The sequence below is a fragment of the Stutzerimonas kunmingensis genome, assembly GCF_900114065.1.
Taxonomy (GTDB): Bacteria; Pseudomonadota; Gammaproteobacteria; order Pseudomonadales; family Pseudomonadaceae; genus Stutzerimonas; species Stutzerimonas kunmingensis.
In genome coordinates, this window is the sequence record NZ_FORS01000008.1 from 113,828 (window position 1) to 169,310 (window position 55,483).

The 55,483-nt window shown below is 63.6% G+C and carries 55 protein-coding genes (1 of these 55 only partly in view); 27 read left to right on the plus strand and 28 right to left on the minus strand.

Translation table 11 applies throughout. The features are described 5' to 3' along the window. The 8 genes from trhP to zwf form a co-directional block, all read right to left on the minus strand. Window positions 1-54 carry the beginning of a prephenate-dependent tRNA uridine(34) hydroxylase TrhP gene (gene trhP, locus BM275_RS17805; RefSeq protein WP_090522659.1) on the minus strand. It extends 1,320 nt beyond the left edge of the window, so the window shows 54 of its 1,374 coding nt (coding positions 1-54); the start codon lies at window positions 52-54; its stop codon lies beyond the left edge, outside the window. A 127-nt stretch (window positions 55-181) separates the two neighbouring features. After that, a complete protein-coding gene (locus BM275_RS17810) occupies window positions 182-400 on the minus strand; it encodes an HP1242/YdcH family protein (protein ID WP_041015392.1) in 219 nt (72 codons plus the stop codon). Between the two features lie 174 nt (window positions 401-574). After that, window positions 575-2,005, minus strand: coding sequence for an aspartate kinase (locus BM275_RS17815; protein ID WP_090522661.1), 1,431 nt, complete (start codon window positions 2,003-2,005; stop codon window positions 575-577). A gap of 153 nt (window positions 2,006-2,158) precedes the next feature. Then, a complete protein-coding gene (thpD, locus tag BM275_RS17820; RefSeq protein WP_090522663.1) occupies window positions 2,159-3,067 on the minus strand; it encodes an ectoine hydroxylase in 909 nt (302 codons plus the stop codon). A 69-nt stretch (window positions 3,068-3,136) separates the two neighbouring features. Continuing rightward, complete coding sequence (locus BM275_RS17825) at window positions 3,137-3,538, minus strand: ectoine synthase (protein ID WP_090522665.1); 402 nt, start codon at window positions 3,536-3,538, stop codon at window positions 3,137-3,139. A gap of 10 nt (window positions 3,539-3,548) precedes the next feature. Continuing rightward, window positions 3,549-4,826, minus strand: coding sequence for a diaminobutyrate--2-oxoglutarate transaminase (gene ectB, locus BM275_RS17830; RefSeq protein WP_090522667.1), 1,278 nt, complete (start codon window positions 4,824-4,826; stop codon window positions 3,549-3,551). Further along, a complete protein-coding gene (gene ectA / locus BM275_RS17835) occupies window positions 4,823-5,338 on the minus strand; it encodes a diaminobutyrate acetyltransferase (RefSeq protein ID WP_003297792.1) in 516 nt (171 codons plus the stop codon). Before ectA ends, ectB begins: the two co-directional genes overlap by 4 nt. Before the next feature lie 630 nt (window positions 5,339-5,968). After that, window positions 5,969-7,411, minus strand: coding sequence for a glucose-6-phosphate dehydrogenase (zwf, locus tag BM275_RS17840; protein ID WP_090522669.1), 1,443 nt, complete (start codon window positions 7,409-7,411; stop codon window positions 5,969-5,971). A gap of 142 nt (window positions 7,412-7,553) precedes the next feature. On the opposite strand from zwf, the gene hexR reads away from it, so the two are divergent. Beyond that, window positions 7,554-8,420, plus strand: coding sequence for a transcriptional regulator HexR (gene hexR, locus BM275_RS17845; protein ID WP_014822039.1), 867 nt, complete (start codon window positions 7,554-7,556; stop codon window positions 8,418-8,420). Between the two features lie 101 nt (window positions 8,421-8,521). Then, entirely contained in the window at window positions 8,522-8,734 is a 213-nt protein-coding gene (locus BM275_RS17850) for a PA3496 family putative envelope integrity protein (RefSeq protein WP_041754611.1), read from the plus strand. Here the strand turns inward: BM275_RS17850 and BM275_RS17855 are convergent. After that, the gene (locus tag BM275_RS17855; RefSeq protein ID WP_090522671.1) at window positions 8,679-9,638 is read right to left on the minus strand and encodes a LysR family transcriptional regulator; all 960 of its coding nucleotides are present in this window, start codon (window positions 9,636-9,638) and stop codon (window positions 8,679-8,681) included. The two genes, BM275_RS17850 and BM275_RS17855, sit on opposite strands and share 56 nt — an antisense overlap. A 238-nt stretch (window positions 9,639-9,876) precedes the next feature. Between BM275_RS17855 and BM275_RS17860 the strand changes: the two genes are divergently transcribed. The 4 genes from BM275_RS17860 (at window position 9,877) to BM275_RS17875 (ending at window position 14,565) form a co-directional block, all read left to right on the plus strand. Then, complete coding sequence (locus BM275_RS17860; protein WP_090522673.1) at window positions 9,877-11,292, plus strand: acetyl-CoA carboxylase biotin carboxylase subunit; 1,416 nt, start codon at window positions 9,877-9,879, stop codon at window positions 11,290-11,292. A 10-nt stretch (window positions 11,293-11,302) separates the two neighbouring features. After that, the gene (oadA, locus tag BM275_RS17865; protein WP_090522675.1) at window positions 11,303-13,120 is read left to right on the plus strand and encodes a sodium-extruding oxaloacetate decarboxylase subunit alpha; all 1,818 of its coding nucleotides are present in this window, start codon (window positions 11,303-11,305) and stop codon (window positions 13,118-13,120) included. A gap of 199 nt (window positions 13,121-13,319) precedes the next feature. Continuing rightward, on the plus strand, window positions 13,320-14,261 hold the full coding sequence (locus BM275_RS17870) for a sodium-dependent bicarbonate transport family permease (RefSeq protein WP_023444819.1): 942 nt from the start codon (window positions 13,320-13,322) through the stop codon (window positions 14,259-14,261). 1 nt (window position 14,262) lies between these two features. Then, complete coding sequence (locus BM275_RS17875) at window positions 14,263-14,565, plus strand: P-II family nitrogen regulator (RefSeq protein ID WP_090522677.1); 303 nt, start codon at window positions 14,263-14,265, stop codon at window positions 14,563-14,565. 276 nt (window positions 14,566-14,841) lie between these two features. On the opposite strand, the gene BM275_RS22470 is transcribed toward BM275_RS17875, so the two are convergent. After that, on the minus strand, window positions 14,842-15,036 hold the full coding sequence (locus tag BM275_RS22470) for a hypothetical protein (RefSeq protein ID WP_244153888.1): 195 nt from the start codon (window positions 15,034-15,036) through the stop codon (window positions 14,842-14,844). A gap of 306 nt (window positions 15,037-15,342) precedes the next feature. Here BM275_RS22470 and glsB point away from each other — a divergent pair, with 306 nt between their 5' ends. Both glsB and BM275_RS17890 read left to right on the plus strand, forming a co-directional pair. Continuing rightward, complete coding sequence (glsB, locus tag BM275_RS17885; protein WP_090522679.1) at window positions 15,343-16,251, plus strand: glutaminase B; 909 nt, start codon at window positions 15,343-15,345, stop codon at window positions 16,249-16,251. A gap of 52 nt (window positions 16,252-16,303) precedes the next feature. Continuing rightward, window positions 16,304-17,002: a carbonic anhydrase gene (locus BM275_RS17890; protein ID WP_014822032.1), complete on the plus strand. Its 699-nt coding sequence runs from the start codon at window positions 16,304-16,306 to the stop codon at window positions 17,000-17,002. Between the two features lie 41 nt (window positions 17,003-17,043). Here the strand turns inward: BM275_RS17890 and BM275_RS17895 are convergent, their stop codons facing one another. The 3 genes from BM275_RS17895 to BM275_RS17905 all read right to left on the minus strand — a co-directional run bounded on the left by BM275_RS17895 (window position 17,044) and on the right by BM275_RS17905 (window position 20,480). Continuing rightward, complete coding sequence (locus tag BM275_RS17895) at window positions 17,044-17,853, minus strand: substrate-binding periplasmic protein (RefSeq protein WP_090522681.1); 810 nt, start codon at window positions 17,851-17,853, stop codon at window positions 17,044-17,046. Window positions 17,854-17,974: 121 nt separating this feature from the next. Beyond that, on the minus strand, window positions 17,975-18,958 hold the full coding sequence (locus BM275_RS17900) for an asparaginase (protein WP_090522683.1): 984 nt from the start codon (window positions 18,956-18,958) through the stop codon (window positions 17,975-17,977). 100 nt (window positions 18,959-19,058) lie between these two features. Beyond that, a complete protein-coding gene (locus tag BM275_RS17905; RefSeq protein ID WP_090522740.1) occupies window positions 19,059-20,480 on the minus strand; it encodes an alanine/glycine:cation symporter family protein in 1,422 nt (473 codons plus the stop codon). 169 nt (window positions 20,481-20,649) lie between these two features. On the opposite strand from BM275_RS17905, the gene BM275_RS17910 reads away from it, so the two are divergent. Continuing rightward, window positions 20,650-21,468, plus strand: coding sequence for a helix-turn-helix domain-containing protein (locus tag BM275_RS17910; protein WP_090522685.1), 819 nt, complete (start codon window positions 20,650-20,652; stop codon window positions 21,466-21,468). 4 nt (window positions 21,469-21,472) lie between these two features. Here BM275_RS17910 and BM275_RS17915 read toward each other — a convergent pair whose 3' ends face one another. Together BM275_RS17915 and BM275_RS17920 are read right to left on the minus strand one after the other, a co-directional pair. Further along, window positions 21,473-21,913: a GNAT family N-acetyltransferase gene (locus BM275_RS17915; RefSeq protein WP_090522687.1), complete on the minus strand. Its 441-nt coding sequence runs from the start codon at window positions 21,911-21,913 to the stop codon at window positions 21,473-21,475. A 13-nt stretch (window positions 21,914-21,926) separates the two neighbouring features. After that, window positions 21,927-22,559 carry an FMN-binding negative transcriptional regulator gene (locus BM275_RS17920; protein WP_090522689.1) on the minus strand — a complete coding sequence of 211 codons (633 nt, stop codon included), beginning with the start codon at window positions 22,557-22,559 and terminating at the stop codon, window positions 21,927-21,929. A 94-nt stretch (window positions 22,560-22,653) separates the two neighbouring features. Here BM275_RS17920 and pdxR point away from each other — a divergent pair, with 94 nt between their 5' ends. Further along, window positions 22,654-24,123 carry a MocR-like pyridoxine biosynthesis transcription factor PdxR gene (gene pdxR, locus BM275_RS17925; RefSeq protein ID WP_090522691.1) on the plus strand — a complete coding sequence of 490 codons (1,470 nt, stop codon included), beginning with the start codon at window positions 22,654-22,656 and terminating at the stop codon, window positions 24,121-24,123. 21 nt (window positions 24,124-24,144) lie between these two features. On the opposite strand, the gene BM275_RS17930 is transcribed toward pdxR, so the two are convergent. Then, window positions 24,145-25,404: a dicarboxylate/amino acid:cation symporter gene (locus BM275_RS17930; RefSeq protein WP_090522693.1), complete on the minus strand. Its 1,260-nt coding sequence runs from the start codon at window positions 25,402-25,404 to the stop codon at window positions 24,145-24,147. A 90-nt stretch (window positions 25,405-25,494) separates the two neighbouring features. Then, entirely contained in the window at window positions 25,495-26,919 is a 1,425-nt protein-coding gene (locus BM275_RS17935; protein ID WP_014822023.1) for an aspartate ammonia-lyase, read from the minus strand. 162 nt (window positions 26,920-27,081) lie between these two features. Here BM275_RS17935 and BM275_RS17940 point away from each other — a divergent pair, with 162 nt between their 5' ends. The 9 genes from BM275_RS17940 to BM275_RS17980 all read left to right on the plus strand — a co-directional run bounded on the left by BM275_RS17940 (window position 27,082) and on the right by BM275_RS17980 (window position 39,105). Continuing rightward, window positions 27,082-28,014, plus strand: a complete 933-nt coding sequence (locus BM275_RS17940; protein WP_090522695.1) for a LysR substrate-binding domain-containing protein — start codon at window positions 27,082-27,084, stop codon at window positions 28,012-28,014. Window positions 28,015-28,161: 147 nt separating this feature from the next. Then, window positions 28,162-30,897: an AMP-binding protein gene (locus BM275_RS17945; RefSeq protein ID WP_090522697.1), complete on the plus strand. Its 2,736-nt coding sequence runs from the start codon at window positions 28,162-28,164 to the stop codon at window positions 30,895-30,897. 67 nt (window positions 30,898-30,964) lie between these two features. Beyond that, window positions 30,965-32,887, plus strand: coding sequence for a bifunctional sugar phosphate isomerase/epimerase/4-hydroxyphenylpyruvate dioxygenase family protein (locus tag BM275_RS17950; protein WP_090522699.1), 1,923 nt, complete (start codon window positions 30,965-30,967; stop codon window positions 32,885-32,887). 279 nt (window positions 32,888-33,166) lie between these two features. Further along, window positions 33,167-35,659, plus strand: a complete 2,493-nt coding sequence (locus tag BM275_RS17955; protein WP_090522742.1) for a sensor histidine kinase — start codon at window positions 33,167-33,169, stop codon at window positions 35,657-35,659. 148 nt (window positions 35,660-35,807) lie between these two features. Then, window positions 35,808-36,296, plus strand: a complete 489-nt coding sequence (gene purE / locus BM275_RS17960) for a 5-(carboxyamino)imidazole ribonucleotide mutase (protein ID WP_014822018.1) — start codon at window positions 35,808-35,810, stop codon at window positions 36,294-36,296. A gap of 104 nt (window positions 36,297-36,400) precedes the next feature. Beyond that, complete coding sequence (locus BM275_RS17965; protein ID WP_090522701.1) at window positions 36,401-37,486, plus strand: 5-(carboxyamino)imidazole ribonucleotide synthase; 1,086 nt, start codon at window positions 36,401-36,403, stop codon at window positions 37,484-37,486. A gap of 85 nt (window positions 37,487-37,571) precedes the next feature. After that, window positions 37,572-37,823, plus strand: coding sequence for a GlsB/YeaQ/YmgE family stress response membrane protein (locus tag BM275_RS17970; protein ID WP_003297756.1), 252 nt, complete (start codon window positions 37,572-37,574; stop codon window positions 37,821-37,823). 51 nt (window positions 37,824-37,874) lie between these two features. After that, window positions 37,875-38,411, plus strand: a complete 537-nt coding sequence (locus BM275_RS17975) for a DUF3299 domain-containing protein (RefSeq protein ID WP_090522703.1) — start codon at window positions 37,875-37,877, stop codon at window positions 38,409-38,411. A gap of 10 nt (window positions 38,412-38,421) precedes the next feature. After that, window positions 38,422-39,105 (plus strand): uracil-DNA glycosylase family protein, encoded by a 684-nt coding sequence (locus BM275_RS17980; protein WP_090522706.1) that lies wholly within the window; start codon window positions 38,422-38,424, stop codon window positions 39,103-39,105. 100 nt (window positions 39,106-39,205) lie between these two features. Here the strand turns inward: BM275_RS17980 and BM275_RS17985 are convergent, their stop codons facing one another. The 4 genes from BM275_RS17985 to BM275_RS18000 form a co-directional block, all read right to left on the minus strand. Beyond that, on the minus strand, window positions 39,206-40,195 hold the full coding sequence (locus BM275_RS17985) for a 2-hydroxyacid dehydrogenase (protein ID WP_090522708.1): 990 nt from the start codon (window positions 40,193-40,195) through the stop codon (window positions 39,206-39,208). 185 nt (window positions 40,196-40,380) lie between these two features. Continuing rightward, the gene (gene alaC, locus BM275_RS17990) at window positions 40,381-41,601 is read right to left on the minus strand and encodes an alanine transaminase (protein ID WP_167362176.1); all 1,221 of its coding nucleotides are present in this window, start codon (window positions 41,599-41,601) and stop codon (window positions 40,381-40,383) included. Between the two features lie 59 nt (window positions 41,602-41,660). Then, the gene (locus BM275_RS17995; RefSeq protein ID WP_090522709.1) at window positions 41,661-42,356 is read right to left on the minus strand and encodes an MOSC domain-containing protein; all 696 of its coding nucleotides are present in this window, start codon (window positions 42,354-42,356) and stop codon (window positions 41,661-41,663) included. A 13-nt stretch (window positions 42,357-42,369) separates the two neighbouring features. Continuing rightward, a complete protein-coding gene (locus BM275_RS18000) occupies window positions 42,370-43,065 on the minus strand; it encodes a glutamine amidotransferase (RefSeq protein WP_090522711.1) in 696 nt (231 codons plus the stop codon). 28 nt (window positions 43,066-43,093) lie between these two features. Between BM275_RS18000 and BM275_RS18005 the strand changes: the two genes are divergently transcribed. Continuing rightward, entirely contained in the window at window positions 43,094-44,392 is a 1,299-nt protein-coding gene (locus BM275_RS18005) for an aminotransferase class I/II-fold pyridoxal phosphate-dependent enzyme (RefSeq protein ID WP_090522713.1), read from the plus strand. A 31-nt stretch (window positions 44,393-44,423) separates the two neighbouring features. On the opposite strand, the gene ptsJ is transcribed toward BM275_RS18005, so the two are convergent. Then, the gene (gene ptsJ / locus BM275_RS18010) at window positions 44,424-45,719 is read right to left on the minus strand and encodes a MocR-like B6 salvage transcription factor PtsJ (RefSeq protein ID WP_090522715.1); all 1,296 of its coding nucleotides are present in this window, start codon (window positions 45,717-45,719) and stop codon (window positions 44,424-44,426) included. Window positions 45,720-45,869: 150 nt separating this feature from the next. Here ptsJ and pdxK point away from each other — a divergent pair, with 150 nt between their 5' ends. From pdxK to BM275_RS18025, 3 genes are read left to right on the plus strand one after another with little or no spacing between them, the layout of a single operon-like run. Further along, window positions 45,870-46,745, plus strand: coding sequence for a pyridoxine/pyridoxal/pyridoxamine kinase (pdxK, locus tag BM275_RS18015; protein WP_090522717.1), 876 nt, complete (start codon window positions 45,870-45,872; stop codon window positions 46,743-46,745). A 4-nt stretch (window positions 46,746-46,749) separates the two neighbouring features. Then, window positions 46,750-47,010: a cytoplasmic protein gene (locus BM275_RS18020; protein ID WP_090522719.1), complete on the plus strand. Its 261-nt coding sequence runs from the start codon at window positions 46,750-46,752 to the stop codon at window positions 47,008-47,010. Between the two features lie 6 nt (window positions 47,011-47,016). After that, complete coding sequence (locus BM275_RS18025) at window positions 47,017-48,234, plus strand: aspartate aminotransferase family protein (RefSeq protein ID WP_090522722.1); 1,218 nt, start codon at window positions 47,017-47,019, stop codon at window positions 48,232-48,234. A gap of 258 nt (window positions 48,235-48,492) precedes the next feature. On the opposite strand, the gene BM275_RS18030 is transcribed toward BM275_RS18025, so the two are convergent. After that, window positions 48,493-48,717: a DUF2188 domain-containing protein gene (locus BM275_RS18030; RefSeq protein WP_090522724.1), complete on the minus strand. Its 225-nt coding sequence runs from the start codon at window positions 48,715-48,717 to the stop codon at window positions 48,493-48,495. A 119-nt stretch (window positions 48,718-48,836) separates the two neighbouring features. On the opposite strand from BM275_RS18030, the gene BM275_RS18035 reads away from it, so the two are divergent. After that, the gene (locus BM275_RS18035; RefSeq protein WP_090522726.1) at window positions 48,837-49,394 is read left to right on the plus strand and encodes a nucleotidyltransferase family protein; all 558 of its coding nucleotides are present in this window, start codon (window positions 48,837-48,839) and stop codon (window positions 49,392-49,394) included. A 21-nt stretch (window positions 49,395-49,415) separates the two neighbouring features. On the opposite strand, the gene BM275_RS22475 is transcribed toward BM275_RS18035, so the two are convergent. After that, on the minus strand, window positions 49,416-49,844 hold the full coding sequence (locus tag BM275_RS22475) for a hypothetical protein (protein ID WP_090522728.1): 429 nt from the start codon (window positions 49,842-49,844) through the stop codon (window positions 49,416-49,418). A 74-nt stretch (window positions 49,845-49,918) separates the two neighbouring features. After that, window positions 49,919-50,902: a LysR family transcriptional regulator gene (locus BM275_RS18045; RefSeq protein ID WP_090522730.1), complete on the minus strand. Its 984-nt coding sequence runs from the start codon at window positions 50,900-50,902 to the stop codon at window positions 49,919-49,921. A 96-nt stretch (window positions 50,903-50,998) separates the two neighbouring features. On the opposite strand from BM275_RS18045, the gene BM275_RS18050 reads away from it, so the two are divergent. Continuing rightward, window positions 50,999-52,210, plus strand: coding sequence for an MFS transporter (locus BM275_RS18050; RefSeq protein ID WP_090522732.1), 1,212 nt, complete (start codon window positions 50,999-51,001; stop codon window positions 52,208-52,210). Between the two features lie 410 nt (window positions 52,211-52,620). Here BM275_RS18050 and BM275_RS18055 read toward each other — a convergent pair whose 3' ends face one another. Beyond that, the gene (locus tag BM275_RS18055; RefSeq protein ID WP_042923019.1) at window positions 52,621-53,559 is read right to left on the minus strand and encodes a hypothetical protein; all 939 of its coding nucleotides are present in this window, start codon (window positions 53,557-53,559) and stop codon (window positions 52,621-52,623) included. Between the two features lie 162 nt (window positions 53,560-53,721). Here BM275_RS18055 and BM275_RS22125 point away from each other — a divergent pair, with 162 nt between their 5' ends. Together BM275_RS22125 and BM275_RS22130 are read left to right on the plus strand one after the other, a co-directional pair. Then, a complete protein-coding gene (locus tag BM275_RS22125; protein WP_139229584.1) occupies window positions 53,722-53,931 on the plus strand; it encodes a hypothetical protein in 210 nt (69 codons plus the stop codon). A gap of 10 nt (window positions 53,932-53,941) precedes the next feature. Further along, complete coding sequence (locus BM275_RS22130; RefSeq protein WP_042923021.1) at window positions 53,942-54,271, plus strand: hypothetical protein; 330 nt, start codon at window positions 53,942-53,944, stop codon at window positions 54,269-54,271. A gap of 90 nt (window positions 54,272-54,361) precedes the next feature. Here BM275_RS22130 and mobI read toward each other — a convergent pair whose 3' ends face one another. Together mobI and BM275_RS18065 are read right to left on the minus strand one after the other, a co-directional pair. After that, window positions 54,362-54,931, minus strand: coding sequence for a conjugative transfer protein MobI(A/C) (mobI, locus tag BM275_RS18060; protein ID WP_042923022.1), 570 nt, complete (start codon window positions 54,929-54,931; stop codon window positions 54,362-54,364). Then, window positions 54,921-55,313 (minus strand): hypothetical protein, encoded by a 393-nt coding sequence (locus tag BM275_RS18065; protein WP_090522734.1) that lies wholly within the window; start codon window positions 55,311-55,313, stop codon window positions 54,921-54,923. Before BM275_RS18065 ends, mobI begins: the two co-directional genes overlap by 11 nt. Window positions 55,314-55,483 lie beyond the last annotated feature (170 nt).

The window sequence follows — 55,483 nt, forward strand, 5'->3', positions numbered from 1 at the left end:
GGATTTCAGCGTGCCGGCAGGGGACAGCAGCTCGGTGCGGTAGGGGGTGCTCATGGCGCGGGACTCGCAGGAGGGCATCGAAGAAGCGCGGCATTTTACTGCGCTCGGCGGTCGATTGCGCGTCGTCTGCGATATTCGGGGTGAGGCGCAATGGCGCCCCGCCTGAGCGGGGCGCCGAGGATCAGGCGGCGGGCGCTTCCTTGAGCATGGCGTAGAGCCGGTCCTTGAGCTGTAGCTTCTCCTTCTTCAGGGTCTCGACCTCGCTATCGGTGCCCGGGACGATGTGCGCTTCGATGTTCTTGACCCGTTGATCCAGCTCGTTGTGCTCGTCGAACAGGCGGGCAAAGGTCTTGTTTTCCGCCTTCAGGCGGGTGATCAGATCGCGGTACTCGGGGAACATGGCAACTCCTGCGGCATGGATGAGCGGGTTGGGCAGACCGGCTTGGGCCGAGCTGCCTCGTGCTTCCATGGTCGTACCGGTGCTTACCTGTGGTATTGACCCGCGTCATACGCAGTCGGGAAGCCGGACAGCAAAACGCCGGGACGAGCCCGGCGTTTCGGTCTTGCGCCTGGATCAGGCCGCGGCGATCACGTCACCGTGGTTTTCCGGCTCGATCAGCGCGCGGTGCAGCGCGGCAATGGCGGCGTCGTAGTCCTCTTCGTTGACCACGCACTGCATCTCCACCTGACGGATTGACTGGTGGATCGCCTGGATGCTGATGCCGGCTTCGGCGAGCGCCGCCACGGTCTTGGCCAGGATGCCCTTGACCTTGAGGTCGGAACCGATCGCCGAGACGATGGCCAGGTTGTGCACCGTGACCTCGGCCGCGGGGTACTTCTCCTCGATCAACTTGGCCGCGCGGTTGATCAGCTTGCGCGAACCGGAGGCGTAGTAGGTGATGCTGTTGGCATCGGAGTCCTTGTTCACCACGTAGAGCTTGAGCTGCTTGAGCAGCTTGCTGATTTCCATGTCGTGGCTGATGTCGCCGAGCATGTCCTGGTCGAACACCTCGATGCCGAAGACGTCCTTGCGCCCGGCGATGATTTCCACGCAGGGCTTCTCGCTCTTGTAGTCCTGGCTGATCAGCGTGCCGCCGTGCTCGGGCTCGAAGGCATTCTTGATGCGCAGCTCGACACCGGCACGGCGCAGGGTCTTGGCCGCGCGCGGGTGGATCGCTTCCATGCCGAGGTTCGACAGCTGGTCGGCGACGTCGTAGTTGGTGCGGCCGATGGTCACCACCTTGTCGGCACCGACCAGGTTCGGGTCGGCAGAAGAGAGGTGGAATTCCTTGTGGATGATCGCTTCATGCGCGCCGGTGGCGGCGGCGATCTGGGCGAAGGTGATCTCGCTGTAGCCACGGTCGTAGGTGTTCATCAGGCCTTCGGCGCAATGCGTGTAGCCGGTGGCGACCACCAGTTCGCGGCTCAGGTCGAAGCCGGCGAAATGGCTGGCGATCATCTCCTCGAACGGCAGCGGCGCTTCCTGCTGCCAGCCGGTGAGGTCGGCCAGACGGGCGTTGACGCCGCGCTGCTTGAGCGCCAGCACCGAGTTGAAGGCGCTATGCGCTTCACCGAGGGAGGCGAGCATCTCGCGCACCTTCATCAGGTGCTCGGAGAGCTGGAAGTGGCCGTAGGCGCAGAGCTTCTGCAGGCTGTGCATGCACTCGCTGGCGTCGTCGATGCGCGAATTGATGAACTGGTTGGCGGCGTGCAGCTCGTACTCGGAGCTGAACAGCTCGGCGTTCTTCGCCAGCATGCGCTGACGCACGCCTTCCAGCGCCTCGCGCCAGGCGCCTTCGCTCTGGGCATCGGCAAAACGCTGGTAGACGCCGGGCTCGCCGGTCTTCTTGTGTTCCAGCAGCAGATTGGTCATGCCGCTATAGGCCGAGACGACGAAGACGCGCTGGTACAGCGCTGCGCCTTCCCGGCGGCCGATGAAGATGTTGTCGAGGACTTCCTCGAAGCGGCTCATCGACGTGCCGCCGATCTTTTCTACGGTATGCATATTTTTATTGCGTCCGAATCTGGCAGGCCGTTGACGGGCCCGGCGCGGCTGGCGCACCTGTCGATCAACGAGCTGAAAGTGAATTCATCCCTGGGCCGTAAGTGATCGGCCAAGCCGGGGGATCGGGCCCGTCATCAGACGCGCCCAATCGCCTCAGAGATACTGTTGCGGCTGAATGTCCAGCGGCTTGAACGTCTCGCGCTCGGCGACGAATGCCGGGCGGGGTTTCTGCTCGCAGAACGGCGGCTGCACGGCATTATCCACGTGGTTGTAGACGTAGAACAGATTGCTTCGCGCGCTGGGTGTGATGTTGCCGTTGGAGCCGTGCATGGTGTTGCAGTCGAAGAACACCACGCTGCCCGCGGGGCCGGTGGCGCAGTCGATGCCGAAGCGGCCGGCTAGCTCGCTCAGGCTGTTCTGGTCAGGCACACCGAACTCCTGCTTGCGCAGGGATTTCTCGTAGTGGTTCTCCGGCGTGGCGCCGACGCAGCGCACGTAGTGCTTGTGTGAGCCAGGCATCAGCATCAGCGGGCCGTTGTGCGGCTCGTTGTCGGTCAACAGAATCGAGCAGGACAGGCAGCGCATGCGCGGCATGCCGTCCTCGACGTGCCAGGTCTCGAAGTCCGAGTGCCAGTAGAACTCCTTGCCGGTGAAGCCGGGCTTGAAGTTCATCCGTGACTGATGCACGTACAGATCACCGCCGAGGATGTAACGGGCGATGCCGGCGGTGCGCTCATCGGCGGCCACGCGGGCGAACAGTTCGTTGTCGCTGTGAATGTCGAACACCGAGCGGACGGCGCCGCTGTCGGGTTCCTTGATGGTCTTGCCGGAGCCGGCGACGGCCGGGTCCTGGCGCATGCGCTCGAGTTCGGCGCGGAATACCGCCACTTCGTCGGCGCTGAACAGGTTGGGGATGACCAGGTAGCCGTCGCGCTCGAAGCGCTCGATCAGCTCTGCCGCTATCGGCGCATTCTCCAGGTCGCTGCGGTAGACGACCGGATCCAGGCGTTCCTGCCAGCTGGGCTGGTCTTCCTGGCGCGAGGGATACAGGTCGGCTTGCATAGGGTTCACGCATACCTCCTTTCTCTTGTGATGGCGGGGCGGCTTCATGGCCGCCCCGGTAAACCGGTATCAGACGGTTTCGGCCTCCAGCGGATAGACGCCGCTCTCGTCATGTACTTCCTTGCCGTTGAGCGGCGGGTTGAAGACGCAGGCCATCTTCATGTCCTCGCTACCGCCCCGCAGCAGGTGCTCGTCGTGCTTGTCGAGGATGTACAGCGTGCCGGGTTCGATCTTGTAGATCTTGCCGTCGGCGATGGTCTCGATCTCGCCGTTGCCGCTCATGCAGTACACCGACTCCAGGTGGTTCTGGTAGTGGATGTGCGTCTCGGTGCCGGCGTAGATGGTGGTTATGTGGAACGAGAAACCCATATTGTCGTCTTTGAGCAACAGACGGGTGCTGTCCCAGGTGCCGGTCTTGCTGTGGACCTTGCGGTTGGTCTGCTCGCACTCGGCGAGGGTTCTGACGATCATTGCAAATACCTCAGGAAGCTTGGTTTTCGGTCTGCTCGCTCATCACGGCGGCGAAGGCCTTGTCGAGGATGGCGAGTGCGCGGTCGATCTGCTCTTCGCTGATGATCAGCGGGCAGAGACACTTGACCACTTCGCTGTGGGCGCCGCTGGTTTCGATCACCAGGCCGTTCTCGAAGGCGTGACGGCAGACGGCGGAGGCGATATCGCCATCCGGGCAGCTGATGCCGATCATCATCCCGCGGCCTTTGAGGAACAGCGAATCCGGGCCGTGGCGGCGGACGATGCGCTGCATGCCGTCGGCGATGCGCTTGCCTTTGGCCTTCACGCTGTTGGCGAACTCGTCGTTCTGCCAGAAGTGCTCGACGGCTGCGGCAGCAGTGACGAACGCATGGTTGTTACCGCGGAAGGTGCCGTTGTGCTCGCCCGGCTTCCACTGGTCCAGCTCCTGGCGCAGCAACACCATGGCGAATGGCAGGCCATAGCCGGACAGCGACTTGGACAGGGTCACGATGTCCGGATGGATGCCCATTTCCTCGAAGCTGAAGAAGGTCCCGGTGCGGCCGCAACCGGCCTGGATGTCATCGACGATCAGCAGCATCTCGTGCTTGCGGCAGAGCTTCTCGAGCTTGCGCATCCACTCGGTCGACGCGGTGTTCAGTCCGCCTTCACCCTGCACCACCTCGACGATCACCGCGGCGGGCTTGTCGATGCCGCTGGAGGGGTCGGAGAGCAACTTGTCCATCATGCCGATGGTGTTGGTCTTGTCGCCGAAGTAGTTGGCGTACGGCATGCGGCTGACATCGGTGAGGCTGATGCCGGAGCCGCCGCGGTGATGCTGGTTGCCGGTCGCGGCCAGCGCGCCGATGCTGCAGCCGTGGAAGCCGTTGGTGAAGCTGATGATGTTGTTGCGCCCGGTGACCTTGCGCGCCAGCTTCATCGCCGCTTCGACCGCGTTGGTACCGGTCGGGCCGGTGAACTGCATGCGGTAGTCGCCCATGCCGCGCGGTTCGAGGATCAGGCGGTTGAAGGTTTCGAGGAAACGCTCCTTGGCTGCGGTGTACATGTCCAGGCCATGGGTGATGCCGTCGTTCTGGATGTACTCGAGTAGCGCCTTCTTGAGTACCGGGTGGTTGTGCCCGTAGTTGAGCGTGCCGGCACCGGCGAGGAAGTCGATGTAACGCTTGCCGTCCTGCGTGACCAGTTCGGCACCCTGGGCCTGGTTGAAGACCACGGGGAAGGAACGGCAGTAGCTACGGACCTTGGATTCGTTCAGTTCAAAAGTTTTCATGCGTGCTCCTTGAGCTCTTCTTCTAGATGGGAAACGGTGAACGGGCCGGCGCGGTAGAGCACCTCGTCCTCGTGCTGACCGCCAAAGTGCGCGGCGCGGGAGAACAGCGTGCGCGTGGTGCAGTCGGCACCCAGCCGATCGAATGCCCGCTTGAACAGTGCCTGCGACGCCGCGTTGTCCGGGGAAATGGTGGTTTCCATGAAGCGCACGTCGTGCTCACGGGCCACACGGGCCGTCAGCGCCAGCAGCATGCGCAGGGCCAGGCCCTGACCGCGCATCGAACTATCGACGGCGACCTGCCAGACGAACAGGGTGTCCGGGCGGGCAGGGGGGCGGTAACCCGAGATGAAACCAACCAGTTCGCCCTGGGCGTTCTCTGCGGCGATGGCGGTGTCGGCGAAATCGGAGCACTGCAGCAGGTTGCAGTAGACCGAATTGGTATCGAGGGGCTGGCAGCGAGCCACCAGCTGATGCAGGTTGTAACCGTCGCCGTCGGTTGGGCGACGGAGCACTACGGTAGGGAAACTCAAAACAATGCCTTTGGGGTTGTTGATTGAATTCCTTTTTAGGGTAGGCATATCCGGAGAAGTTTCTCAACCCGAACTTCTGAATATGCGAAGTTCTGGGCGCTGCATATATCGCTCGATCCCGCGTAATTACGGCGATTGCGCCGTGGATGTTTCAGTCTGTTTCATTTCGCCAGGCTGGCGGTGAAGGCTGATAGTTACGGGGGAAGTTTCGGGAGTGTCGCGAGAAGTTCGATGGCGGTGGTGCGCAGAAGTTCGCCTTGAGTGGCCATGGCGTAGCTGCAAGCGGCATGAATGCTGGCTTTGCTGTGGTTGATCGATGCCCGAATCGTTCGCCATGCACGCGCTGTTGAGCATGGCGTGCTGCGGATAAGTGTGCGGGGAAGAATCAGGCTGAGAATCGACGCGGAAATAGCACTAAATGGCGGCGTGAACTACCGATAATATTTCGCTGATGTGACGTCTGTATGTCGGCGCGATATGGCCACGGCCGAGCTAGTTGCTCGGCGTAGTTGTGGTGGTCGCGATCGATGATTTCAGAAAGTCTGCCGATCCGCTCTATCTCGCGTTATGCGGGGGCTGTGGCGAAGTTGTCGGAAGTTGTGCCAGGCAACTTCATTGCCACCAGCGATGGCCCTGGCGTTCGATGAATTGATGGGCCTGTTCCGGGCCGTCTTCGCCGGCCGGATAGGGGCGCGGCTTGCGGTAGTAGCTGTGCCAGCCGCGCAGGATCGGATCGACCCAGTTCCAGGCCGCCTCGACCTCGTCACGGCGCATGAACAGCGTGGAGTCGCCTTCGATCACATCCAGCAGCAGCCGCTCGTAGGCTTCCCAGCGACGGGTGCTGCTGAAGGCGTGCGCCAGGTTCAGATCCAGCTCCACCGGTTCCAGCTGCATGCCCTTGCCCGGTGCTTTGGCCATCAGCTGCAGGCTGATGCTTTCTTCCGGCTGCAGGCTGATCACCAGGCGGTTCACTTCACCCTTGCTGAACAGCAGGTGCGGCACCTGTTTGAAGGTGATGATGATCTCCGAGCGCTTGCGCGCCATGCGCTTGCCGGTGCGCAGGTAGAAGGGCACGCCAGCCCAGCGCCAGTTGTCGATCTCGGCCTTTACCGCGACGAAGGTTTCGGTGTCGCTGTCGTTGTCGATGTTCGGCTCGAAGTAGTAGGCCTGCACGTCGTGGCCACCGATGCGGCCGGCGCCGTATTGGCCGCGCACGGTCTTGTCCAGCACGTCGTTGCCGGTGATCGGCTTCAGCGCCTCGAGCACCTTCACCTTCTCGCCGCGGATGTGCTTGGCATCGAAACGCACCGGCGCCTCCATTGCCACCAGGCAGAGCAGCTGCAGGAGGTGGTTCTGCAGCATGTCGCGCATCGCGCCGGCGTTGTCGTAGTAGCCGCCGCGGTTCTCCACGCCGAGGGTTTCGGCGACGGTGATCTGCACATGGTCGATATGCCCGGAGCGCCAGATCGGCTCGAACAGCGCGTTGGCGAAGCGCAGCGCCATGAGGTTCTGCACCGTTTCCTTGCCCAGGTAGTGATCGATCCGGTAGATCCGCGACTCAGGGAACACGGCGCCGATCGATTCGTTGATTTCCAGCGCCGAGTCCAGCGAATGGCCGATCGGCTTTTCCAGCACGATGCGCGCATCGTCACCGGCCAGCCCGGCGCTTTCGAGATTGGCGGCGATGGGTTCGAACAGGTCCGGCGCGGTCGCCAGGTAATACACCCGCACACGGCCGTCGGCCTGGCCGAGGTGATGGGCAAGGCGCACGTAGTCGCCGCGCTGTGAGGCATCCATGGCGAAGTAGTCCAGACGCTGGGCAAAGGCCTGCCAGGTGTCAGGGCTGAAGTCGCTGCGGGCGACCTGCGCGCGGCAATGCCGCTCGGCCAGGGCCAGGTAGCCGTCGCGGTCGAGCTTTTTTCGCGCCAGGGCGAGTATCCGTACGTCGGCGTGCAGGCGTCCGTCACGGTGCAGGTGGTAGAGCGCCGGAAGCAGTTTGTGCAGCGTCAGGTCACCGGTCCCGCCGAACACGAGCATGTCACAGGATATCGACATCGATTCTCTCCCAGGGCCAAAAAATGGGCGTCGTGGCGAGGCTTGTAGTATAACTACCGCCCCACTACAACCCGCTGACGGCTGAGCGGCGCCGATCGCGCCCGAGCAAAGCCATCAGACGAGAGCATAGCGAGTCCGGAACGTGAATCTGCTGCAGCACATCGCCCAATCCAGAAGCCTGCTACGGAAGTCGGAGCTGAAAGTGGCCGACCATGTCCTGCTCGATCCGGCGTCGGTGATGCACAGCTCCATGGCCGACCTGGCCCACGTGGTCGGCGTCAGCGAACCCACCATCGTGCGCTTCTGCCGCGCCATCGGTTGCCTGGGTTTTCAGGATCTCAAGCTCAAACTGGCGCAGAGCCTGGCGGCTGGCGCCAGCTTCGGTCAGTTCGCTATCAGCGAGAACGATTCGGTGGCCGACTTCGCCTTGAAGATCTTCGACACCACGCTGCACACGCTGATGGAAGTGCGCGAGCGGCTCGACCCCGAAGCGCTGCAGCGCGCCATCGCTGCCATGGCTAAGGCCGAGCGCGTGGAGTTCTACGGTTTCGGCGCATCCGGCGCGGTGGCCACCGACGCCCAGCACAAGTTCTTCCGTCTGCTGCTGTCAGCTGCCGCCTATTCCGATCCGCACATGCAGGCCATGTCGGCGGTGACGCTCAAGCCTACCGACGTGGCGATCTGCATCTCGCAGTCCGGTCGCTCGAAGGATCTGCTGATCACCGCCAACGTGGTGCGTGAATCCGGCGCGACGCTCATCACCCTGTGCCCGAGCCAGACGCCGCTGGCCGAGCTGGCCACCATCAACCTGGCAATCGACGTACAGGAAGACACCGAGATCTACACCCCGCTGACCTCGCGTATCGCTCACTTGGTAGTGATCGACGTGCTGGCGATGGGTGTTGCCATGGCGCGCGGACCGAGTCTGGTCAATCACCTCAAGAGCGTGAAGCGCAGCCTGCGCAGCCTTCGCCTGTCGCCGCAGAAGGTCAAGACGCACGACGACTGAGGCGCCGCTGCACCTTCACGGTCGCGTAATCGCCCTGACTTCAGTTTGTCATCCATGACGTCGATGCTGATCTCTCCTTACCTGTTCTGGGAGATCGCTTCATGCTCCGGCACACCGACGATAGCAGCCAGCTCGACAGCAAGTCCCGTCGCAAACAGCAGGATGAGCGGCGCATGCGTTTTCGCCGCGCCATCGAAAGCTATACCGAGCAGCGTCAGCTGCATGCCGAGCTGAACGACTACGCCGATGCGCTGGTGATCAGCTCGCTGCGCTCGTCGTCGGCGAGCCGGCGAAGCGCTCCGCCAGCGCACTGATCTGCGCGCGCTCTTCACGGAGGAAGGCGAAGAACGCCTGGGCCACCGGACTCAGGCGCTTGCCGCGCGAATGCACCACGCACCAGCTGCGATATAGCGGCAATTCCTCGACCGGCAGCTCGCGTAGCAGCCCGTTGGCCAGCTCCAGATGCACCGCATGGCGTGGCAGCAGTGCCAGGCCGAGCCCGGCCACCACGCATTCGCGCAGCGCATCCAGCGAGGCGACCTGGATGGTCTGGGCGAAATGCGCGCGCTTCTGGCGCAGGTAGTCCTCGCCGGCCCGTCGCGTGCCCGAGCCGGGCTCCCGCACCAGCAGGGGATAGTCCGTGAGGTCCTGCAGGGACAACGTGGCGGCGTTGCACAGCGGATGGTCGGGTGGCGCCACGGCGATGATCGGGTTGTTCAGGAAGGGCATGAACTCCAGGTCCATGTCGGTAGGCACCTGAGACATGATCAGCAGGTCGTCACGGCTCACCGACAGGCGCTTGACCGCCTGGGCATGGTTGACCACCACCAGTTGCAGGCTGACCTCAGGGTGCAGGCGCTTGAAGGCGGCGAACAGGTGCGGCGTGACGTACTTGGCGCTGGATTCAACCGCCAGGTTGAGCTGGCCCTGCAGCGAGCCCTGCAGATCCGAGAGCTGCATGTCGAGGCTGTCCAGGCGACCGAAGATGTCGGTACTGGCGCGCTGCAGCGCTTCGGCCGCATCGGTCAGGTAGAGCTTCTTGCCGAGGTACTCGAAAAGCGGTTGACCGACCAGTTGCTCAAGCTGCCGAATCTGCAAACTGACGGCGGGCTGGGTCAGTGCCATTTCCTCCGCCGCACGGCTATACGAGTGCGTTTCGCACACTGCTCGAAATACCTGAAGCTGGCGCAATGTCATGCGCATCAACGATTTTCGCATCACGTTCTCCGCAATATTATAAAGCGCAACCCCGTTGCACCGTTGCCAGCGGCGCTGACCGTTCGGCCAGATTAATGCTGCTCAGAGCGTATCTATAAGTAATTACTTATTATCAAGCAAACAATTATTCATTTTCAGTAATCCCCCCAGCGGGCGTAGGGTGAAACGGCTCGTTGCAAATGCGAGTGATCATGACCCGCACGCGGGTCGCCTGCTCAACGATCCGAGGGAAGACAGCGTGATCAAGAAGCTGCTGATCGCCAACCGCGGGGAAATCGCGGTGCGCATCGTCCGCGCCTGTGCCGAAATGGGTGTCCGCTCGGTGGCGGTATTCTCCGAAGCCGACCGCCATGCGCTGCACGTCAAGCGTGCCGACGAGGCGCATTTCATTGGCGAAGACCCGCTGGCCGGCTACCTGAACCCGCGCAAGCTGGTGAACCTGGCTGTAGAAACCGGCTGCGATGCGCTGCATCCAGGCTATGGATTTCTTTCCGAGAATGCCGAACTGGCGGAAATCTGCGCCGAACGTGGCATCCGCTTCGTAGGCCCCAGCGCCGAAGTGATCCGCCGCATGGGCGACAAGACCGAAGCGCGGCGCAGCATGATCAAGGCCGGCGTGCCGGTCACGCCGGGCACCGAGGGCAACGTCGCCGATCTTGCCGAGGCGCTGCGCGAAGCCGAGCGTATCGGCTATCCGGTGATGCTCAAGGCCACCTCCGGTGGTGGCGGTCGTGGCATTCGCCGCTGCAACTCGCAGGCAGAGCTGGAATCGGCCTATCCGCGAGTGATCTCCGAAGCGACCAAGGCCTTCGGCAGTGCCGAAGTCTTCCTGGAAAAGTGCATCGTCGAGCCGAAGCACATCGAGGCACAGGTATTGGCCGACAGCTTCGGCAACACCGTGCACCTGTTCGAGCGCGACTGCTCGATCCAGCGCCGCAACCAGAAGCTCATCGAGATCGCCCCGAGCCCGCAGCTTACCCCCGAGCAGCGCGCCTATATCGGCGACCTGGCCGTGCGTGCGGCCAAGGCGGTGGGTTACGAGAACGCCGGCACCGTGGAGTTCCTGCTCGCCGATGGCGAGGTGTACTTCATGGAAATGAACACCCGGGTGCAGGTGGAACACACCATCACCGAGGAAATCACCGGGATCGATATCGTCCGCGAGCAGATCCGCATCGCCTCCGGCCAGCCGCTGTCGGTCAAGCAGGAGGACATCCAGTATCGAGGCTTCGCCCTGCAGTTCCGCATCAACGCCGAGGAGCCGCGCAACGACTTCCTGCCCTGCTTCGGCAAGATCACCCGTTATTACGCGCCGGGTGGCCCCGGTGTGCGCACCGACACGGCGATCTATACCGGCTACACCATTCCGCCGTATTACGACTCCATGTGCCTGAAGCTAATCGTCTGGGCGCTGACCTGGGAAGAGGCACTGGCCCGTGGTTCGCGAGCACTGGACGACATGCGCGTACAGGGCGTGAAGACCACCGCCACCTATTACCAGCAGATTCTCGCCAGTCCGGATTTCCGCAGCGGCCAGTTCAACACCAGCTTCGTCGAGAACCACCCGGAACTGCTGAACTACTCGATCAAACGCAAGCCGGGCGAGCTGGCCCTGGCCATCGCTGCCGCCATCGCCGCCCACGCAGGACTGTGAGGAACGAACCATGACTGCTCAGAAGAAAATCACCGTTACCGACACCATCCTGCGTGACGCCCATCAGTCGCTGCTGGCGACCCGCATGCGCACTGAAGACATGCTGCCGATCTGCGAAAAGCTCGACCGTGTCGGCTACTGGTCGCTGGAAGTCTGGGGCGGCGCCACGTTCGACGCCTGCGTACGCTTCCTAAAGGAAGACCCCTGGGAGCGCCTGCGCCAGCTCAAGGCCGCGCTGCCCAACACCCGACTGCAGATGCTGCTGCGCGGGCAGAACCTGCTCGGCTACCGCCATTACAGCGATGATGTGGTCGAAGCGTTCTGCGCCAAGGCGGCGGAGAACGGCATCGACGTGTTCCGCATCTTCGACGCGATGAACGACGTGCGAAACCTGGAAACCGCGATCAAGGCCGTGAAGAAGACCGGCAAGCACGCCCAGGGCACCATCGCCTACACCACCAGCCCGGTGCATACCGTCGAGTTGTTCGTCGAGCAGGGTCGGGCGATGCGCGGCATGGGCGTCGATTCCATCGCCATCAAGGACATGGCCGGCCTGCTCACGCCGTTCGCCACCGGCGAGCTGGTGCGCGCGCTGAAGGCTGAGATCGACCTGCCGGTGTTCATTCACTCCCACGACACGGCTGGCGTCGCCAGCATGTGCCAGCTGAAAGCCATCGAGAACGGCGCCGACCACATCGACACCGCCATTTCCTCCATGGCCTGGGGCACCAGTCATCCCGGCACCGAATCCATGGTTGCCGCGCTGCGCGGCACGCCCTATGACACCGGCCTCGATCTGGAGCTGCTGCAGGAGATCGGCCTGTACTTCTACGCGGTGCGCAAGAAGTACCACCAGTTCGAAAGCGAATTCACCGGCGTCGATACGCGTGTGCAGGTCAACCAGGTGCCGGGCGGGATGATTTCCAACCTGGCCAACCAGCTGAAGGAGCAGGGTGCGCTCAACCGTATGGATGAAGTACTCGCCGAGATTCCGCGCGTGCGCAAGGACCTCGGCTACCCGCCGCTGGTAACCCCGACCTCGCAGATCGTCGGCACCCAGGCGTTCTTCAACGTGCTCGCCGGCGAACGCTACAAGACCATTACCAACGAGGTGAAGCTCTACCTGCAGGGCCGCTACGGCAAGGCGCCGGGCACCATCGACGCCAAGCTGCAGCGCCAGGCCATCGGCGGTGAAGAGATCATCGACGTGCGCCCGGCCGACCTGATCAAGCCGGAGCTGGACAAGCTGCGCCAGGAAGTCGGTGCGCTGGCCAAATCCGAAGAAGACGTGCTGACCTACGCCATGTTTCCCGACATCGGCCGCAAGTTCCTCGAGGAGCGTGAGGCCGGTACGCTGGTACCGGAAACACTGCTGCCGATCCCTGACGGCAGCACCGCGACCGCTGCAGGCGGGCAGGGCGTGCCGACCGAGTTCGTCATCGACGTGCATGGCGAAACCTACCGCGTGGATATCACCGGTGTCGGCGTCAAGGGCGAAGGCAAGCGGCACTTCTTCCTTTCCATCGACGGCATGCCGGAAGAGGTGGTGTTCGAGCCATTGAACAACTTCGTCGGCGGCAGCGGCGGCAGCCAGCGCAAGCAGGCCAGCGGTCCGGGTGACGTCAGCACCAGCATGCCGGGCAACGTGGTCGACGTGCTGGTCAAGGAAGGCGAAGTGGTCAAGGCTGGCCAGGCCGTACTGATCAGCGAAGCGATGAAGATGGAAACCGAGATTCAGGCGCCCATGAGCGGAACGGTCAAGGCCGTGCATGTCGCCAAAGGTGACCGGGTGAACCCGGGCGATGTCTTGATAGAGATCGAGGGCTGAGTGAAGGGTGGCTTGGCGGTCTGATCACGCCACGCCAGCGTCGTTTCGACTGTTTTGGCCGCGCTGCGCAAGCATGCGCGGCAGCCAGCGGAACGGACGGCGCGGGCAGTGTGTCCCCTTTGGGAGCCCTTGCGGCTCCTTTTTTTCGAGCCAATGTCTGCCAGGGATCGGTCCATTGTCCAAGCTGTGGAGACTGTAGATGGGTATCGACCCAGTAGTGCTGTTCTTCGTGTTCGGCCTGTTTGCGGGCCTGGTGAAGAGCGAGTTGAAGCTGCCGCCGGCGCTCTACGAGACGCTGTCGATCATCCTGCTGCTGGCGATCGGTCTGCACGGTGGTGTGGAACTGGCCGAACAGGCCAGTGCCGCATTGCTCGGCCAGTCGCTGCTCGTCTTGGCGTTGGGCGTGCTATTGCCGATCCTGGCCTTCATCCTGCTGCGTGGCCTGCGTTTCGACAGGGTCAACGCGGCGGCGGTGGCGGCGCACTACGGTTCGGTGAGCGCTGGTACCTTCGCCGTCGTGGTGGCCTATCTGGCGGCGCGGGAAATCTTCTTCGAAAGCTACATGCCGCTGTTCGTGGCGATTCTCGAAATCCCGGCGATCCTGGTCGGCATTCTGCTGGCCAAGGGAGTTTCGCGCGATACCGACTGGAAGGAACTGGGCCGCGAAATCTTCCTTGGCAAAAGCATCATGCTGCTGCTCGGTGGCCTGCTGATCGGTGCGATCGCCGGCAAGGAGGCCATCAAACCGCTCGAACCGCTGTACACCAGCATGTTCAAGCCGGTGCTGGCGTTCTTCCTACTGGAGATGGGCCTGATCGCCTCCGGCCAGCTGGGCTCGCTCAAGCGCTACGGCTTCAAGCTCGCTGCCTTTGCGCTGCTGATGCCGCTGATCGGTGCGCTGATCGGCGCCCTGCTGGCGCGCTTCATGGGCCTGTCGCTGGGCGGTACGGCGATGCTCGCCACGCTGGCGGCGAGTGCCTCGTACATTGCGGTGCCAGCGGCGATGCGCCTGGCGGTGCCAGAAGCCAATCCGTCGCTGTCGCTGACTGCGTCGCTGGGCATCACCTTTCCGTTCAACATCCTGATCGGCATTCCGCTCTACCTGGCCCTGGCCGAGCGACTGATCGCCTGGGGGTTCTGAGATGAACGCGCACAATCGTACGCTGCTGACCGTGATCTGCGAGGCAGCGCTGGAACACAAGCTGGAAGCCGACCTGAAAATCCTGGGCGCTCCGGGCTGGACCCTGTCGGACGCCCGTGGCAGCGGCAGCCGCGGGGTGCGCAGCGCCGGCTGGGATACCGACGGCAATATCCGCCTGGAGGTGATCTGCAGCCGCGAGATCGCCGAGCGTATCGCCGAGCACCTGCAGGCGCGCTACTACGAAAACTTCGCCATGGTCTGCTACCTGGCCGAGGTGGAAGTGCTGCGGCCCGAGAAGTTCTGATCGAATCGACCGCTCGGCACCGTTGCGCTGTCCGCCGCCCCGGCGAGCAGACGGGGCGGGCGAATCGAGACGGCTAGCGCTCGAGCCGATGCTGGCTGCGCAATTGCTTTAGGTCGCCCTGGGTGCAGGTCAGGGGCGCAGGGCCTGTCAGGTCATAGCAGCGCTGACCGAAACCCATGGGCCAGTAGATGATGCCGCCCGGCGGCCAGAAGATGGAGGCCACACGGAAGCGCGCGCGCAGCTTGCCCTGCTGCAGCAGTTCACCGTTCTGACTGCTCAGCGTGTACGGGATACCGCCAGCGGCTGTCCAGAAGAATGGGCGCGCGTCTTGACCAGCCCTTGTGAGTATTGCTGCGGGCGTTCGTAAACGGCGACTTTGCTGTTCTCGGGCAGTTTGAAATAGGTGGCGGTGGAGCAGCCAGTGACGGCCAGTGCGAGGGCCAGAACGCCCGCGGCTCGTTTGAACATCATCAATTCTTTCCTTGTGGTGACGCCCAGGACACAAGGCCGTGCCCCGTAAAGCGGGCGGCACTATACCTGAGGCCGTGGTGAAGGCGAACGGTGGCGCCGCGCCGCAGGCGTGATCGTCATCGCGGATGAGGCGTGGTTCCAATTGCCTCGCGCGTTGTCTGAGTGGGACGACACCTCCGCAAGGCTGTGCTGGCCTTGTCAGATCGACAGGCAACGGATTGGTCCTGCCTAAGCCTGTGATGGGCGCCCCCCGATTGGCGTCTAGTAGCCTAAGGCGTGGCGCATAACCTATTTCTTGGAGTCTGCATGCAAGAGCTGTTGAGCGAAATCCTCGATGAGGTCCGACCATTGTTTGGTCGGGGCAAGGTCGCGGATTACATCCCCGCACTGGCAGACGTACCGGCTGACCAGCTGGGTATTGCCGTGTGCAGCGCCGAGGGCGAGATTTTCGAAGCCGGCGACGCGCAGACGCCGTTCTCGATCCAGAGCATTTCGAAAGTGTTCAGCCTGGTGCAGGCCATCGCCCATCGCGGCGAGTCGTTGTGGGAGCGTCTGGGCCACGAGCCTTCCGGGCAGCCGTTCAATTCACTGGTGCAGCTCGAGTTCGAACGCGGTCGCCCGCGCAACCCGTTCATCAACGCCGGGGCGCTGGTGATCTGCGACGTCAACCAGTCGCGCTTCGCCACCCCGGAGCTGTCGATGCGCGACTTCGTCCGGCACCTGTCCGGCAACCGGCAGATCGTCTCCGACACCCGCGTCGCCGAATCCGAATACCAGCACCGCGCGCGCAATGCGGCCATGGCTTACCTGATGCAGGCCTTCGGCAACTTCCACAACGATGTCGAAGCGGTATTGCGCAGCTATTTTCATCACTGTGCGCTGCGCATGAACTGCGTCGACCTGGCCCGCGCGTTCGCCTTTCTCGCCCGCGATGGTGCCTGCCCGCAAAGCGGCGAGACGGTGCTGGCGCCGCGCCAGGCCAAGCAGGTCAACGCGATCATGGCCACCAGCGGGCTGTACGACGAGGCGGGCAACTTCGCCTATCGCGTCGGCCTGCCCGGCAAGAGCGGGGTGGGCGGCGGCATCGTCGCGGTGGTGCCGGGCCGCTTCACCGTCTGCGTCTGGTCGCCGGAGCTCAACGCCGCGGGCAATTCGCTGATTGGCATGGCCGCCCTCGAAGCGCTGTCGCAGCGTATCGGCTGGTCCATCTTCTGACGCGCCGTCGCGGCGGCGCCTACCCTTCGAATTCCTCTGGAGAGAACCAAGCATGAATGACGGCAAGAAGAGCGAAACCGCCCAGGAGGCCCTCGAACACATCGTCTCGGGCGTCAAGCGCTTCCGCGAAGAGGTCTATCCCGAGCAGCGCGAGCTGTTCGAGAAGCTCGCCTACGAGCAGACACCGCGGGCGATGTTCATCACCTGCGCCGACTCGCGAATCATCCCCGAGCTGATCACGCAGAGTTCGCCCGGCGACCTGTTCGTCACCCGCAACGTCGGCAACGTGGTGCCGCCCTACGGGCAGATGAACGGTGGCGTGTCGACCGCCATCGAGTTCGCCGTGATGGCGCTTGGCGTGCAGCACATCATCGTCTGCGGCCACTCCGACTGCGGCGCGATGAAGGCGGTGCTCAACCCGGCTCAGCTGGAGCGCATGCCGACGGTCAAGGGCTGGCTGCGGCATGCCGAGGTGGCGAAGATCGTCGTCGAGCAGAACTGTGGCTGCGCCGACCACAACACCCTCGGCATCCTTACCGAGGAGAACGTGGTGGCCCAGCTCGACCACCTGCGCACGCATCCCTCGGTGGCAGCGCGGCTGGCCAGCGGTCAGCTGTTCATCCACGGCTGGGTGTACAACATCGGGACCAGCGAGATTCGTGCCTACGATGCCGAGAAAGGCGAGTTCCGCCTGGTCGGCGACGGCCCGCTGCCGATGGCCACGCCGCGGGCGCGCTATCAGGTGAGCTGAAGCGCTTCCGGGCGGTTTCGGTCTGCTGACGAGGCGCGGGGTCAGCGACCACTGGCCAGCGTCGTGCCGCGCTCCTGAATCAGGTAGCACAGGTCAGGGGTCTTGCTGCAGCCGGCGTAGCCTTCGGCGATCACTTCCTCGAGCGCCTTCTGCAGGCGATTGACCACTTCGTCCGGCGTATCAGGGCTCAGTGCCAGATACAGCGGTTCGCTGCGATAGCTCAGCGCTATGCGCAGCTGGCTCTCGTCGACGCCCTGCAGCCGCGCGTAATGACGCCACACTGGGTCGGCCACCGCCCACAGGTCGATGCGCCCGGTCAGTAGTTTGCGCAGGTTTTCAGCGTAGTTGAGGCTGTTGCTGGTGCGGATGCCCTGGCTTTCCAGGAACAGGCTGACACTGCCGTTGGCGTGGCCGCCGATCTGGTAGCCCTGCGCCTGCTCCAGGCTGTCGAACTTCAGGCCACTATTGGCCGGCGCCAGCAGCACGCTGGCGTGATGGGCCAGCGGCCCGACCCACTTGAACTGACTGGCGTTCTGCGGCGTGCGCGCCACTGAGAACAGGCCGTGGGCGGGCTGCTGCCGGGTCTGCTCGTAGAGCCGGCTCCAGGGGCCGCGCAGGGTCAGGTTGTAGGCGATGCCGGCGCGGCGAAAGATGTCGCGCACGGTGTCGGCATCGATGCCCTGCACATCGTCGCCGCGGGCGAAGCCCTTGCTGTTGGGGCCCATGTTGAATGGCGGGAAGCTGTCGGTTTGCAGAGTGATCTGATAGTTGGCAGGCAGTTCGGCCTGGGCGGCACATGCAGCGCTGATGAGCAGGGCGAACAGCGCCCCGGCAGTTCGGGATCTGGCCATGGCATCGGCTCCTTGACGCTTTTCTTGTTGTTGGCGTGAGCAAGGGTAGCGGTGCTGCAGGCACATCGCCAGCCGGCCGCGCTGCCCTGCGGGGCAACGCGCATTTTTGCCGGTGTCGTTTTCAGTCGGCCATTTCGCCGCAGAGGTCGCGGCAGAACCAGTGTTCCACCTCGGCATGGTCGAGCCCGGCGGCGAGCAGGGCGAACAACTTGCCCAGCGCTGCTTCACGGGTCATGCCGCCGCCGGAGACCAGACCGGCATCGCGCAAGCCGCTGCCGGTGGCATAGACGTCGAAATCGACATGGCCGCCCGGGCACTGGCTGATCGCCGCCAGCACCACGCCCTGTCGATGCGCCTGGCGCAGCGCTTCGATGAACGGGACGTCGTCCGCCGGGCCGGTGCCGCTGCCATAGCACTCGAGCAGCAGCGCCTGAGCGCCGCTGGCGACCAGTGCCCGGACCTGCGCGGCGCCGACGCCGGGGTACAACGGCAGCACCACGACCTGCGCCGGTCGCTGCGGCAACAGCGCCGGCGGACGTTCGCTGGCCGCTGCGGCGAGGCGTTTGCGCGGCGCCTCGGCAAAGGCGTCGAAGGCGTCGCTGCGCAGTTTACTGACCCGCGCGCCGTGCAGCAGCACGCCGTTGAAGAACAGTTGCACGCCGTGCACCTGCCCGGCCTGCAGGGCGCGCATGGCGCCGAACAGGTTGGGCCAGGCATCGCTGCCCGGGCTTCCCGCCGGCAGCATGGCGCCGGTGAGCAGCACGGGGATCTCAAGATCCAGCAGCAGGAAGGACAACGCAGCGGCGCTGTAGGCCAGGGTATCGGTGCCGTGCAACAGCAGCACCGCATCGCAGTCGCCCTGCGCCACGGCGTCCCGAACGACGGACGCCATCTGCAGCCAGTGGATCGGCTGCATGTTGGCGCTGTCCAGCAGCGGTTGCAGTTCGCGGAAGGTCCAGCTCGGTAGCGGCCCGGTTTCCAACGCCTGTTGCGCGCGCAGGCGGGCTTCGAAGCCGGAGGCCGGCATCAGTCCGGCGGCGCTCTGTTGCATGCCGATGGTGCCGCCGGTGTAGAGCACCAGCAGGCGTTCGATTGATTGGTTCACATGCGCTCCTCGCTCATTCGGCGCAGGCCATCAGGAATACGGCGGATGGGGCCAGCCCCGTGCGCGGTTGCGCAGAGGGCTGGCCGATCGCGGCGGAGCGTTAGCGGCGCTCGGTGGTGTCCGGCGTGGCGGACATGTTGGCCTTCCACACCGCCGGGTCGAGATCCAGGTCGGCGAAGTCCTTTGGATCGAGCACGGGTTGCTCGATGCCGGCGCGGATCTGGCGATCGTAGTCGCGCATCAGGCGCAGGCCGACCTTGAACAGCAGGGCCACGGCGATCAGGTTGGCGATGGCCAGCAGACCCATGGTCACGTCGGCGAAGGCGAACACGGTGCCCAGGTCCTGCACCGAACCCCAGAGCACAAGGATGACCACCAGGATGCGGTAGATCACCACCGGCAAGCGCTTCTCGGTGAAGAAGCCCAGCGCGTTTTCACCCAGATAGTAGTTGTAGATCAGCGTGGTGAAGACGAACAGCAGCAGCGCGATGCTGATGAATACCCGACCCCACTCGCCAACCACGGCCGCCATGGCGGTCTGCGTCAGCACCACACCGGCCTGGTCCATACCCGGCTCGTAGACGCCCGAGAGCAGGATGATCAGCGCCGTGCAGCTGCACAGGATGATGGTGTCGATGAACACCGAGAGCGACTGCACGATGCCCTGCGCCACCGGGTGCTTGACCTCGGCGACCGCGGCGACGTTGGGCGCACTGCCCAGGCCGGCCTCGTTGGAGAACAGGCCGCGCTTGACGCCCATCAGGATCGCCGCGCCGATGCCGCCGGCGAAGGCCTGCTCCAGACCGAAGGCGCTGCGGAAGATCAGGCCGAAGGTTTCCGGTACGGCACCGAAGTTGCTGCCGATGACGAACAGCGCCATGCCCAGGTAGGAGAAGGCCATGACCGGCACCAGTACGTCGGCCCACTTGGCGATACGGCGGATGCCACCGAAGATGATGCCGCCGATGACCAGGGTCAGCGCGATGCCGCTGGCTACGGTCGGCACGCCAAAGGTGTCATGCAGCGAGCTGGCGACGGTGAACGACTGCACGGCGTTGAAGCCGAAGCCGAAGGTCATCAGCAGCAGGATCGAGACGACGATGCCTAGCCAGCGCTGGCCGAGTCCGTGCTGGATGTAGAAGGCCGGGCCGCCGCGGTAGGTGCCGTCCGGCTCGCGACGCTTGTACAGCTGCGCCAGCGAGCACTCGAAGTAGCTGGTCGCCATGCCCACCAGCGCCACCACCCACATCCAGAAGATAGCGCCCGGGCCGCCGAGCATGATTGCCACCGAGACGCCGGCGATGTTGCCGGCGCCGACGCGGCCGGCGACCGAGAGCATCAGGGCCTGGAAGGAAGAGAGCTGTCCCGGCTGACGCTCGAAGGCGTGGCCGAAGATGCTGAACATGTTGCCGAAATAACGGAACTGGACGAAGCCGGAGCGAATCGTGAAGAGCAGACCGAGGCCGATCAGCATGACGATCAGCAGCTTGCTCCAAATGAGGTCATTCAGAAGGTCGAGCATGGCAATGTTCACCTTGTTGTCGTTGTTAGGGTGCCGGCGCGCGCCGCTGCGCCGTGCAAGCGGGGGATGTTTCAACAGTAGCGACGACAGGACAATTTCGCAGGTGGCCGCGATGTGACGCGACCTGATGCTAGAATGGCGACACTCGCGCCAACCGTCAGGGCATCCCATGACCTCCCACCTCGCCGAAAACCTGAAGTTGCTCTGCAGTCATTACCGTTCGATTGCCGAGGTGTGCCGCAAGCTGGCCATCAATCGAGCGCAGTTCAACAAGTACCTGGGCGGGCAGAGCCGTCCCACGCCGTTCAACCTCAAACGCATTGGCGACTTCTTCGGCGTCGAGGGCTATGAGCTGGAAATGCCGCCCGAGCAGTTCGCCCGGCTGGTCGGGGCGCGCCATCCGGAAGCCCAGGCGCTGCCGCGGACCGATCCGCTGCTGGCCCTGCTGCAGCCGTTGCGCGAGCACGCCGCGAGTCTGTCGCGCTATTGCGGCTACTACTTCGAATACGCCAACTGCATGTCGGTGCCGGGCAGCATCCTCATCTCGCTGGTGCATCTGCGCGAGGAAAACGGCATCTACCTGTTCGAGCGTCAGGAGCGCCAGGAACGCGCCAGCCCGACCCTCGGCCACGCCGAGGACTGGGTACGCTGTCGCTACCTCGGCGCGGCGTTCGGCCTGCAGGACCGACTGTTCCTGATCGACTACGAATCGCTGACGCTCAACGAGATGAGCCAGACCATCCTCATTCCCAGCTTCAAGAGCCGCATCACCCGTCTTAACGGAATGAAGACCGGCGTCTCTTCGGGCGACCGCCGCACGCCTGCGTGCACCTCGGTGGTGTGGGAATACCTGGGCCGCGAGATCAATCGGGTCAGCGCCTATCGCCAGGTGATGCTCTACAGCCCGGACGACCCGCGCATCGACCTGGACATCCGCGAGCGCCTGGCGACGCCGCATGTGGAGAACGGGCTGTTCGGCATCGAGTGAAGGCTCAGAGGATCTTGCGGTACTGGATGAAGCCCGAGCGTTCGGCGATGCGGTCGTAGAGCATGCGCCCCGTATAGTTGGTCTCCTGGGTCAGCCAGTGGACGCGCGAGGCGCCAGCGGCTGCGGCCTGGGCGTAGACGTGCTCGATCAGCGCCCGACCGATGCCTTTGCCGCGGGTGCCCTCGGCCACGTAGAGATCCTGCAGGTAGCAGTAGTCACCGCGGGTCCAGCAGCTGTGATGGAAGATCCAGTGCACCAGGCCGATGGCGTGGCCGTCATGCCAGGCCAGTGCGGCATGCATCGGCTCGGCTGGATCAAGGAAGCGCTGCCAGGTGAGGTCGCTGGTCTGCTCCGCAATCGCAGCGGCGTAGAAGCGTTGGTAGTTCTGCCAGAGTTCTCTCCAGACAGCGTGGTCGGCAGCGGTGATAGGGCGGATCTCAGGCACAGTGCATTCCTCTTCAATCGGTGATGGGCATGCGCGCGGCCAGGGCCTGGTCGCGTGGATCGAGCGAGGCGGCCAGGCCCTGGCGAACGCCGGCCTGTTCCGCCGGCGAGCGGTTCTGCCCGAGTTTCCACTTGCCCTCCAGCCGGCGAATCGGCAGGGCGAAGCCGACGATGGCGCGCAGCATGGCGTCCAGGTAGTCGTCTGGTGCATCGCTTACGGCCCAGGGCTGTGGGCGGCTGGCTTCATGCTGATCGCTGAGGCGGCTGACGATCTGCAGCAGGCTCTTGCGATCCTCGATCAGCCGCACCGGGCCGCGGGCATGCACGGCGATGTAGTTCCAGGTCGGTACGACCTTGCCGTGCTCCGCTTTGGTCGGATACCAGCTGGGGCTGATGTAGGCGTCAGGGCCGCTGAACACGGCTAGCGCTTCGCAGCCGTCCTGCAGCTCGCGCCAGTGCGGATTGGCCTTGGCGAAGTGCCCGTAGAGCGTGCCGAACTCGCCTTCGTCCGATTCCAGCAGCAGCGGCAGGTGGCTGGCCTGCACGCCGTCCGTGCCCGCGCTGGTCAGCAGCGCGAACGGCATCGCCCGAATCTGGCGATGCAACTCGCCAGGATCGTCCTGGCGGAATGAGGCTGGCAGGTACATGGCGTCTCTCCAAATACAGTGTTGCCATGCTAGGCAGGATATTGGCCCGCTGTAAGATCCATTACTTGTGACTTTGATAGAGCCAATACTACCTATGCCGACCACGCCCCCATTGCCCGTCGATCTTTCCGGCATTTGCCTGGAGCGCAGCCGGGGGCTGACACGCCAGCTCTATCAGGCCCTGCGCGAGCGCATCCTCGACGGGCGTCTGGCTGGAGGAAGTCGGCTGCCGGCCGGTCGCGATCTGGCGGCATTGCTGGCGGTGTCACGCAACACTGTCACCCGGGCGTTCGATCAGCTCTACGCCGAGGGCTACATTGAAGGCCGGGTAGGCGATGGCACTTACGTGGTGGAACTCGGCAGCGCGCGGCCGCTGATGCAGTCGTCTGCTTCCGGGGTGGCGCCGACCGAGGCGCTGTTGCGCCTGCAGCGTAATCACTTGGCGCCGCCGGTGAGCGGTGCGCCGCGTGCCTTTCGCATCGGCGTACCGGCCTTCGATCTTTTTCCCTTCGAAATCTGGGCGCGGCTCACGGCGCGCTTCTGGCGCAAGCCATCGCCGGCGCGCCTGGGCTATGGCGACCCGGCGGGTGAGCCTGCCTTGCGCGAACTGGTAGCGGCCTATCTGCGCAGCAGCCGCGGGCTGAACTGCGATCCGTCCCAGGTGGTGATCACCTGCGGTGCGCAGCAGGGCATCAGCCTCTGTGCCCAGCTGCTGGTGCAGCCCGGCGATCGTGTCGCGCTGGAGAATCCCGGCTATCGCGCCGCCGGCCATGCCTTCGCCGTGGCTGGCGCCGAGCTGTGTGGGGTCGCGGTGGATGGCGAGGGACTGGATACCGCCGCCCTCGCGCAGATCGAAGGCTGTCGGCTGGCCTATGTCACGCCCTCGCATCAGTACCCGACCGGCGTGACCCTGTCGCTGGCGCGGCGCCTGGAATTGCTCGCGTGGGCCGAACGCAACGAGGGTTGGATCGTCGAGGACGACTACGACGGCGAGTACCGTTACAGCGGGACGCCGTTGACGCCTTTGGCTGCGCTGGACCGGCAGGGGCGGGTGCTCTACGTCGGCACCTTCTGCAAGATCACCTTCCCCGCGCTGCGCCTCGGCTACCTGGTATTGCCTCCCGGCCTGGCAGAGGCCTTCGCCCGTCGCCGCGCATTGGATATGCGTCACTCGGACATTGGCAGCCAGATGGTGATGGCCGAGTTCATCGCTGCCGGCCATTTTCAGCGTCACGTGCGCCGTATGCGCCAGGCCGCCCGGGTGCGCCGCGACACCCTGTTGCAGCACTGGCCAGAGGCGATCCCTGGCTGCGCGGAGTTGCCGGCGGTGGATGCCGGGCTGCATCTGTGCGTGCCGGTGCACAGCCACGCCCGCGAAGCCGAGCTGGTTGCCGCGGCGCGAGCGGCCGAGGTGGAAATGAACGGGCTGGCCGACTACTGGCTGGACGGTCAGGCGCCGCGAGGCGCACCGGGCGGCCTGGTGCTGGGTTTTGCGGCGGTTCCGGAAGTGGAAATCATCGCCGCGCTGCAACGCCTGCGTCACGCCTGGGACCTGCCGAGCTAGCGGCAGGTCTTCGGACGGCGCTCACTCCTTGTTGCTGGCGTCGTACATCGCTCGGTCGAGTTCCTGCTCGCTGCGACCGACCAGCGTGGTGGTCATCAGGTCGCCGGCGACGTTCACCGTGGTGCGTGCCATGTCGAGGATGCGGTCGATCCCGGCGATCAGCGCCACGCCTTCGAGCGGCAGGCCGGCAGCGGTGAGCACCAGCCCGAGCATGATCAGCCCGGCGCCGGGGATGCCGGCGGTGCCGATGGAGGCCAGCGTCGCGGTGAGGATGATCATCGCGTACTGCCCGGCACTGAGGTCGATGCCGAAGGCCTGGGCGATGAACAGTGCGAGCACGCCCTGATAGATCGCCGTGCCGTCCATGTTGATGGTCGCGCCCACTGGCAGCACGAAGCCCGCCACACCTTCGGATACGCCGAGGTTCTTGCGCGCGCATTCGATGGACACCGGCAGGGTGCCGGAGCTGCTCGAGGTGCTGAAGGCCACCGCCAGCGCCGGGGCGATGCCCTGGAAGAAACGCAGCGGATTGAGCCGCGCCAGCAGGCCGAGCAGGCCGCCGTAGACCAGCAGTACATGGGCGATGCTGGCCAGGTAGATCACCCCGATCACGCCCGCCAGCGGCAGCAGTACTTCAGCACCATGGCTGCCGACCACGCCGGCGGTCAGGGCGAAGACACCGATCGGCGCGACGCGCATCACCAGATCGGTGAGCTTGTAGAAACTCTCGGCCAGCGCATCGAACAGGCGCACCGCCGGCGCGCCGCGCTCGCCGATCAGGTTGATGCTGACGCCCAGGGCGATGGCGAAAACGATGATCTGCAGGATGTTGCCCTCGGCGAAGGCAGTGACCGGATTGGAAGGCACCAAGCCGACCAGAATCGACACCAGCGAGGGCGCCTGCTTGGCCTGTTCGCTGCCACTGGCGACCATGTTCATGCCTTCGCCCGGGGTGAACAGCGCGCCGAACAGCAGGCCGATGCTGACCGCGAAGGCGGTGGTCACCAGGTAGATGGCGATGGTCTTCAGACTGATGCGGCCGAGCTTGGCGCTGTCCTGCATCGAGGTTATGCCGGCCACCAGCGAAACGAACACCAGCGGCACGATGAGCATCTTGATCGCATTGAGAAACAGCGTGCCGATCGGTGCCAGCAGCTGCGCGTCTGCGCCAAAGGCCATGCCGGCGGCGACGCCGAGGGCCAGGCCGATGAGGATCTGCTGCCAGAGCGGCAGGCGGACGAGCAGGCGCAGGGGAGCGGAGAGGGTCGTACTCTGAGTCATGGGTTTTCCTGTTGTTTTTATTGTGCGAACGAGCCGGGCTGGTGGCTCGTAAAGCGAACGCCCGGCATGGGTGCCGGGCGCTTGGGACGATCACACCACCAGCGGTGCCAGGCGTGGCGCGATCATGTTTTCCGGGCGCAGGATCTCGGCGAGCATGGCGTCGTCGAGCAAGCGCTCCTCGCGCACCAGCTCCAGCACACTGCGGCCGCCGAGCAGCGCCTCGCGGGCCAGGCGGGTGCTGTTGTCGTAGCCGATGTAGGGGTTCAGCGCGGTGATCAGACCAATGGAGCTTTCCATCAGCTCGCGGCAACGGTCTTCGTTGGCGGTGATGCCTTCGATGCAATGCTCGCGCAGCATGTCCATGGCGCGCTGCAGCAGGCGGATCGAATCGAACAGCTTGTAGGCGATCAACGGTTCCATGACGTTGAGCTGCAGCTGCCCGCCCTCGGCGGCCATGGTCAGCGCGAGGTCGTTGCCGATCACTTCGAAGGCGACCTGGTTGACCGCTTCCGGGATCACCGGATTGACCTTGCCCGGCATGATCGAACTGCCCGGCTGGCGCGGCGGCAGGTTGATCTCGTTGAAGCCGGTGCGCGGGCCGCTGGAGAGCAGGCGCAGGTCGTTGCAGATCTTCGACAGCTTCACCGCCAGGCGCTTGAGCATGCCGGAGAACAGCACGAACGAGCCCATGTCCGAGGTGGCTTCGATCAGGTCCGCGGCCTGGCGCAGCGGCTGGCCGCTGATCTGCGCCAGGCGCTGCACGGCAATGGCCTGGTAGCGCGGATCGGCATTGATGCCCGTGCCGATCGCGGTGCCGCCGAGGTTCACTTCCAGCAGCAGCTCCGGGGCGAAGCCGCGCAGATGGTGCAGATCCTCGCCGAGGGTGGTGGCGAAGGCGTGGAACTCCTGGCCGAGGGTCATCGGCACGGCGTCCTGTAGCTGGGTACGGCCCATCTTCAGCACGTGGGCGAAGGCATGGCCCTTGCCGGTCAGCGACTGGCAGAGGCTCTCCAGGCTGGCGAGCAGGGTGTCGTGGCCGAGCAGCAGGCCCAGACGAATCGCCGTCGGATAGGCGTCGTTGGTGGACTGCGCCATGTTCACGTCGTTGTTCGGGTGCAGGTACTGATACTCGCCCTTGGCGTGGCCCATGGCCTCAAGGCCGAGGTTGGCGATTACTTCGTTGGCGTTCATGTTGGTCGAGGTGCCGGCGCCGCCCTGGATCATGTCCACCACGAACTGCTCATGGAATTCGCCGCGAATCAGTCGTGCACAACCCTGGCTGATCGCCACGTGCTTGGCTTCGGGCAGGTAGCCCAGCTCGCGGTTGGCGTCTGCGGCGGCCTGCTTGACCATCGCCAGGGCGACGATCAGCTTCGGGTAATGCGCCAGCGGCACGCCGGAGAGGCGGAAGTTGTGCAGTGCGCGCAGGGTCTGGATGCCGTAGTAGGCGTCGGAAGGAACGGGGAGGGTGCCAAGCAGGTCTTTTTCGACTCGCGATGATGCAACTTCGGACATGATGGTAATGTGGCTTCGGTAGGCGCAGGCAGTGCTGCAGTGCGCCTAAAATAAGGCTTTCAGGCGTTTCGCGGCCAATGCCGTTGCTGGCTGCCCTATGCCGAAACGGCATAATGTCCGTGTGACTTTGTACCGGTCGCAATCGTATCGAGGGATGTTCAGATGAATCTGGAAACCAAGTGGCTGGAGGATTTCGTGGCGCTGGCGGCGACCCGCAGCTTCTCCCAGGCCGCGCAACGCCGCTTCGTCACGCAGCCGGCCTTCAGCCGGCGGATACGCTCGCTGGAAGAGGCGCTCGGCCTGCAACTGATCAACCGCTCGCGCACGCCGATCGAGCTGACCGAGGCCGGCCAGCTGTTCCTGGTCAGTGCGCGCAACATGGTCGAACAGCTCGGCGAAGTGGTGCGCCATCTGCACCACGTCGAGGGCCAGCAGGGCGAGGTATTGCAGATATCCGCCGCGCACTCGCTGGCGCTGGGCTTCTTCCCGGCGTGGATCGCCGGCCTGCGCCACGACGGGCTGAACATCGCCACCCGGCTGATCGCCACCAACGTCGGCGAAGCCGTGCATGTGCTGCGCGAAGGCGGCTGCGACCTGATTCTCGCCTACTACGACCCGGATGCAGCCTTGCAGCTCGACCCGGAGCTGTTCCCCTCGCTGCACCTGGGGCGCACCGAAATGCTGCCGGTCTGTGCGGTGGGCGATGACGGCACGCCGCTGTACGACGTCGACAGCGGCCAGACGGTGCCGCTGCTGGCCTACAGCGCTGGCGCCTTTCTCGGTCGCTCGGTGAACCTGCTGTTGCGTCAGCGCGCGCTGCGTTCGACCACGGTCTACGAGACGGCTATGGCCGACAGCCTGAAGAGCATGGCACTGCAGGGGCTGGGGATCGCCTGGGTGCCGCGCCTGAGCGTCGAGCCCGAGCTGCAGCGTGGCGAGCTGGCGATCTGTGGTAGCGAGCAATGGCGCGTACCACTGGAAATCCGCCTTTATCGTTGCTCGCTGATGCGCAAGGGTGCAGTGCGCTTGCTCTGGCGAAGGCTGGAAAACCGTGCCGCGCAAGCGCAGCGACAGGCGGGCGAAACGGCAGGTTAAAGCGCCCCACGCGGCCAAATGTGCGTAACAAGCGGTTATCTGCACACATTTTGTTGCTTCGCGCGAGGCAACTTTTTCGGGCGACGCTGTCTTAGCTGAGCAATCCGTGCCATGGCCAGGCCGGACTCTAGCCAAGGACAGACAGCCGTGAATTACGACTCCGACGCCGCCGTGCCCCCTGCGGGCTCGGTCTTTGCTGTGCCCGACCCGGCGACCGCCGGCATCGAGCCCGTCACTTTGCATGCCGCGCTGAGCCGCGTGGCGCATGGCGCGCCTGATCGATCGGCGGTGCTTTCGACACGCTTCGCGCCGCTGGACCATCGCGGCCTGCAGCAGATGATCGAGCAGACCCGTCGCCAGTTGCGCCTGGCCGGCTTCGGCCGCGACGCGCGCATCGGCGTATTGCTGCCAGAAGCCCCGCAGGCGGCGGTCGCGATTATTGCCGTCGCCTGCTCAGCGGTTGCCGTCCCGCTCGATCCGCGTCTTGGCCCGACCGAGTTGGACCAGTTTCTCCAGCAGCTGCCGCTCGATGCCCTGCTGATCAGCAGTGACGGCGATCAGCAGGGCCGGGCGGCCGCCGAGCGCCACGGGCTGACGCTGATCAGTGCCGAAGCGGCCGCGGACGGCAGCCCGGCGTTGCAGTTCGACATGCCGCTGGCTGCACAACCGGCCGCCGATGATCTGCCCGAGGCAGACGCCCCGGCGTTCATCCTGCGCAGCTCCGGCACCACGGCGTTGCCCAAGCTGATTCCCTTCACTCATCGCAACATGCTGACCGCCGCCCGCAAGTGGCAGCGCTGGTTCGGCCTGGATGGCGGCGACCGCTGCCTGTGCGTCTCGGCCCCCTATTACTCCCACGGGCTGAAGGTCACCATCCTCACGCCGCTGCTCACCGGCGGCAGCGTCGCCTTTCCGCTCAGCCCGGCCGTGGTGGACCTGCACGAGTGGTTCGAAAGCCTGCGGCCGAGCTGGTATTCCGCCGGCCCAGCGTTGCACCGCGCAATTCTCGAAGCGGCCAGCGCGCACCCCGAAGGGTTGGGTACGCAGCGGCCGCGCTTCGCCTCATCCGGCGGCGCGCCGCTGGGACAGGACATCATCGATGCCTTCGAGCAGACCATGGGCTTCCCGCTGCTGGAGCACTACGGCTCCAGCGAGGCCGCGCAGATCGCCGTCAACACCCCGACCGAGCGCAAGGCAGACACGGTCGGTCGGCCCTGGCCGGAAACCCTGAGCATCGTCGACGAGAACGGCATTCCGCTGGCGGCGGGCGAGCGCGGCGAGATTCGCGTGCGTGGCGCGACGGTGATGCCTGGCTATCTCGGCGATGACACGCTCAACCGCGAGGTGCTGCGCGACGGCTGGTTCCACACCGGCGACATCGGCAGCCTCGACGAGGACGGCTTCCTGCGCCTGCATGGACGCCTGCGGGAAGTGATCAACCGCGGCGGCGAGAAGGTCAGCCTGCCGGAAGTCGATGCGGTGCTGTTGCGCCATCCGGCGGTGGCCGATGCAGCGGCGTTCGCCGTGCCGCATCAGCGCCTCGGCCAGGACGTCGCCGCCGCCGTGGTGCTACGCCCTGGCGCGCAAGTAGCGGCCGAGGAGCTGCAGCGCTACCTGCGGGGCGAGCTGGTCTACTTCAAGGTGCCGCGGCGCGTGCAGATCATCGAAGCCTTGCCGCGCGGCTTAACCGGCAAGGTGTTGCGGCATCGGCTGGCGGATGCCTACCTCGAGCAGCGCAGCGCGCGGGCCAGGGCCGCGGCGGTGGCCGAGGCGGCGTCCGAACTGGAGCAGCAGGTGCTGGCGCTCTGGCGGCGACTGCTGAAAACCGAGGCGGTCGGCCCGAACGACAACTTTCTCGATTGTGGTGGTGACTCGCTGCTGGCCACCGAAATGCTTGCCGAGCTGGAGCAGCTGCTCGGGCGGGTGATTCCAGAGTCGTTGCTGGTCGAGGCCGAGACCGCCCGCGAACTGGCGGCACGCCTGGAAAATCTCGCCAGCCACGTCATTCCGGTCATCGATTTCAATGCCCAGCCAGGGCGCACGCCGTTGTTCTGGTTCCACGGCGATTTCGCCCATGGCGGCTACTACATCCGTCGCCTGGCCCGGCTACTCGGCCCGCAGCAACCGCTGACCGCCATCGCCCCGCATGGCATGGACAACGAGCCGATACCGGCGTCGGTGCAGCAGATGGCGCGTGAGCGTCTGCCGTTGATCCTCGAGCGCCAGGCACAGGGGCCGTACCGCATCGGTGGCTACTGCAACGGTGCGCTGGTGGCCTTCGAGGCCGCTCGCCTGCTGATCGAGGCGGGCCATGAGGTGGAGATCGTCGCCCTCATCGATCCGCCCACCGCCAACGTTCGTCCGTGGTCGCGGGCCATCCTGCGCACGCTCGACCGCGTGCTGCCGGACATGCAGCTTGCGCGTGCCTACGAGGCTCTCAGTCGTTTCGGTGAAACCAGCAAGTGGCCCTATTCCAAGCGCTTCACCAACCTGGCCTGGAAGCTGTCGCGGCGCAGCGTGCGCGTGGTGCGGCAGCGGCTGGCAGGCCACGTGCCGACACCGCCGAGCGCGCGTGATCGAGAGGTGCGCGTGCGCTTCCTGCAGTACTCGCTGGTGATGGCGCGCTATCTGCCCCGGCGCATCGATGCGCCGGTGGTGTACTTCTCCGCCGACTACACCAGCCTGGCCTGGCGCGGCATGGGCACGAGCTTCGAGAGCTACGACGTGCTCGGCGGCCATCACCGTTGCGTCAAGGACTACACCGCCTCCATCGCTACGCCGCTGCGCGCGCTGCTGGAGGATTCGGCTGCGGCAATGCCTGGTCAGAGCGGCTTGATGTTGCCGCTGACCGAGCCGGGCGAGCGCGATGGCCTGGTGCCCTGATCATGCCCGCGTCGATCCCCGTGCTGCCGCGCAGCATCCCGAGTCACCCGGTAACAGGAGTAACCGCATGAAACGTTCGATCGCCACCGTGTCGCTGAGCGGCACCCTGCCGGAGAAGCTGGAGGCCGCCGCGGCGGCTGGATTCGATGGCGTCGAGCTGTTCGAGAACGACCTGCTCTATCACTCCGGCAGCCCGCAGGACATCCGCCGCCTGTGCGAGGACCTGGGCATTGCCGTCACGCTGTTCCAGCCGTTCCGCGATTTCGAGGGCTGCCCGCGTGCGCGGGTGCAGCGCAATCTCGATCGCGCCGAGCGCAAGTTCGACCTGATGCACGAGCTGGGTGTCGACCTGATGCTGCTCTGCAGCAACGTCCAGGCCGATGCGCTGGGCGACAACGAGACGCTGGTGGGTGACCTCGGCCAGATCGCCGAGCGCGCCGGCGCGCGCGGGCTGCGCGTGGGTTACGAAGCGCTGGCCTGGGGCCGCCACGTGAAGACCTGGCGACAGGTCTGGTCACTGGTGCAACAGGTCGACAATCCCGCACTGGGGGTGATTCTCGACAGTTTCCATACGCTGGCGCTGGGCGACGACCCGAGCGGCATCGTCGACATTCCCGGCGAGCGAATCTTCTTCGTGCAGCTGGCCGATGCGCCGCTGCTGGCGATGGATGTGCTGCAGTGGAGCCGGCATTTCCGTTGTTTTCCCGGGCAGGGCGAATTCGACCTGGCGGGCTTTCTCGCGCCGGTGCTGCAGGCCGGCTACAGCGGCCCGTTGTCGCTGGAGGTGTTCAACGATGGCTTCCGCGCCGCGCCGCCGCGTGGCATCGCCGCCGACGGCCTGCGTGCGTTGCAGCACCTGGAGGAGAAGACCGGGCAACGCCTGAGTCTCTCGGCCAGCCCGGGGCTGGCGCAGACACTGTTCACGCCACCACCGGCACCGCGCTACGAAGGCATCGATTTCCTCGAGTTCGCGGTGGACGAGCCGCACGCCGTGCGCCTCGGCAGCTGGCTGCAGCGTCTTGGCTTCGCCCATGTCGGTCAGCACCGCTCGAAGGATGTACAGCTGTTTCGTCAGGGCGAGATCAATATCGTGCTCAATGCCGAGCCCTATTCGTTCGCCCACAACTATTTCGAGGCGCATGGCCCTTCGGTGTGCGCCATGGCGCTGAAGATCGGCGAGGAAGGGCCGGCGCTGGCACGTGCCTGCGCCTTCGGCGGCCAGCCCTACCGTGGCCTGATCGGGCCGAACGAACGGCAGATTCCGGCCGTGCGGGCGCCGGACGGCAGCCTGATCTATCTGCTCGAATCCGGTGCGCCAGGGCAGAGCAACTACGATATCGACTTTCGCCTGCATGCGGTCGGCCCGAAGGATGCGGGCTTGCAGCGTATCGATCACATGGCTACCGCGCTGCCGGCCGAAAGCCTGGCCAGCTGGGTGCTGTTCTATCGCAGCCTGTTCGATTTCGAGGCCGACAACGAGCTGCTGCTGCCCGATCCCTACGGACTGATGAAGTGCCGCGCCATGCGTAGCCCCTGCGGTCGCGTCCGGCTGCCGCTGAACACCTCGCAGGATCGCGACACCGTGATCGCCCAGGCGCTGTCCAGTTATCGTGGCGCCGGGGTGCACCACGTGGCGTTCGCCTGCGACGACATCTTCGCCGAGGTCGCCCGGGCGCAGGCGGCCGGGGTGCCGTTGCTGGAAATCCCGCGCAACTACTACGACGATCTGGCGGCGCGGTTCGATTTCGACGACGCGCTGCTCGCCGAGCTGGCGCGCTACAACGTGCTCTACGACCGTGATGCCGAGGGTGGCGAGCTGTTTCACGTCTACACCGAGCCGTTCGAAGGCCGCTTCTTCTTCGAGATCCTGCAGCGCTGCAATGGCTACACCGGCTACGGCACCGCGAATGTCGCGGTGCGCCTGGCGGCGATGGCCAAGCAATGCCGCCGTTCGGTCTCCGGCACCACCAGCGTCGCCAGCGCCTGCTGAAATGACGGCGAACTCGACCGCCAGGCTCCAGTGGCCTGTTTGGTAAGTTCAGTTGGTCAATTTCGGTGCCCATGGCCCCCGATACTGCGTTGCTGCTCCTTGCCATAGCCCAGCTATGACTCGTCGCAGCGCCTTGTTTCGGACCCATGCTCATCCGAACTTGCCTCAACCCACTCACCGCAAAGGCCACTAGCTCGACGCCGCGAGCGCGATGGTATGATCACGGCCTCGCCGCGCCTACTGCTGATTATTCGCCTCGCGCGGCCGCTGGAGCCCACCGTGCCCACCTCAAAGCCAATCGGCCTGCGTCAATGGATCTGGCGGGCCTTCGTGCGCAGCGCGCTCATCCCACTGGTGCTGGTGGAGACCGCGTTGATCGCGATCTATCTGCTGACCAACAACGCCATTCGCGACGCCCAGGTCGAGCATCTGCGCGAAACCGCGCTCAACGACCTGCAGGCGGCGGTAAGTCTTGAGTCGCGTCTGATCAGCGAGCAGCTCAGCCAGGTCAGCTCCCTGACCCAGTTGTATCGCAATCTCACCGCGCAGGCGCTGCAGAGTGAAGCGCCGCAGCAGACGCCCAATCTAGCGCTGAGCGACGACGGGGTGCGCTACAGCCCCAGCGATGACGGCGGTGCCGCCGTGTTCTATTCCAACGCCACTGCCCCCGAGCGGCATGACCTGCAGAAGATCGCCAGGCTGCGGCAGCTGGAGCCGCTGATGAAGGAGATCGAGGCGCGCAATCCGCTGGTCGCCAGCCTCTACTTCAACACTTGGGATAGCTTCAACCATATCTATCCGTGGTTCTTCACGCTCGATCAGTACCCGGCGGACATGGATATCCCCAAGTACAACTTCTATTACCTGGCAGACGCCAAGCACAACCCGTCGCGCGGCGTAGTGTGGACCGATGTCTACCTCGACCCGGCCGGGCACGGCTGGATGATGTCGGCGACCGCGCCGGTGTACCGCGGCGATTTTCTCGAAGGCGTGGTCGGCATCGACATCACCGTCAGCGGCATCCTCGAGCAGATCGGCCAGGTGCAGGTGCCCTGGGGTGGCTACGCCATGCTGGTCAGCGATGATCTGTCGATCATGGCGCTGCCCGAACCTGGCGAAGCGGATTTCGGCCTGGCCGAGCTGACCGAGCATTCCTATCTGGATGCCATCCGCCGCGAGGTGTTCAAACCGGAGGATTTCCAGCTTGATCGCCGCCCGGAAACCGCTGAACTCGCCGCGGCGATCTCCGGGGCCAGCAGCGGCGTACAGCAGGTGATGCTTGGCGGCCGGCCGCAGCTGGTGGCCTGGACCACTGTGGCGCAGACCGGCTGGCACCTGCTGGCGGTGGTCGATGAGGCCGCGGTATTTCGCCAGACCAATGCCCTGGCGAGCCGTTATCAGCAGATCGGCTATCTGCTGATCGCCGGGTTGGTGCTGTTCTATATCGGTTTCTTCGCCCTCATGTGGCTGCGCGCACGCCAGCTCAGCGGCGCGCTGCTGACGCCCATCGCCGGCATCTCGCGGATGCTCGGCGAGATCGGCGTCGGCCGCTGGCAGCCGCAGCCGGCCCAGTCGCAGATCCGCGAACTGGACGAAATGTGTCGCCACACCCAGGACATTGGCAGCCGCCTGGCCTATAGCGAGTCCGAGCGCTGGGAGGCGCAACGACGACTGGAACTGGTGCTGGAAAGCGCAACCGAGAGCCTCTGGGAATATGACATGCCCAACCACCGGCTGCGTATACGCGGCGGTATGGGGACGCGCTTCGGCCTGCCGTCGGGGCAGCTCAGCGATAGCGAGTTCCGTCGCCGTATCCACCCCGACGACTTGCCGCAGGCGCTGGCGCAGATCGAACGCGTCAGCCGCGGGCTGCAGCAGCGCTACGAGGCCGAATACCGCTTCGCCGATACCCAGGGCCACTACCACTGGCTGCTCAGCCGCGCGCGTGTGCTTGAACATGATCCGGATACCGGCGTGGCGAAGATACTGGCCGGTACCCATGTGGATATCGACGCGCTGAAGCGGGTCGAGGAAGAACTACGCGCGGCGACCCTGCAGGCCCAGGCTGCCAGCGAAGCGAAGGGCCGGCTGCTCTCGGGTATCAGCCATGAACTGCGCACGCCGCTCAATGCGATTCTCGGTTTCGCCCAGCTGATGCGCATGGACTGCGACGACGAGAGCCAATCCGAGGCGGCGGAATACCTCGACGAGATCCTGCTTGCCAGCCGCCATCTCAACCAGCTGCTGGGCGAGATTCTCGAGTGGTCCAGCCTGCAGAACGAACCGGCGCAGCTCGAACTGCAGGCGGTGGACGTCTGCAAACTGATGCGCGAGTGCGCCGAACTGGTCTCGCTCGAGGTTCAGCAACGCGGCCTGCATCTGCAATTGCAGTTGCCGGATGAGCCACTGCAGGTGCTTGCCGAGCCGCGTCGGTTGCGCCAGGTGCTGCTCAACCTGCTGTCCAACGCGATGAAGTACAACGTCCCCGATGGCCACATCAGCCTGCGTACCGAAACCAGCCCGGGGCATGTGCGGCTGTTGGTCGAGGATACGGGATTGGGCATCGAGCCCACGCAGCAGGCGCAGGTGTTCGAACCCTTCCAGCGGCTCGGGCGCGAGAACAGCATGATTCAGGGCACCGGTATAGGGCTGTCGCTGTGCCTGGAGTTCGCCCGCCTGATGAACGGCCAGCTGGGACTGCACAGCGAACCTGGCGTCGGCAGCCGTTTCTGGATCGAACTGCCACGCCTGGCGCCTGCTGCGCTGCAGTAGCGCGGGGTACTGGCTGGTCACGCCTTGCGCTATACTGCGCGGCTTTCGCGCGGGCGGCCAAGGTCGGTCCGCGACTGTCCAGGCCACGCTCTTTTGCGTGGTTTGTTGTTCTTGACGCGCCCGCGGGCGCCCAATGAGAGGCACGACGATGAGCGCACTGGTAGGCGTGATCATGGGCTCCAAGTCCGACTGGTCCACCCTGAGCCACACCGCCGACATGCTGGAAAAGCTGGGCATCCCCCATGAAGTGACGGTGGTGTCCGCCCATCGCACCCCGGACCTGCTCTTCCAGTACGCCGAACAGGCCGAAGCCCGCGGGTTGCGCGTGATCATCGCCGGCGCCGGCGGTGCCGCCCATCTGCCGGGCATGTGCGCCGCCAAGACGCACCTGCCGGTGCTCGGCGTGCCGGTGCAGTCCTCGATGCTCTCCGGCGTCGATTCGCTGCTGTCCATCGTGCAGATGCCGGCGGGCGTGCCGGTCGCCACCCTGGCCATCGGCAAAGCCGGCGCGATCAACGCCGCGCTGCTGTCGGCGAGCATCCTCGGTCACGAGTTTCCCGAGTATCACCAGGCACTGAAGAAATTCCGCGACGAGCAGACCCAGACCGTTCTGGACAGCCCGGACCCACGCGTCTGAGCCGACCCTGCCGGCGCGGCGACGCCCGCTGGCGGGTATAAACTTGCTTTCCTGCGCCGCGCGACGCGCGCGCTCGATCTGCCGCCTACTGAAGGGCCGTTGATATGAAAATTGGTGTGATCGGTGGCGGCCAGCTGGGCCGCATGCTGGCCCTGGCGGGCACTCCGCTGGGCATGAGCTTCGCCTTCCTCGACCCGGCACCGGATGCCTGCGCCCAGGCCCTCGGTGAGCACATCCGCGCCGACTACGACGACAAGGACCACCTGCGCCGGCTGGCCGACGAGGTGGATCTGGTGACCTTCGAGTTCGAGAGCGTACCGGCTGAAACCGTGGCCTTTCTCTCGCAGTTCGTGCCGGTCTACCCGAGCGCCGAATCGCTGCGCATCGCCCGTGATCGCTGGTTCGAGAAATCCATGTTCAAGGATCTCGGCATTCCCACCCCGGAGTTCGCCGATATCCAGTCCCAGGCCGACCTCGACGCCGCGGTGGCCAGCATCGGCCTGCCAGCCGTGCTCAAGACCCGCACCCTGGGTTACGACGGCAAGGGCCAGAAGCTGCTGCGCAAGCCGGCCGATGTGAGCAATGCCTTCGCCGAGCTGGGCAGCGTGCCGTGCATCCTCGAGGGCTTCGTGCCCTTCACCGGGGAAGTCTCGCTGATCGCCGTGCGCGGCCGCGACGGCGAAACCTGCTTCTATCCGCTGGTGCACAACAGCCACGAGAGCGGCATCTTGCGGCTGTCGGTGGCCAGTAGTAATCATCCGCTGCAGGCGCTGGCCGAGGATTATGTCGGTCGTGTGCTCAAGCAGCTCGACTACGTTGGCGTGCTGGCCTTCGAGTTCTTCGAGGTCGATGGCGGCCTGAAGGCCAACGAGATCGCCCCGCGCGTGCACAACTCCGGGCACTGGACCATCGAAGGCGCCGAGTGCAGCCAGTTCGAGAACCACCTGCGTGCCGTCGCCGGTCTGCCGCTGGGCTCGACCGCCAAGCTGGGCGAGAGCGCCATGCTCAACTTCATTGGTGAAGTTCCGCCGGTGGAAAAGGTCATCGCCATCGAGGATTGCCATCTGCATCACTACGGCAAGGCCTTCAAGGTCGGACGCAAAGTTGGCCACGCCACCCTGCGCTGCCCCGATCGCGCCACCCTCGACCGGCAGATCACCGCCGTAGAGACGCTGATCCCGCATTCCTGACGCCCGGCCGTCAGGCTTCGGCGAACGGTGACAGAGCCCTCGGGTCCGATTGGTTACCCACCTTTCGGACCTCAGGAGCTTATCCATGGGCATCATCGGCACCATCATCATCGGCCTCATCGTTGGCCTCATCGCGCGTTTCCTCAAGCCCGGCGACGACAGCATGGGCTGGATCATGACCATCCTGCTCGGTATCGGCGGCTCGCTGCTGGCGACCTATGGCGGACAGGCGCTCGGTCTGTACCAGGCGGGCGAAGGCGCAGGCTTTATCGGCGCGGTGGTCGGTGCGATCATCCTGCTGGTCATCTACGGCATGGTCACCAGCCGCAAACATTGATCCACCGGGGGCCGCGCCCAGTGGCCCCGTTCTCTCTCATGTAGTTGCCTTATGCGCACATTCGTCCTCTCGCTGCTCTGCTGTCTCGCACTTGTTTCCCACGCCCAGGCCACGCCGCCCGAACTCGACTGGCTCGAGCTGATGCCGCCCGAGGACCGCCAGGCGCTGGAGGAAATGCCCGAAATCGACCACTCGACGCCGGAAGATGCCGGCTTCAGCGATCAGGGCGGGCTGAAGCAGGACGCCGGGCTGCCGGCGGTGATGTACTCGGCCAAGACCGTCGCCGAACTGAATGGCCGCGAGATCCGTCTGGGCGGCTATCCGGTGCCGCTGGAGAGCGACGCGCGCGGGCGCAGCACCGAATTCTTCCTGGTGCCCTATCCGGGCGCCTGCATTCACGTACCGCCGCCGCCGCCGAACCAGATCGTGCTGGTGCGCTACCCGAAGGGCATCGCCCTGGAGGACATCTACGCGCCGCTGTGGGTGGACGGTCGCCTGCAAATCGAGCCGGTCAGCAACGATCTGGCCGATGCCGCCTATGCGCTGGAAGCCGCCGCAGTCGAGCTGGTCGACGAAAGCGACTTCTGAGCCACAGGCAATGACGCTACCCACCGAGATATGTCAGGCGCTGCGCGAGCTTGCCGCGCACACCGATGGCATCGATCGACCGGTCTACCAAGCATTAGAGCGTGATCCGCTGGAGCCAATCATCGGTCTTGGCGACGCCGATGCGCCGCTCTGCTTTTTCGGTCGTGACCCAGGCCGCGAGGAGGTCCGCCATGGCGAGCCCTTCATCGGCTCCGGCGGGCAGATCGTCCGCCGCGTGCTCTATCGCCACCTGCATGGCGAGCAGATGCCGGATTTCGAGGCGGGGCGGGCGCTGGGGCGGCACTACTTCTGGATCAACACCGTGCCGTACAAGCAGGTCGGCAACAAGGCCTGGTCGATGGCAGTCAAGCGCCGCTTCCATCCGCTGATGCGCCAGTTGCTGGTGGACAACTGGCGCGGGCGGCACATCATCACCCTCGGGCGCGAGGCGTTCCTCTGGTTCGGCATCGACCAGACGCGTGAGACGCGCCAGCGCCTGCAAGACTTCTGGCAGCGTGAGGACCGCTTCACCGCCAGCGTCGACGTCGAGCTACAGGACGAGCAGGGGCGGGCCCGAACCTTCACCCTGCACCCGCTGCCGCATCCCTCGCCGTTGAACCAGACCTGGTTCAAGCGCTTCCCGGTCCTGCTCAAGGCGCGCCTGCGCCAGCTCGACGAAAAACCAGCCCGTTAGTGGCCTTTGCTAAGTTCAGTTGGTCAATTTCGGCGCCATGGCCCCGATACTGTGTTGCTGCTCATCCGAACTTGCCTCAACCTACCCACCGCACAGGCCGCTAGCCGCTGACCTGATTGCTGATCTGCCCGGCCTGCCAGGCCGCGACATTGCCCAGCGTGGTGCCTGCGATCGCAGCCAGCGCCTCGTCGGTGAGAAATGCCTGGTGCGCGGTGACGATGACGTTGGGAAACGACAGCAGCCGCGCCAGCACATCGTCCTGCAGCGGCAGGCCGGAGTGGTCCTCGAAGAACAGCCCGGCCTCTTCCTCATAGACGTCCAGCCCCAGATAGCCGAGCTGGCCGCTCTTCAGCGCGCCGATCAGTGCCGGCGTGTCGATCAGCGCGCCACGGCCGGTGTTGATCAGCATGGCGCGCGGCTTCATGGTCGCCAGGCTCTGCTGGTTGATCAGGTGGCGCGTCTGCTCGGTCAGCGGGCAGTGCAGGCTGACGATATCGCTGCTGGCGAGCAGCTCGTCGAGCGCCACATAACGCATGCCGAGGCGCTCCAGCTCCGGGTTGGGGAAGGGGTCGTAGAGCTGCACCTCGCAGCCGAAACCGAGCATGATCCGCGCGAACACAGCGCCGATCTGCCCGCTGCCGACCACGCCGACCCGCTTGCCGACCAGATCGAAGCCGGTCAGCCCCTGCAGCGAGAAATTGCCCTCGCGGGTACGGTTGTAGGCCCGTGGCAGGCGCCGGTTGAGTGCCAGGATCAGCGCCACGGTGTGCTCGGCCACCGCGTGCGGCGAATAGGCCGGCACCCGTACTACCGGTAGGCCGAGGCGCTGGGAACAGGGCAGATCGACGTGGTTGTAGCCCGCCGAACGCAGGGCGATCAGCTGCGTGCCTCCAGCGGCGAGCCTCTCCAGCACGGGCGCCGACAGCACGTCATTGACGAACGGGCAGACCACCTCAGCGCCCGCGGCCAGCGCCACGGTGTCGGGATCGAGGCGCGATTCGAGGAATTGCAGCTCGAAGCCATGTGCCTGATTGGCGGCTCGGAAGCTGTCACGGTCGTAGGGCTTGCTGCTGAACAGGGTGATACGCATCGGGAGCCTCGTTGAATAGGGCGACTGCCCACAGGGTGCGGCAGTTGTCGGCCGAGGCCAAGCCGATTCGGAAGGGGATGTACTTCACTGCGTCAGCGCGGTACGCAGCGTCTGCACCTGCCGGATCGCTTTCCTATCTTCTTACGTTACCGTCTGTGCTAGGCGACTGATGCGCGGAGGCCGCGTTAAATAGAGCCATCGGCTTTCAGCATTGATCGAATCCCGCGCAGCGCCTGGCGGATGCGGCTCTGGTTTTCTATCAGCGCGAAGCGGACGTGATCATCGCCATACTCGCCGAAGCCGATCCCGGGAGAGACCGCGACTTTGGCGTCTGCCATCAGCTTTTTGGCGAACTCCAGCGAGCCCAGGTGCTGATATCGCCCAGGGATTTTCGCCCAGACGTACATGGTTGCCTTGGGTTGCTCGACCATCCAGCCGATGGCTCGCAATCCTGAAACCAGTACATCTCGGCGGACTTGGTAGGTTTCAGCGATCTCTTTCACGCAGCCCTGGTCACCCTCCAGTGCGGCTATTGCGGCAACCTGAAGCGGGGTGAACATGCCGTAGTCGTGGTAGCTCTTGATTCGCGCAAGCGCGTTGACGAGTTCGGCATTGCCCACCATGAAACCAACGCGCCATCCGGCCATGTTGTAGCTTTTCGACAGCGTGAAGAACTCGACTGCTACATCCTTGGCTCCAGGTACCTGCATGATCGAGGGGGCTTGCCAGCCATCGAACACGATGTCCGCGTAGGCGAGGTCATGCACGACCAAGATGCCGTATTGCTTGGCGAGCGCGATCACCCGCTCGAAGAAATCGAGTTCGACGCATTGCGCCGTCGGGTTCGACGGAAAGCCAAAGATCATCATCTTCGGTGTCGGAATGGACTCACGAATGGCCCGCTCCAGCTCGATGAAAAAGTCCACGCCTGACACAAGTGGAACGGAGCGAACTTGAGCGCCGGCGATCACCGCACCGTAGATATGGATCGGATAGCTTGGATTGGGCACTAGCACCGTGTCTCCGGCGTCCAGCGTCGCGAGCATCAAGTGCGCCAGCCCTTCCTTGGAGCCGATCGTCACGATTGCCTCGGTTTCCGGATCAATCTCCACGTTGTATCTGCTCTGGTACCACTGGGTGATCGTGCGGCGCAGCCGGGGAATGCCTTTTGAACTCGAATACCCGTGCGTGTCGTCCCGCTGAGCGACCTCACAGAGCTTTGCCACGATATGTGGCGGCGTCGCGCCGTCTGGGTTGCCCATAGCGAGATCGACGATGTCCTCCCCTCTGCGTCTCGCTTCGAGCTTCAGCTCTGCGGTTACGTTGAAAACATATGCAGGTAGACGGTCAATTCGGCTGAACGCCATTTTGGATGGCGGGGTGGCGGACTGGTTGTTATTGGACATTTGGATCTCGAGAATGAAGGCGGATATCCGAGCGGGAACGCGTGTGGCCAGTTGTTTTGCTAGCGGCTGGATTCCGGCCCACCCAGACGCTTGGCCCAGGACTCAACGGTGCTGGTCTTGATGCGATTTTCCACAATCTTCTGCCAGGAGGGCGGCAATCGAAGCGACTGCAAACGCACTAGTGCGTCCAGGTCCATCGTGTTGATGTAGAGGAGTTGCAGCACGCTGCGCAGTGGCCACTCGGGGTGTGGGCGATCGAGCAGGTTCAGCGTCGCGCCGGCTTCGATGACGCCCGGCTCAAGCACTCGGTAGTACCAGCCAACTTTGCCGCTACGCTGCATTTCGAGTGCTGCGCCCTTGGTGCCAAGCCGATCATCGAGCTTCCAGCAGGGCTGGCGAGTCTGCGAAACCTCCAGCACTGTGGTTCCGCACGAGAGGATGTCGCCCATGCAGATGTTTTCTTCGGTTAGCCCTACGGTCGATAGGTTTTCGCCAAAGGCGCCGGGAGCGCTTAGTAGCGGCCGATCACCGAACGTTTGCCTCCAGTGGTGATAATGCTCGTACGGGTAGTGGTGGATGGCCTTGTCCGGCCCGCCATGCACACGCCTATCACCTTGCTCGTCACCTTCGAGCCCCTCAAACCCGACCCTGACCGACCCTGTGCGCGGTCTTTTATCGATTCCACTGAAGGTCTCGGGCCGCGTGAATGGCACAGCTGTTCCGGTCATGATGGTTTGAATCTTCCCGAGTAGCATCTATGCGGCTCCGTCAGTTCCTATCCAGCCAGGACGCGAACACCGTCTGCGCGGCCGCGAGCAGTTCGTCGGCGCATGCCTGCGCCTGCTCTCTGAGCACTCGTGGGTCGAGCTTGATGCTGTCGAGCTCACCTGCGTGGCCGACCAGCCAATGCTCAATACGCTGCGGATTGGCCTCAAGGTGGAATTGCAGGGCGAGAACCGAGTTGCCTACGGAAAACGCCTGGTTCGGGCAGGTGTCGGTTGCTGCCAGGCGCGTCGCTCCCTCTGGGATTTCGAACTGATCGCCATGCCAGTGCAGTACCGGCACGCCGCTACTCAAGGGCTCAAGGCAGGACTGCAGACCTTCGTCCGTGAGCGATATCGGCGCAAAGCCGATCTCTTTTCTCCCCATGGGGCCGACGTTGCTGCCCAGTGCTCGTGCTATCAGCTGAGCGCCAAGGCAAACTCCCAGTATTTTCTTGCCGCGCTGAAGCCGCTGTTCGACGAACGAAAGCACGGATTTGAGGAATGGGTACTTCGCTTCGTCGAAAGCCCCTATCGGGCCGCCGAGAACGATGACCAGATCGTGGGCTGACGGATCGAGGCCCGCAAACGAGTCGAGGTTCGCGTCCAGTGTTTCGATCTTGTATCCACGTCCATCAAGAATCTGCTGCAGCGAGCCGAGATCTTCGAAAGCGAGAAAGCGAATGACAAGGGCGGTTTGCATTTATGTACCAATACAATAGAATAAATGTATGAATACAATAGCTAGCGGATCGACCGCTGTCGAGATCGCTGAGTCGATCGAACAGCAAATTCGTTCGGGTTTTTACCCGGATGGCGCCCTGCTGCCTGCCGTCAGATCACTCGCACAGCAGCTTCAAGTCAGCCCAAACACTGTGGCGGCGGCCTATAAGCTGCTGCGTGATGCCGCCCTGATAGTTACCGACGGACGGCGCGGTACGCGTGTGGCGAGCGAGATGCCGACGGCCGAGACGCAAACCACCATTCCGGAAGGTTTGCGGGACATGGCCTCTGGAAATATTGACGGGGCTACACTGCCTGCCATTGAGTCTGGCTGGCTCACGGAAAGCCAGTCCGGCTATGACGTGCAAAGTAATGACCCACAGCTGCTTGATGTTGCGGGCCGGTGGCTGGCTGAGCAGAGAATTCCCTGTCAGCAGCTGGGCATCTATTCGGGAGCGCTCGACGCCGTAGAGCGCGCGCTTCGCCTGCGTTGCCGGCCAGGAAACAAGGTAATCGTGGAAGATCCTTGCTGGCCGCCAGCGCTGGCATTACTGGCGAGCCTGCGACTCAAGGCTGTTCCCGTCCCGGTAGACGAAGAGGGCGCGATGGTCCCCTCTACTGAAATCCTTCGCTCGGCGGCGGCGGTCATCTTGACGCCGCGTGCGCATAATCCCACCGGGTTTTGCATAAGCGAGCGTCGATGGAAAGAGTGGCTCGACAACCTTGCAGATGCGCCCGATACGCTGCTCATTCTTGACGATCATTGGGGGCCGCTCAGCGTTGCCGAACCCTTGAACTTCAGTCGTGAGCCTCTTAGTTGGGTCTACGTTGTATCGGTCAGCAAATTCCTGGGGCCTGACCTGCGCGTTTCGGTGGTCACAGGCACCCCCAGCGTGCTCAAGAGCATGCACCACCAGCAGGCCCTCGGCCCCCGGTGGGTCAGCCTGTTGCTACAAAGGCTTGCAGGACGCCTCTGGCAAAAGATGCTCGATAGCAGTCGCCTATCGGCAGTGGGGGCTGAGTATTTGCAACGGCGTTCGGCTCTGGTCCGGGGGCTGAACGACTTAGGCGTAGCCGTGCCCACTCAGGGGGAGGGCTTGCATGTGTGGTTGCCTGTCTCGGACGAGACCTCTGTGGTCCAGACGCTGGCATCGCTGGGCTGGGCCATCCAGGCGGGATCGCCGTTCAGGCTGGAAAGCCCGGCGGCTGTACGGATCAGTATCGGCAACCTGAACCCTATCAGCGTGCCGGCTTTGGCGCGCGATGTTGCTCATGCATTGAAGCAGCGTCGCCGAACGGTTAACTGAACGAGTGCAGCAAATCACCTGGGGCGCTGGGTCATTGCATGCAAAGGCTCAAGTCTTCGGCGAAACGGGCCGCCTGGTTCGCGTCCATCGTCGAGGTAGTGATACGGATGCCGCGCACCTGCTCTTGCACGGTGAAGCCCGTGCCGCTGCGCACGACCCAGCCTCGCTGGGCCAGATGGAGAATGATCGGCTCGACATCTTCATCAAGCGGCACCCAGACGTTGAGCCCATCACACGGATGTCCGGCCCGTACACCATGGGTACTCAGTGCGGCGATCAGAAGATCTCGGCGATGCTTGTAGTCCGCTCGAGCGCGTTCGATTTGCGCTCCGACCAGTGGCGAGGTCAGGCAGGTATGAGCGATATCTTGCAGAAGGTGACTCACCCAGGTTGTGCCTGAAGCCAGCCGCAATCGAAGCCGCTGTGATGTTTCCCGATCGCTGCCGATAGCAGCGAGTCGCAGATCCGGGCCAAGCGCTTTGGATACGGACCTGATCAGCGCCCAGCGTCGGCTGGATGCGGGGATGACCTGGTGGAATTGCGCTTCGGATAACAGTGCGAAGTGATCATCTACAAGCACTAGAACCTGAGGGTGTCGTTCAAGCACGGCGCGTATTTGTGCAGCCCGCTCAGCGCTCAAACTCGAGCCGGTAGGGTTGTGAGCGCGAGGGGTGATCAGCACCGCCTGCACGCCCTTCGCCAAGGCAGCATCAAGCCCGTCGGCTTGCAACCCTTGCTCGTCGACAGGTACGCCGACTGCCTGCAAGCCAGCGATGCGCAGCGTGTTGATGCTACTGATGAAGCAAGGGCTCTCGACCACAACCTTGTCGCCAGGCACCAGGTAGGCGGCCAGCAGGCGCTCAACTGCGTCGACAGCGCCATGGGCCAGGTCGATTTCCGGAGGCGAGGGGCAATCGTCAGCCAACCATCGATAGGCTACGTCGTGAAAGCCCGGATCAACCGGCGCGTCGCCATAGAGTCGCAGGCGCGGTTGCCGCTGTGCCAGTGCGAGCGCCGGGTCAGGTAGCCATAGCGAATTCGGGTTGCCGCTCGATAAATCGGTCAGTCGAGAATGACCGATACCGCCTTCCTGCTCACCGGGCCCGACTGTTTCGCAAATAACCGTGCCCAGGCGACCTCGGGTCTCGGCAACGCCTGCCGCGACCAGGCGCTTATATGCAGCGGCGACGGTATTGCGATTGACCCCAAGCTCCGATGCCAGTTGGCGAACGGGCGGCAATGTCTGGCCGGGACTCAGCTGTTGCGCCTGCACCTGGCTTCGTATCGTTTCGAAGATGTCGTTTGCGGTCTTGCTTATAATTTTCATATTGTCCTATGACAATGTTTACTTGAGCACAGGACAATCTTACACTTTGCCAAAGCGGTTGCTACCTCATGGGCTATCGGATCGACGCAGCTAGAGCTGCGAACCGCTTCAGCCGTGGATCACCAGCAGGCTGCAATTGGATTATGTGTGATGGCTGTGAGCATCGATTTCGCCGGCGTTTCGGGTACTGAGCCGCTTCCACTGGACGTGATCTCGATTCAATCGCAGGTGGTCTATGGGTGCGTTGGTAACAGCATCGCGGTGCCTGTCCTGCAGGCAAGCGGTCTCTGCGTTGGCGCCGTGCCCACTGTCGTACTCAGCAATACCCCCCACTACCTAACCCACCATGGCGGTGCGCTTCCGACCAGCTGGTTCGCCGGTTACCTGAAAGATCTGGAGGCGCGCGGCGCCTTGCGTTCGGTGAGAACTGTCCTCGTGGGTTATCTGGGCAGCACCACGCAGGCGGCGGTCCTGGCCCGTTGGTTGGGCACGGTATTGGAGAAATTTCCCGATATACGCGTCCAGTTGGACCCGGTCTTGGGTGATGACGACTGCGGTATGTATGTAGAGCCGGCCATGGTGAATGCCTTTCAGGCTCATTTGCTTCGGTTCGCCCACGGGCTCACGCCCAACGCATTCGAGCTGGCTCGGCTATCCGGCCGCCGTGTCGAGACCGTTGAACAGGTTATCGATGCCGCACGCAGCCTGCTGACCGGGCGTACTCAGTGGGTTGTCGTCACCAGTGCCGCTCAACATGAGTGGCCAAACGAACGTATGTACGTGGTGGTGGTGACGAAAGAGTCTGCAGAGGTGATCGAGCACGAGCGAGTCAGCGTATCGCCCAAGGGTACCGGCGATTTTTTCAGTGCAGCCCTGGCCGCCTCATTGCTGAGGGAATTGGAGCTTACCCACGCCGTCAAGTTTTCCTGCCGCCAAGTCATTGATTCCCTTGCCATTACACGCCAAAGCAATTCGGCTGAGCTGCGCTTGCCTGCATTTGGCACCTCTCTCTTCGCCAAGGAATGACCCCATGCCCGTCTATCGTCTGAACATTCGCCGTGACCAAAAGCATCTAGGTCATTTTGAGTCCGATGCGCCATGGGCTTTGGAGGCCGTACAAGACATCGCTCAACGTCTGCCTGCGGCCGAGGGCTATTGCATCGAGATGCAGGTATCCGATGGCGAACGGCGCTACCTGGAGGTCGGGCCCAGCGGAATCCGAGTACTGGGTACGGAGCGCAGCTTCAGGCCCGTAACGCAGCGTTCAGCGCTTCTCTCGCCAGCGGAGTGAAGGGGCATGGACGGTCAAAGCTCTCATCTGATGCATGCTTATGCCAGGCAGCCGGTTTACTTCACCCACGGGAAGGGCGCCCGCCTCTGGGACACCCACGGGCGCGAATACCTCGACGCCATCGCGGGGGTTGCCGTAACCAATCTCGGTCACTCTCACCCTGAAATAACCGCCGCCGTTGCCGATCAGGCGGGTCGTTTGATGCATACCTCGAATCTGTTCGGCATCGAGTGGCAGGACTCGCTCGGTTCGAGGCTTTGTGCGATATCCGGAATGCGTCGAGCGTTTTTCTGCAACTCGGGAGCGGAGGCAAATGAGACGGCGCTGAAACTGGCGCGCTTGCATGCAAGCCGGCGAGGCGTGGCCCATCCGCTCGTAGTGGTAATGGAGAACAGCTTTCACGGCCGCACACTCGCAACGCTGGCCGCAACCGGTAACCCCGGCGTGCAGCGTGGCTTCGAGCCACTTATGCCGGGATTCATGCGGGTGCCATACGCCGACATCGACGCGGTAAGGACGCTCGCGTCGCAGTTCTCAAATATCGTCGCGGTGCTGGTCGAGCCAGTCCAAGGCGAGAGCGGCGTACGCATTGCGCCGATTGAGTACATGCAGGCGCTGCGCGACCTTTGCACGGCGAACGACTGGCTGTTCATGGTCGATGAGGTACAGACCGGCTTCGGTCGCACCGGGGCATGGTTCGGGTATCAGCATGCGGGAGTGTTGCCGGACGTGATCACCTTGGCCAAGGGTCTTGGTAACGGCTATCCAATCGGTGCGTGTCTAGCCAGAGGCACCGCGGCGGACCTCTTCTCGCCCGGCCACCACGGCTCTACTTTTGGCGGCAACCCGATGGCCTGTCGAATTGGCTGCACCGTCGTCGATGTGATGGAGCGAGATCGCATACCGCAACGTGCGAGAGTCATGGGGCAGCGCCTGGAAGGCGCTCTTCGCCAGGGGCTCGCGGGGTGTGAAGGCGTTGTAGCGATTCGCGCACTGGGGCTGATGGTAGGCATCGAGCTCGATCGTCCATGTACCGAGCTGTTGACCTGCGCATTGAAGGATGAGGCCCTGCTGATCAGCGTTTCGCGGGAAAGGACGATCCGCCTGCTGCCGCCGTTGATCTGCTCCGAAGCGGAGATCGATGAAATAGCCGCCCGCCTGTCTCGCCTGGTTTGGCAGTGGTCGCGGCGCTGCGTCAGCCAGTGCGTAAGGGATGCGGTGTGAGCAAGCTTACCCCGCATCGCCGGATTCTCGCCGGCGTCTTGTGCGAGGGTGCTATGAGGCAACGCAGCCTGGCCCGCCGCCGAAGCTCGATACAAGGAGCTGCGCTTGCCTACGGCGCTGAAGCGCATGTTAGATGTCGCAGGGCCGGGGTCTCCGCCGAGCTGCCGATGAGTGCGGTCGGCTGGCTTAGCCTGCTTACCGTTGGCCAACAGCGTTTTCCGGCGGACAAATGCCGCGTATCTGTCTCCGCTACACCCCTCAGCCCCTCGTCTGATGCGGGTCGGCACTGCGCGGGTAGGTCCGCTCCTCCTGGATGCTGCCGTCCTTCTTGTGAATCTTCACCGAGGCCGTTTTGCCTTCGAGGAAGGTTGCGGTCACCTGCAGCATCTCATCCTTGGTCGCAGCGGTCTTCGAAGCGCGGGTCGCCCCCTGCTTGCGCAGTTCCCAACCGTTATCGGTGGCGTTGATGTGGTAGTTGTCCATGCGTGCCTCCTCTGACGTGATGCAGGTTTAGAGGGCCGTCGGCCGGGGCGGTTCGCCGAGTCGCGCACTGGCGGCGTGCAGGCTGATAGCCTGTGCGGCCAGCCCTCGCGGAGCACCTCATGCACACACACGCCCGATTGCGCGCCATCATCACGGCCGACCCGCCGCGCATGCGGGTGCTCGATCTTGTGAAGGCGCTCGCCCTGCCGGATTGCTGGGTGGCTGCAGGTTTTGTGCGCAGTGCGGTGTGGGATCACCTGCATGGGCGTGACAGCAGCCCGCTGCCTGCGGATATCGATGTCATCTGGTTCGACCCCGACCGGCCCGACAAGGCGCTGGATACCGGGCTCGAGGCGGCACTGCGGCGCTCCGACGGCTCGCTCAACTGGTCGGTGAAGAACCAGGCCCGCATGCACCTGCACAACGCGGATCAGCCCTACCGGTCGGCAGTGGACGCGATGACCCACTGGCCGGAAACGGCCACTGCAGTAGGGGTGAGGCTGGGAGCGCTGGAGGAGATCGAGGTGGCGGCCCCGCTGGGGCTGGACGATCTGTTCGATCTGATCGTCCGACCCACGGCGGCCTTTCGAGCCGGCAAGCGACAGGTCTATCTGGAGCGCCTGGCCACGAAGGGCTGGTCTGAAACCTGGCCAGGCCTGCGCATTCGGCAGGACTGACCGGCAGCGCCGTTCTGCGGGCTAGATGAACGCCTGCCGCGCTACGCCACGAGGCAGGCGATTGCGCCCCGGCAACTGCTCCAGGCGCTTCTGCCATTCGGCGCGTGCGGACAGGATGGAAGCCGGCTTCGCTGTCGTTGCTGGCGCAGTCGGGGCGGTCTTTACCGGCGCTGCGGGCGCACTCGCTGCAGTTTTCGCTGCCGCTGCGGGGGCCGTCGTCGCTGTCTTCGCCACGGCTGCGGGTGCACCCGCCGTGGTCTTCGCCGCCTTCGCGGCAGCCCTCAGTTCGGCGAGGCTCGGTGTCTTTCGTACAGGCTCGCTCACAGCCTTTTCCACGCTGCGCAGGCACAGCTTGCAGGAAACCTGAGCGGCATCGCCGGAACTGTTGAGGCTTGAGCCGGTGCGCCCGCATGCGACATTCCCATTGGGCGCGGAATAGTGAATCACCACCGTACTGTCTCCTGAATTTCGGGGCGCGGGATTCTACACGCTCGATCCAACCAGGCAATGCCGGTGGTAGAAACTCAGGGGGCAGCCGTCCGTGCGCCGACGCCAGCCGGTTGCAGCGCGTCGATGCCCGGTGAGGTCATGCCGACGAGGTTGGGCATGTCCGTACGGATGATTTCGGCGAACAGGCGCAGCTTGGCGGGGTAGCTGCGCGCGTGCGGGTAGATGAGGTAGACGGGCAGGGGAGCGGCTCGCCACTGCGGCACGAGCTGAATCAGCCGGCCTTCTTCGATGTCCTGCGCAACCACCCAGGCGGAGCTGACGCACGCGCCAAGCCCTGCCAGTGCCGCACTGCGCAGGGCGTAGAGGCTGTCCGTGCTCATGCGTGGCTGGATCGCGAAGCGATGCGAGCGCCCGTCCGCCTGGCATGTCAGTACGACCTCGTCGGTGTAGTAGGTCCGCAGGGCCAACCAGGGCAGACGCTCGAGTTGCTCGGTGGTCCGCGGCAGCGGGCCGTCGCCAGCCAGCGACGGATGGGTCACCACAATGCGCGGGACTTCGCCGAGGCGGATGGCAACGACGGACGGGTCCTCGATGACGCCCACCTGGATGGCGCAATCGATTCCCTCGGCCGTGAAGTTGGGCGAGCGATCATGCAATACCCATTCGACGCTGACGTTCGGGTAGCGCGACAGGTACTTGCCGAGCGGAGCGATCAACTGGTCCTGGCCGAAGGCGTGCGGGACCTGCGCCCGAAGCGTGCCGCGCGGGTCGTCACGCGCGCCGAGCAGCTCGGCTTCCATCTCGCTCCAGCTTTCGAGGACCTGTCGGGCGAAACCGTAGCAACGCTCACCATCACCGGTGAGCTGCATGCGGTGGGTCGAGCGATTGAGCAGTTGCAGGCCGAGCGACCGCTCCAGCGCCTGCAGCCGGCGACTGACCGTGGGTTGGGTGGTGCCCAGTTGCGCCGCCGCCGCCGAGAGACTGCCGGCATCGACGATTCTGATGAACGTTCGCAAGAGATCGATGCGATCGATGCCAGCCGTCGAGTAGTCGTTCATACGTGTCTCGCATAACGGATCTGCAGATGAGCCTACTACAGCAGTCGATCATGCACATGGAGAATGACCAGACACTGTTCGGACCGGACCCTTCTCATGACTTCCTCATATTCATCCCCGGCGCTCGCCAACAGCTCGGGTCTGCTCTCGCCAGGGCTTGTTCTGCTCCTGGCGTCAGGCGCCGGCTTCAGCGTCGCGACGCTCTATTACAGCCAGCCGATCCTCGGTGTGCTCGGTGCGGAGATCCAGGCCAGCGAAGGCGCTGTCGGCATGGTTCCGATGCTGACGCAGCTTGGCTATGCGCTCGGCATTCTGCTCTTGGCGCCGCTGGGTGACCGTTATGACCGGCGCGGGATCATTCTGGCGAAGGCGGTGCTGCTCATGCTGGCTCTGCTGCTCGGCAGCATCGCGCCGGGCGTCGGTACGTTGCTCGCTGCGAGCCTGGTGATCGGCCTTGCCGCGACCCTGGCACAGGACATCGTTCCAGCGGCCGCGACCCTGGCGCCCGAATCGCAACGCGGCAGGGTCGTGGGCACGGTCATGACCGGCCTGCTGCTGGGCATTCTGCTCTCGCGGGTCATGAGCGGCCTGATCGCCGAGCAACTCGGCTGGCGTGCCGTTTATGCGCTCGCGGCTGGCTCGATTGGCTTGATCGGGCTCGCCGCCTGGCACGGGTTGCCACGGTTCTCCCCGACCTCGTCGCTGGGCTACGGCGCCTTGCTCTGTTCCATGCTCAAACTCTGGTCGCTACATCCGTCCCTGCGCCGCGCGGCCGTTTCCCAGGGCCTGTTGTCCGTTGCCTTCAGTTCATTCTGGTCGACGCTTGCCGTCATGCTGCATGCCGATTTCGGACTCGGTAGCGCCGCGGCCGGCGCCTTTGGCCTGGCAGGTGCCGCTGGCGCACTCGCCGCACCCTTGGCCGGTCGCCTGGCCGATCGCCGCGGACCGGAGCGTGTGACACGCCTGGGCGCGGCCCTGACTGCCGCATCCTTCGCTGCCCTCGGCTTGGTCGGAGTGGTGCCGCCGGAGATCCAGTTGGGCGTGATCGTGGTGGCCGCCATCGGCTTCGATTTCGGCATCCAGGCGACCTTGGTCGCTCATCAGACCATCGTCTACGGTATCGACCCGCCGGCTCGCAGTCGCTTGAATGCCGTGCTGTTCACCGGTGTTTTCCTAGGGATGGCGACCGGCGCGGGACTGGGCAGCCTGGCGCTTGGGCAATGGGGCTGGAATGGCGTGGTCGTGCTGGCGACCCTGGCATCCATAGGCGCACTGGCGGCGCGTCTTGTACGACGGGTTGCACCTTGACCGCCACCGAGCTCGACCGATGCCACGAGATGCGCGTCGCTACGTGCATCTGCGGCATCTCCTCGCAAGCTGCTCGGCTGAATTGGTCGCCGGAGTATTGCGAGCTCAGCCTAAAACGAAAAAGGCCCGCATTTCTGCGAGCCTTCAAATCGTGGTGCGGCACCAGGAATCGAATAGTAGGCATCTAGGGCCCACAGAATCATCGCATGCGTATATTTTGATCGGGTGCGTATACCTAAACGTATACCCATAGCCCACTTTGCCGCTGTGCTTCTATGTGGCGAACCGTAAGCAACTGCCGAGTTGGCAGTCGGCTATCCCGTTTGGCAACAGAAAATGCCGCAATGCGGCTTCTTGCCTGATGTCGATGCTCAGATCGTGGGTGCAGCCGTAAGCCGCGTTAGTAAGCGTTATGGTTTGGACGTTGGCTTCACGAAAAGCAGCTCTTGGCCACGGTTAAGCACTAAAGGGATGCCTGCGTTGTTATGCGCGTACTCGGGGCCGAAATAGATAAATGCCCAGTCGGGTAACGCTGTCGAGAGGCGACGATAAAACGCTGCATGATCGAACCCCGACAGCGGCTCGGTCTTCACGCGATGCCAATGGCCGGAAACCGCGCCTTTTTCGTCATATTCCTCAATGACTTTGTGCAGCTCAACTCCGCCCAAGCCTCGCAATCGGTATGAGCTGCCATCGCCGTCCCGTATGAAAGGCGGCGTATCGACCGGGACCATCTTGGCATCGAACGACTTTGTCGGACGTTCGGAGCTGGAGAGGCTGCCACGGATCACGCAGGACCAATCCTCACATAGCGGGCCATCCACGCGGAGTATTCGGTAGCTTGATTCCGCCCCGAAGACTGCTTTGTTTGACCATTCGTAGGGTTTGGTCCGGTAGCCGGCAGGCAGTGATTCAGCTACGGCTTGCTCAATGATTGCAGTCAGCTTCTGCTGAGCATCCAGCGCGTCGCGGGCGAGGCTTTGAGGCATCCAGACCGGCATCCACATGCCGTGCCTTGGCAGGTAGGTTTGGTCGTTGAAAAGCTCAAGCACGAAGAAGGCTGACATTGCAGAGTTCGGTACGCCTGGCAGCGGCGTGGCGCGTCCTAGCAGATGTTCGCGGAGCAGGAGTGCGTTCAGGGTATCGGCTGTGAGGCCTCCCGAGTTGGGCGTCGCTTCCAATTCGACTTCTGCGTCCTTCAAGCCCGCTGAGTAGCCGTTGGCTTTCATCACCTGTAGCGCCAGGGAGTCGGAATTTGCCCTGTCCGTTTTCGTCGGCGATACGGCGGGCGTCCCTGCGCAACCGGCCATAACTAGCCCGCAGGCCATTAGCAAGATGGCTTTATTCATTTCTCATCCCTAATAGATCGTGGCGTGATCGGAGTGCAGCGCTATCGCTGCCTGAGTGATGTCCAGATGATATCACTGCAAAGGCTTGCGTGAAGGGTTCTGAGGCTCTTGCTTCTTCGCTTACGTGGGTAATTATCTGCTCGGACTTAAGAGGGATAAAACGTGCAAGAGTTTTCATCAAAGTTACGAGAGCTATTGGTAATGGCTGAGCAAGCGCCCGGCTTCTATGAGGTCGAGATTACTTTCTCCATCCGTTTGCAAGAGGGCAGCGAAAGTTATTATCTACGTTTAATGTCGGATGCAGACAAGGTGGCTCTGCCTGGCTCGGCGCCATCGCCCGGCAGTGCGGAAAAAATAGCGGGCTGGTTTTAGGAGTTTTTAGATGCTTGGATTTTTTCGAAGGCTGCTTAGCGCGCGGCAAACAAACGATGGGTATATCACTATCATCTACCCGGTTAAAAACGAAGGGGTGGTTATTAATGACACGCTCTCTGCTGCGTTTTACGACAGCCTACAGTGCAATGTAGTTTCCGCTGGCTCCGCTGTGGATTCGGCCTCTTGCATAGAAGTTAATGGCTGGAGCTTTGTGGATGTAAGTTGTCAATTTGATACTCAGCCGACGTTTTGCATTAATCCGGCTACTGGGTTGCCGATGGTTGATGATTTTGTTGACGTGGGCGGCAATGTTTTCGGCTTTTCCTCCGATTTATAGTGCGATTGCGGACGGTTTAGAGTGGTCGCGATTTGTGTTGTTTTCTAGCTGTGGATTGCATGGGCGCTCTAGTTGAGCTCGTCGATTCTTCTAGTACGTTATGCAATCTGTGCAAGGCTCGTCGCAATCACAGCTGAAGTTGTCAGCTACCATGATGTCTTCCCATTTCAAACGCTTGCGCTCACGCTTACAGTGATCCCCTATTAGCCTCATTTGAGGAATTGAATTTAGGGCCTCAGAGATTTTCGAGACATGCTGGCAAAGCTTTCGCACCTTTTCGAATGCGTCCTCTGCATCCTTGATCGCCCTGGACTCTGCAGCTGAGCATTTTTTAAATTTGCTGGCGGGAATTCTTAGTAGCCCCTCGCTTCGAATTCCTTCCGAGTAGCACTGGTCTCCGTACCGTCCTTTGTAGGCGAACCACTCCACGTATGCGCCGCTTACTGTGTCTTTAATGCGAACATCGTGAACCCAAGCGCCCCCTTTTTTTATATTCTTCTGATATTCCTCGCGCGCCTTTCGGTACGTATATTGAATATTTGAGGCTTCCTCCCTTGCGAGCGCCGCCAACGAATCACGCACATCGCGCAGATAAGGAAAATCTCTTTCTATCAGCTTGGGCAGTTCACGCCCAAGCTGACTTTCCCGGTTATCTGCCATGGCTAGAACTTGCTGAATCGTTAAAACTTAAAATAGCGTTGATGGCCGCATCTATGATTCTTAGTTGCTCACGCAGTGGCTGCATCTGCTCTTCTACATCCAGAAAAATCTCTACCTCTTCGTCGCTCATGTTGAAGCAAAATTCGCACATCAACGCCTCGATTGGCGAGGTGGCCAACTCGATTACCAATTCGTTTTCGGAGTTTTTTGGCAGCCACGTTACAAACGACTGGCCATCAAGTACTGCCAACACAGGGCGGATCTCCTTGTAACTGGAATTGTTGATCATGTAAGCGTCACGGAGTTCAGATACCTCCTGCAGGATTTTGTGCTTTGCACCTTCCATGCATTCTAAGTCGATTTGGAAGAAGTTCTTGGTCATGGATATATCCCTGTGTGTTGGTTGTGTGGGGATTATCCGGTTTCCCTGCAGCTAATGGTTCTCGCAAAATGCAAAAAAAAATGAAAAACTCTTGAAATGGCGCGCTGTTAGCGCCGGTTTTTTATGACGGGAGTGTGAATTGGTATCGGCGGGGCTATTTTTCGCTTGGT

What these genes read in the sequence shown, in the direction of transcription:
- BM275_RS17810 (WP_041015392.1), bottom strand. Translation starts at nt 400, where the DNA reads ATGTTCCCCGAGTACCGCGATCTGATCACCCGCCTGAAGGCGGAAAAC.
- BM275_RS17815 (WP_090522661.1), bottom strand. Translation starts at nt 2,005, where the DNA reads ATGCATACCGTAGAAAAGATCGGCGGCACGTCGATGAGCCGCTTCGAG.
- thpD (WP_090522663.1), bottom strand. Translation starts at nt 3,067, where the DNA reads ATGCAAGCCGACCTGTATCCCTCGCGCCAGGAAGACCAGCCCAGCTGG.
- BM275_RS17825 (WP_090522665.1), bottom strand. Translation starts at nt 3,538, where the DNA reads ATGATCGTCAGAACCCTCGCCGAGTGCGAGCAGACCAACCGCAAGGTC.
- ectB (WP_090522667.1), bottom strand. Translation starts at nt 4,826, where the DNA reads ATGAAAACTTTTGAACTGAACGAATCCAAGGTCCGTAGCTACTGCCGT.
- zwf (WP_090522669.1), bottom strand. Translation starts at nt 7,411, where the DNA reads ATGTCGATATCCTGTGACATGCTCGTGTTCGGCGGGACCGGTGACCTG.
- BM275_RS17850 (WP_041754611.1), top strand. Translation starts at nt 8,522, where the DNA reads ATGCTCCGGCACACCGACGATAGCAGCCAGCTCGACAGCAAGTCCCGT.
- BM275_RS17855 (WP_090522671.1), bottom strand. Translation starts at nt 9,638, where the DNA reads ATGCGAAAATCGTTGATGCGCATGACATTGCGCCAGCTTCAGGTATTT.
- oadA (WP_090522675.1), top strand. Translation starts at nt 11,303, where the DNA reads ATGACTGCTCAGAAGAAAATCACCGTTACCGACACCATCCTGCGTGAC.
- BM275_RS17870 (WP_023444819.1), top strand. Translation starts at nt 13,320, where the DNA reads ATGGGTATCGACCCAGTAGTGCTGTTCTTCGTGTTCGGCCTGTTTGCG.
- BM275_RS17875 (WP_090522677.1), top strand. Translation starts at nt 14,263, where the DNA reads ATGAACGCGCACAATCGTACGCTGCTGACCGTGATCTGCGAGGCAGCG.
- BM275_RS22470 (WP_244153888.1), bottom strand. Translation starts at nt 15,036, where the DNA reads ATGATGTTCAAACGAGCCGCGGGCGTTCTGGCCCTCGCACTGGCCGTC.
- glsB (WP_090522679.1), top strand. Translation starts at nt 15,343, where the DNA reads ATGCAAGAGCTGTTGAGCGAAATCCTCGATGAGGTCCGACCATTGTTT.
- BM275_RS17890 (WP_014822032.1), top strand. Translation starts at nt 16,304, where the DNA reads ATGAATGACGGCAAGAAGAGCGAAACCGCCCAGGAGGCCCTCGAACAC.
- BM275_RS17895 (WP_090522681.1), bottom strand. Translation starts at nt 17,853, where the DNA reads ATGGCCAGATCCCGAACTGCCGGGGCGCTGTTCGCCCTGCTCATCAGC.
- BM275_RS17905 (WP_090522740.1), bottom strand. Translation starts at nt 20,480, where the DNA reads ATGCTCGACCTTCTGAATGACCTCATTTGGAGCAAGCTGCTGATCGTC.
- BM275_RS17910 (WP_090522685.1), top strand. Translation starts at nt 20,650, where the DNA reads ATGACCTCCCACCTCGCCGAAAACCTGAAGTTGCTCTGCAGTCATTAC.
- BM275_RS17920 (WP_090522689.1), bottom strand. Translation starts at nt 22,559, where the DNA reads ATGTACCTGCCAGCCTCATTCCGCCAGGACGATCCTGGCGAGTTGCAT.
- pdxR (WP_090522691.1), top strand. Translation starts at nt 22,654, where the DNA reads ATGCCGACCACGCCCCCATTGCCCGTCGATCTTTCCGGCATTTGCCTG.
- BM275_RS17930 (WP_090522693.1), bottom strand. Translation starts at nt 25,404, where the DNA reads ATGACTCAGAGTACGACCCTCTCCGCTCCCCTGCGCCTGCTCGTCCGC.
- BM275_RS17935 (WP_014822023.1), bottom strand. Translation starts at nt 26,919, where the DNA reads ATGTCCGAAGTTGCATCATCGCGAGTCGAAAAAGACCTGCTTGGCACC.
- BM275_RS17940 (WP_090522695.1), top strand. Translation starts at nt 27,082, where the DNA reads ATGAATCTGGAAACCAAGTGGCTGGAGGATTTCGTGGCGCTGGCGGCG.
- BM275_RS17950 (WP_090522699.1), top strand. Translation starts at nt 30,965, where the DNA reads ATGAAACGTTCGATCGCCACCGTGTCGCTGAGCGGCACCCTGCCGGAG.
- purE (WP_014822018.1), top strand. Translation starts at nt 35,808, where the DNA reads ATGAGCGCACTGGTAGGCGTGATCATGGGCTCCAAGTCCGACTGGTCC.
- BM275_RS17965 (WP_090522701.1), top strand. Translation starts at nt 36,401, where the DNA reads ATGAAAATTGGTGTGATCGGTGGCGGCCAGCTGGGCCGCATGCTGGCC.
- BM275_RS17970 (WP_003297756.1), top strand. Translation starts at nt 37,572, where the DNA reads ATGGGCATCATCGGCACCATCATCATCGGCCTCATCGTTGGCCTCATC.
- BM275_RS17975 (WP_090522703.1), top strand. Translation starts at nt 37,875, where the DNA reads ATGCGCACATTCGTCCTCTCGCTGCTCTGCTGTCTCGCACTTGTTTCC.
- BM275_RS17980 (WP_090522706.1), top strand. Translation starts at nt 38,422, where the DNA reads ATGACGCTACCCACCGAGATATGTCAGGCGCTGCGCGAGCTTGCCGCG.
- BM275_RS17985 (WP_090522708.1), bottom strand. Translation starts at nt 40,195, where the DNA reads ATGCGTATCACCCTGTTCAGCAGCAAGCCCTACGACCGTGACAGCTTC.
- alaC (WP_167362176.1), bottom strand. Translation starts at nt 41,601, where the DNA reads ATGTCCAATAACAACCAGTCCGCCACCCCGCCATCCAAAATGGCGTTC.
- BM275_RS17995 (WP_090522709.1), bottom strand. Translation starts at nt 42,356, where the DNA reads ATGCTACTCGGGAAGATTCAAACCATCATGACCGGAACAGCTGTGCCA.
- BM275_RS18000 (WP_090522711.1), bottom strand. Translation starts at nt 43,065, where the DNA reads ATGCAAACCGCCCTTGTCATTCGCTTTCTCGCTTTCGAAGATCTCGGC.
- BM275_RS18005 (WP_090522713.1), top strand. Translation starts at nt 43,094, where the DNA reads ATGAATACAATAGCTAGCGGATCGACCGCTGTCGAGATCGCTGAGTCG.
- ptsJ (WP_090522715.1), bottom strand. Translation starts at nt 45,719, where the DNA reads ATGAAAATTATAAGCAAGACCGCAAACGACATCTTCGAAACGATACGA.
- pdxK (WP_090522717.1), top strand. Translation starts at nt 45,870, where the DNA reads ATGGCTGTGAGCATCGATTTCGCCGGCGTTTCGGGTACTGAGCCGCTT.
- BM275_RS18020 (WP_090522719.1), top strand. Translation starts at nt 46,750, where the DNA reads ATGCCCGTCTATCGTCTGAACATTCGCCGTGACCAAAAGCATCTAGGT.
- BM275_RS18025 (WP_090522722.1), top strand. Translation starts at nt 47,017, where the DNA reads ATGGACGGTCAAAGCTCTCATCTGATGCATGCTTATGCCAGGCAGCCG.
- BM275_RS18030 (WP_090522724.1), bottom strand. Translation starts at nt 48,717, where the DNA reads ATGGACAACTACCACATCAACGCCACCGATAACGGTTGGGAACTGCGC.
- BM275_RS18035 (WP_090522726.1), top strand. Translation starts at nt 48,837, where the DNA reads ATGCACACACACGCCCGATTGCGCGCCATCATCACGGCCGACCCGCCG.
- BM275_RS18045 (WP_090522730.1), bottom strand. Translation starts at nt 50,902, where the DNA reads ATGAACGACTACTCGACGGCTGGCATCGATCGCATCGATCTCTTGCGA.
- BM275_RS18050 (WP_090522732.1), top strand. Translation starts at nt 50,999, where the DNA reads ATGACTTCCTCATATTCATCCCCGGCGCTCGCCAACAGCTCGGGTCTG.
- BM275_RS18055 (WP_042923019.1), bottom strand. Translation starts at nt 53,559, where the DNA reads ATGAATAAAGCCATCTTGCTAATGGCCTGCGGGCTAGTTATGGCCGGT.
- BM275_RS22130 (WP_042923021.1), top strand. Translation starts at nt 53,942, where the DNA reads ATGCTTGGATTTTTTCGAAGGCTGCTTAGCGCGCGGCAAACAAACGAT.
- mobI (WP_042923022.1), bottom strand. Translation starts at nt 54,931, where the DNA reads ATGGCAGATAACCGGGAAAGTCAGCTTGGGCGTGAACTGCCCAAGCTG.
- BM275_RS18065 (WP_090522734.1), bottom strand. Translation starts at nt 55,313, where the DNA reads ATGACCAAGAACTTCTTCCAAATCGACTTAGAATGCATGGAAGGTGCA.